Annotated in this window: 56 protein-coding genes (1 of these 56 running past the window's edge); 33 read left to right on the top strand and 23 right to left on the bottom strand. The window is 46.0% G+C overall.

What is annotated here, in order from left to right; all coding sequences use genetic code 11:
• The 7 genes from CWE13_RS11140 to CWE13_RS11110 all read left to right on the top strand — a co-directional run.
• On the top strand, positions 1-262 hold the 3' portion of the coding sequence (locus CWE13_RS11140) for a F0F1 ATP synthase subunit epsilon (protein WP_126808667.1). Its footprint begins 167 nt before the window's first position; the window shows 262 of its 429 coding nt (coding positions 168-429); its start codon lies beyond the left edge, outside the window; its stop codon occupies positions 260-262.
• 176 nt (positions 263-438) lie between these two features.
• Entirely contained in the window at positions 439-1,830 is a 1,392-nt protein-coding gene (gene glmU / locus CWE13_RS11135) for a bifunctional UDP-N-acetylglucosamine diphosphorylase/glucosamine-1-phosphate N-acetyltransferase GlmU (protein WP_126808665.1), read from the top strand.
• A 2-nt stretch (positions 1,831-1,832) separates the two neighbouring features.
• On the top strand, positions 1,833-3,662 hold the full coding sequence (glmS, locus tag CWE13_RS11130) for a glutamine--fructose-6-phosphate transaminase (isomerizing) (protein WP_126808663.1): 1,830 nt from the start codon (positions 1,833-1,835) through the stop codon (positions 3,660-3,662).
• A 358-nt stretch (positions 3,663-4,020) separates the two neighbouring features.
• The gene (locus CWE13_RS12665; protein WP_241973687.1) at positions 4,021-5,121 is read left to right on the top strand and encodes an RHS repeat-associated core domain-containing protein; all 1,101 of its coding nucleotides are present in this window, start codon (positions 4,021-4,023) and stop codon (positions 5,119-5,121) included.
• A gap of 17 nt (positions 5,122-5,138) precedes the next feature.
• A complete protein-coding gene (locus tag CWE13_RS11120) occupies positions 5,139-5,699 on the top strand; it encodes a hypothetical protein (RefSeq protein WP_126808662.1) in 561 nt (186 codons plus the stop codon).
• A 373-nt stretch (positions 5,700-6,072) separates the two neighbouring features.
• Positions 6,073-6,705: a hypothetical protein gene (locus CWE13_RS11115; RefSeq protein WP_126808660.1), complete on the top strand. Its 633-nt coding sequence runs from the start codon at positions 6,073-6,075 to the stop codon at positions 6,703-6,705.
• Positions 6,641-7,252: a DUF2778 domain-containing protein gene (locus CWE13_RS11110; RefSeq protein ID WP_126808658.1), complete on the top strand. Its 612-nt coding sequence runs from the start codon at positions 6,641-6,643 to the stop codon at positions 7,250-7,252. Before CWE13_RS11115 ends, CWE13_RS11110 begins: the two co-directional genes overlap by 65 nt.
• Before the next feature lie 725 nt (positions 7,253-7,977).
• Here CWE13_RS11110 and CWE13_RS11105 read toward each other — a convergent pair.
• Positions 7,978-8,283, bottom strand: a complete 306-nt coding sequence (locus CWE13_RS11105) for a HigA family addiction module antitoxin (protein WP_126808656.1) — start codon at positions 8,281-8,283, stop codon at positions 7,978-7,980.
• Positions 8,284-8,700: 417 nt separating this feature from the next.
• Complete coding sequence (locus CWE13_RS11100; protein ID WP_126808654.1) at positions 8,701-9,138, bottom strand: hypothetical protein; 438 nt, start codon at positions 9,136-9,138, stop codon at positions 8,701-8,703.
• Between the two features lie 903 nt (positions 9,139-10,041).
• Between CWE13_RS11100 and CWE13_RS11095 the strand changes: the two genes are divergently transcribed.
• The 4 genes from CWE13_RS11095 to CWE13_RS11080 all read left to right on the top strand — a co-directional run bounded on the left by CWE13_RS11095 (position 10,042) and on the right by CWE13_RS11080 (position 12,645).
• Positions 10,042-10,473, top strand: a complete 432-nt coding sequence (locus CWE13_RS11095) for a hypothetical protein (protein ID WP_126808652.1) — start codon at positions 10,042-10,044, stop codon at positions 10,471-10,473.
• A 128-nt stretch (positions 10,474-10,601) separates the two neighbouring features.
• Complete coding sequence (locus CWE13_RS11090; protein WP_126808651.1) at positions 10,602-11,192, top strand: hypothetical protein; 591 nt, start codon at positions 10,602-10,604, stop codon at positions 11,190-11,192.
• 87 nt (positions 11,193-11,279) lie between these two features.
• Entirely contained in the window at positions 11,280-12,341 is a 1,062-nt protein-coding gene (locus CWE13_RS11085; protein ID WP_126808649.1) for a hypothetical protein, read from the top strand.
• 31 nt (positions 12,342-12,372) lie between these two features.
• On the top strand, positions 12,373-12,645 hold the full coding sequence (locus tag CWE13_RS11080; protein ID WP_126808648.1) for a hypothetical protein: 273 nt from the start codon (positions 12,373-12,375) through the stop codon (positions 12,643-12,645).
• Positions 12,646-12,709: 64 nt separating this feature from the next.
• Here the strand turns inward: CWE13_RS11080 and CWE13_RS11075 are convergent, their stop codons facing one another.
• The 3 genes from CWE13_RS11075 to yghU all read right to left on the bottom strand — a co-directional run bounded on the left by CWE13_RS11075 (position 12,710) and on the right by yghU (position 14,872).
• On the bottom strand, positions 12,710-13,156 hold the full coding sequence (locus tag CWE13_RS11075) for a hypothetical protein (RefSeq protein WP_126808646.1): 447 nt from the start codon (positions 13,154-13,156) through the stop codon (positions 12,710-12,712).
• A gap of 39 nt (positions 13,157-13,195) precedes the next feature.
• The gene (locus tag CWE13_RS11070) at positions 13,196-13,852 is read right to left on the bottom strand and encodes a helix-turn-helix domain-containing protein (protein WP_126808644.1); all 657 of its coding nucleotides are present in this window, start codon (positions 13,850-13,852) and stop codon (positions 13,196-13,198) included.
• 150 nt (positions 13,853-14,002) lie between these two features.
• Positions 14,003-14,872, bottom strand: coding sequence for a glutathione-dependent disulfide-bond oxidoreductase (gene yghU / locus CWE13_RS11065; RefSeq protein WP_126808643.1), 870 nt, complete (start codon positions 14,870-14,872; stop codon positions 14,003-14,005).
• Positions 14,873-14,971: 99 nt separating this feature from the next.
• Between yghU and CWE13_RS11060 the strand changes: the two genes are divergently transcribed.
• Together CWE13_RS11060 and CWE13_RS11055 are read left to right on the top strand one after the other, a co-directional pair.
• Positions 14,972-15,223: a hypothetical protein gene (locus CWE13_RS11060; protein ID WP_126808641.1), complete on the top strand. Its 252-nt coding sequence runs from the start codon at positions 14,972-14,974 to the stop codon at positions 15,221-15,223.
• Between the two features lie 98 nt (positions 15,224-15,321).
• Entirely contained in the window at positions 15,322-15,738 is a 417-nt protein-coding gene (locus CWE13_RS11055) for a hypothetical protein (RefSeq protein WP_126808639.1), read from the top strand.
• A 14-nt stretch (positions 15,739-15,752) separates the two neighbouring features.
• Here the strand turns inward: CWE13_RS11055 and CWE13_RS11050 are convergent, their stop codons facing one another.
• Positions 15,753-17,168 (bottom strand): hypothetical protein, encoded by a 1,416-nt coding sequence (locus CWE13_RS11050; protein ID WP_126808637.1) that lies wholly within the window; start codon positions 17,166-17,168, stop codon positions 15,753-15,755.
• Positions 17,169-17,364: 196 nt separating this feature from the next.
• Here CWE13_RS11050 and CWE13_RS11045 point away from each other — a divergent pair, with 196 nt between their 5' ends.
• Positions 17,365-17,745, top strand: coding sequence for a rhodanese-like domain-containing protein (locus tag CWE13_RS11045; protein WP_126808635.1), 381 nt, complete (start codon positions 17,365-17,367; stop codon positions 17,743-17,745).
• 21 nt (positions 17,746-17,766) lie between these two features.
• Here the strand turns inward: CWE13_RS11045 and CWE13_RS11040 are convergent, their stop codons facing one another.
• The 3 genes from CWE13_RS11040 to CWE13_RS11030 form a co-directional block, all read right to left on the bottom strand.
• Complete coding sequence (locus tag CWE13_RS11040) at positions 17,767-18,348, bottom strand: NADPH-dependent FMN reductase (protein ID WP_126808634.1); 582 nt, start codon at positions 18,346-18,348, stop codon at positions 17,767-17,769.
• Positions 18,349-18,424: 76 nt separating this feature from the next.
• Entirely contained in the window at positions 18,425-19,357 is a 933-nt protein-coding gene (locus tag CWE13_RS11035) for a pirin family protein (RefSeq protein ID WP_126808632.1), read from the bottom strand.
• Positions 19,358-19,361: 4 nt separating this feature from the next.
• On the bottom strand, positions 19,362-20,489 hold the full coding sequence (locus tag CWE13_RS11030) for an AI-2E family transporter (RefSeq protein WP_126808631.1): 1,128 nt from the start codon (positions 20,487-20,489) through the stop codon (positions 19,362-19,364).
• A 402-nt stretch (positions 20,490-20,891) separates the two neighbouring features.
• Between CWE13_RS11030 and CWE13_RS11025 the strand changes: the two genes are divergently transcribed.
• Positions 20,892-21,377 (top strand): hypothetical protein, encoded by a 486-nt coding sequence (locus CWE13_RS11025; RefSeq protein WP_126808629.1) that lies wholly within the window; start codon positions 20,892-20,894, stop codon positions 21,375-21,377.
• A 9-nt stretch (positions 21,378-21,386) separates the two neighbouring features.
• Positions 21,387-21,695 (top strand): helix-turn-helix transcriptional regulator, encoded by a 309-nt coding sequence (locus CWE13_RS11020; RefSeq protein WP_126808628.1) that lies wholly within the window; start codon positions 21,387-21,389, stop codon positions 21,693-21,695.
• Positions 21,696-21,716: 21 nt separating this feature from the next.
• Here the strand turns inward: CWE13_RS11020 and CWE13_RS11015 are convergent, their stop codons facing one another.
• Together CWE13_RS11015 and CWE13_RS11010 are read right to left on the bottom strand one after the other, a co-directional pair.
• Positions 21,717-22,664, bottom strand: a complete 948-nt coding sequence (locus tag CWE13_RS11015) for a DMT family transporter (RefSeq protein ID WP_126808626.1) — start codon at positions 22,662-22,664, stop codon at positions 21,717-21,719.
• Between the two features lie 17 nt (positions 22,665-22,681).
• Positions 22,682-23,257 (bottom strand): glutathione S-transferase family protein, encoded by a 576-nt coding sequence (locus CWE13_RS11010; RefSeq protein ID WP_241973686.1) that lies wholly within the window; start codon positions 23,255-23,257, stop codon positions 22,682-22,684.
• Between the two features lie 288 nt (positions 23,258-23,545).
• Here CWE13_RS11010 and CWE13_RS11005 point away from each other — a divergent pair, with 288 nt between their 5' ends.
• Together CWE13_RS11005 and CWE13_RS11000 are read left to right on the top strand one after the other, a co-directional pair.
• Positions 23,546-24,094 carry a phosphatase PAP2 family protein gene (locus CWE13_RS11005; RefSeq protein WP_126808625.1) on the top strand — a complete coding sequence of 183 codons (549 nt, stop codon included), beginning with the start codon at positions 23,546-23,548 and terminating at the stop codon, positions 24,092-24,094.
• A gap of 78 nt (positions 24,095-24,172) precedes the next feature.
• Positions 24,173-25,216 carry a glycosyltransferase family protein gene (locus tag CWE13_RS11000; RefSeq protein ID WP_126808623.1) on the top strand — a complete coding sequence of 348 codons (1,044 nt, stop codon included), beginning with the start codon at positions 24,173-24,175 and terminating at the stop codon, positions 25,214-25,216.
• A 52-nt stretch (positions 25,217-25,268) separates the two neighbouring features.
• Here CWE13_RS11000 and CWE13_RS10995 read toward each other — a convergent pair whose 3' ends face one another.
• The 4 genes from CWE13_RS10995 to CWE13_RS10980 form a co-directional block, all read right to left on the bottom strand.
• A complete protein-coding gene (locus CWE13_RS10995; protein ID WP_126808622.1) occupies positions 25,269-25,769 on the bottom strand; it encodes an NUDIX hydrolase in 501 nt (166 codons plus the stop codon).
• Positions 25,769-26,740: a hypothetical protein gene (locus CWE13_RS10990; protein ID WP_126808620.1), complete on the bottom strand. Its 972-nt coding sequence runs from the start codon at positions 26,738-26,740 to the stop codon at positions 25,769-25,771. Before CWE13_RS10990 ends, CWE13_RS10995 begins: the two co-directional genes overlap by 1 nt.
• Before the next feature lie 199 nt (positions 26,741-26,939).
• On the bottom strand, positions 26,940-28,610 hold the full coding sequence (locus tag CWE13_RS10985; RefSeq protein WP_126808618.1) for a M28 family metallopeptidase: 1,671 nt from the start codon (positions 28,608-28,610) through the stop codon (positions 26,940-26,942).
• Between the two features lie 221 nt (positions 28,611-28,831).
• Positions 28,832-29,224 carry a DUF4168 domain-containing protein gene (locus CWE13_RS10980; RefSeq protein ID WP_126808617.1) on the bottom strand — a complete coding sequence of 131 codons (393 nt, stop codon included), beginning with the start codon at positions 29,222-29,224 and terminating at the stop codon, positions 28,832-28,834.
• A 302-nt stretch (positions 29,225-29,526) separates the two neighbouring features.
• On the opposite strand from CWE13_RS10980, the gene CWE13_RS10975 reads away from it, so the two are divergent.
• Both CWE13_RS10975 and CWE13_RS10970 read left to right on the top strand, forming a co-directional pair.
• A complete protein-coding gene (locus tag CWE13_RS10975; RefSeq protein ID WP_126808615.1) occupies positions 29,527-31,062 on the top strand; it encodes an ATP-binding protein in 1,536 nt (511 codons plus the stop codon).
• 2 nt (positions 31,063-31,064) lie between these two features.
• Positions 31,065-32,450: a sigma-54-dependent transcriptional regulator gene (locus CWE13_RS10970; RefSeq protein WP_126808614.1), complete on the top strand. Its 1,386-nt coding sequence runs from the start codon at positions 31,065-31,067 to the stop codon at positions 32,448-32,450.
• Between the two features lie 33 nt (positions 32,451-32,483).
• Here CWE13_RS10970 and CWE13_RS10965 read toward each other — a convergent pair whose 3' ends face one another.
• The 3 genes from CWE13_RS10965 to CWE13_RS10955 are packed head-to-tail and all read right to left on the bottom strand — an operon-like array spanning position 32,484 to position 36,663.
• Complete coding sequence (locus CWE13_RS10965; protein WP_126808612.1) at positions 32,484-34,571, bottom strand: TonB-dependent receptor family protein; 2,088 nt, start codon at positions 34,569-34,571, stop codon at positions 32,484-32,486.
• A gap of 8 nt (positions 34,572-34,579) precedes the next feature.
• Entirely contained in the window at positions 34,580-35,722 is a 1,143-nt protein-coding gene (locus CWE13_RS10960) for a PQQ-dependent sugar dehydrogenase (protein WP_126808610.1), read from the bottom strand.
• Between the two features lie 26 nt (positions 35,723-35,748).
• The gene (locus tag CWE13_RS10955; protein ID WP_126808608.1) at positions 35,749-36,663 is read right to left on the bottom strand and encodes a hydrogen peroxide-inducible genes activator; all 915 of its coding nucleotides are present in this window, start codon (positions 36,661-36,663) and stop codon (positions 35,749-35,751) included.
• A 235-nt stretch (positions 36,664-36,898) separates the two neighbouring features.
• Between CWE13_RS10955 and CWE13_RS10950 the strand changes: the two genes are divergently transcribed.
• Together CWE13_RS10950 and CWE13_RS10945 are read left to right on the top strand one after the other, a co-directional pair.
• The gene (locus CWE13_RS10950; protein ID WP_126808606.1) at positions 36,899-37,447 is read left to right on the top strand and encodes a peroxiredoxin; all 549 of its coding nucleotides are present in this window, start codon (positions 36,899-36,901) and stop codon (positions 37,445-37,447) included.
• A 99-nt stretch (positions 37,448-37,546) separates the two neighbouring features.
• Positions 37,547-38,074 carry a carboxymuconolactone decarboxylase family protein gene (locus CWE13_RS10945; protein WP_126808605.1) on the top strand — a complete coding sequence of 176 codons (528 nt, stop codon included), beginning with the start codon at positions 37,547-37,549 and terminating at the stop codon, positions 38,072-38,074.
• A gap of 147 nt (positions 38,075-38,221) precedes the next feature.
• On the opposite strand, the gene CWE13_RS10940 is transcribed toward CWE13_RS10945, so the two are convergent.
• Genes CWE13_RS10940 through CWE13_RS10930 form a run of 3 tightly spaced genes read right to left on the bottom strand, consistent with a single transcriptional unit; the run spans position 38,222 to position 40,581 of the window.
• A complete protein-coding gene (locus CWE13_RS10940; protein ID WP_126808603.1) occupies positions 38,222-38,905 on the bottom strand; it encodes a hypothetical protein in 684 nt (227 codons plus the stop codon).
• Positions 38,902-39,654, bottom strand: a complete 753-nt coding sequence (locus CWE13_RS10935; RefSeq protein ID WP_126808602.1) for a hypothetical protein — start codon at positions 39,652-39,654, stop codon at positions 38,902-38,904. Before CWE13_RS10935 ends, CWE13_RS10940 begins: the two co-directional genes overlap by 4 nt.
• Positions 39,655-39,690: 36 nt before the next feature.
• On the bottom strand, positions 39,691-40,581 hold the full coding sequence (locus CWE13_RS10930; RefSeq protein WP_126808600.1) for a DUF368 domain-containing protein: 891 nt from the start codon (positions 40,579-40,581) through the stop codon (positions 39,691-39,693).
• A 140-nt stretch (positions 40,582-40,721) separates the two neighbouring features.
• On the opposite strand from CWE13_RS10930, the gene CWE13_RS10925 reads away from it, so the two are divergent.
• The 8 genes from CWE13_RS10925 (at position 40,722) to CWE13_RS10890 (ending at position 49,918) form a co-directional block, all read left to right on the top strand.
• Complete coding sequence (locus CWE13_RS10925; RefSeq protein WP_126808598.1) at positions 40,722-41,519, top strand: undecaprenyl-diphosphate phosphatase; 798 nt, start codon at positions 40,722-40,724, stop codon at positions 41,517-41,519.
• Positions 41,520-41,539: 20 nt separating this feature from the next.
• The gene (locus CWE13_RS10920; protein ID WP_126808596.1) at positions 41,540-42,574 is read left to right on the top strand and encodes an FAD:protein FMN transferase; all 1,035 of its coding nucleotides are present in this window, start codon (positions 41,540-41,542) and stop codon (positions 42,572-42,574) included.
• Positions 42,575-42,987: 413 nt separating this feature from the next.
• Positions 42,988-44,343: a magnesium transporter gene (gene mgtE, locus CWE13_RS10915; RefSeq protein WP_126808594.1), complete on the top strand. Its 1,356-nt coding sequence runs from the start codon at positions 42,988-42,990 to the stop codon at positions 44,341-44,343.
• Between the two features lie 81 nt (positions 44,344-44,424).
• Entirely contained in the window at positions 44,425-45,915 is a 1,491-nt protein-coding gene (ccoG, locus tag CWE13_RS10910) for a cytochrome c oxidase accessory protein CcoG (protein WP_241973685.1), read from the top strand.
• 24 nt (positions 45,916-45,939) lie between these two features.
• The gene (locus tag CWE13_RS10905) at positions 45,940-46,923 is read left to right on the top strand and encodes a serine/threonine protein kinase (protein ID WP_126808592.1); all 984 of its coding nucleotides are present in this window, start codon (positions 45,940-45,942) and stop codon (positions 46,921-46,923) included.
• Between the two features lie 44 nt (positions 46,924-46,967).
• On the top strand, positions 46,968-47,588 hold the full coding sequence (locus CWE13_RS10900; RefSeq protein WP_126808582.1) for a DsbA family protein: 621 nt from the start codon (positions 46,968-46,970) through the stop codon (positions 47,586-47,588).
• A 47-nt stretch (positions 47,589-47,635) separates the two neighbouring features.
• Positions 47,636-49,012, top strand: coding sequence for a mechanosensitive ion channel family protein (locus tag CWE13_RS10895; protein ID WP_126808580.1), 1,377 nt, complete (start codon positions 47,636-47,638; stop codon positions 49,010-49,012).
• 78 nt (positions 49,013-49,090) lie between these two features.
• Complete coding sequence (locus tag CWE13_RS10890) at positions 49,091-49,918, top strand: hypothetical protein (protein ID WP_126808578.1); 828 nt, start codon at positions 49,091-49,093, stop codon at positions 49,916-49,918.
• Between the two features lie 37 nt (positions 49,919-49,955).
• Here CWE13_RS10890 and CWE13_RS10885 read toward each other — a convergent pair whose 3' ends face one another.
• Positions 49,956-50,858: an acyltransferase gene (locus tag CWE13_RS10885; protein ID WP_126808576.1), complete on the bottom strand. Its 903-nt coding sequence runs from the start codon at positions 50,856-50,858 to the stop codon at positions 49,956-49,958.
• Positions 50,859-50,993: 135 nt separating this feature from the next.
• Between CWE13_RS10885 and CWE13_RS10880 the strand changes: the two genes are divergently transcribed.
• The 3 genes from CWE13_RS10880 to CWE13_RS10870 are packed head-to-tail and all read left to right on the top strand — an operon-like array spanning position 50,994 to position 56,321.
• Positions 50,994-51,722, top strand: coding sequence for an ImuA family protein (locus tag CWE13_RS10880; RefSeq protein WP_126808574.1), 729 nt, complete (start codon positions 50,994-50,996; stop codon positions 51,720-51,722).
• A 13-nt stretch (positions 51,723-51,735) separates the two neighbouring features.
• Entirely contained in the window at positions 51,736-53,181 is a 1,446-nt protein-coding gene (locus CWE13_RS10875) for a Y-family DNA polymerase (protein ID WP_126808572.1), read from the top strand.
• Positions 53,181-56,321, top strand: a complete 3,141-nt coding sequence (locus CWE13_RS10870) for an error-prone DNA polymerase (RefSeq protein ID WP_126808571.1) — start codon at positions 53,181-53,183, stop codon at positions 56,319-56,321. Before CWE13_RS10875 ends, CWE13_RS10870 begins: the two co-directional genes overlap by 1 nt.
• A gap of 18 nt (positions 56,322-56,339) precedes the next feature.
• Here CWE13_RS10870 and CWE13_RS10865 read toward each other — a convergent pair whose 3' ends face one another.
• On the bottom strand, positions 56,340-56,891 hold the full coding sequence (locus CWE13_RS10865) for a gamma carbonic anhydrase family protein (RefSeq protein ID WP_126808569.1): 552 nt from the start codon (positions 56,889-56,891) through the stop codon (positions 56,340-56,342).
• Positions 56,892-57,437: the final 546 nt, after the last annotated feature.

Genomic DNA, 57,437 nt, shown 5'->3' with positions numbered 1-57,437 from the left:
TGAAGAAGGTGAGGAAGAGCTTTTTTACATCGCAGGCGGTGTAATGGAAGTTCAGCCAGAAACCATTACTGTGTTATCAGACACAGCAGTGCGTGGTGGCGATTTGGATGAAGCGGCAACAGAGAAAGCGATCAAAGAAGCACGCGAAGCTCTGGCGCATTCTTCTCCAGATTTATCTTACGCTGAAGCAGCTGCCGAACTATCTCGTGCAATTGCCCAGTTGCGAGTATTGCAACAATTGCGGAAACGCAAAGGCAAGTAAACAGGTTCGCAAAGGCGTTCAACCAAGTGAAAACCCGGCTAATTTGCCGGGTTTTTTTATATTTACTGAAAGCCTAACAATAAGCTTGCAAATTGCCCATTTCGAAGCTGTATAAACACTGATAAACTACACGTTACATTGATGTAAACCGATTCTATTATTGCAAGGAATGGCACATGCCCTCACCTGTTCTAAATGTTGTTGTTCTTGCTGCTGGCAAAGGCACAAGAATGCGCTCGAATTTACCGAAAGTTCTGCACCCCGTTGCGCAAAAGCCAATGGTGCAACATGTTCTTGATACCGCTCTGCTTGTTGGTGCGCAGCAGTTACAGCTTGTTTATGGCCACGGGGCCGAACAGTTGCAAACGCACTTGGCTGAATTTTCCGAACAACACGGTGTTACTTGGGTTGAGCAGGCTGAGCAACTAGGCACCGGCCATGCGGTGCAACAAACGATTCCAAATATTAGCGATAACGATACCGTACTTATTCTTTACGGCGATGTACCTCTTACTCGCCCCGAAACGTTACAGAACTTACTTGCAGCCAAAGCGGATAACGCCCTTGCGTTACTAACCGTTACGTTGCCAGATCCAACCGGTTATGGGCGTATAGTGCGTGATAGCTTTGGCCAAATCACCGGTATTGTAGAGCACAAAGATGCCAACGATATTGAGCGTGAAATCACCGAAGTAAATACGGGTATGATGGCTGCAGATGGTAAAGCCATTAAGCGCTGGTTAAGCCAACTTGATAACAACAATGTGCAAGGCGAATATTACCTCACCGATATCGTTGCAATGGCGGCTTCTGAAGGCGTGCATATTGCCAGCAGCCAGCCCGCCGAAATCGCAGAAGTTGAAGGCGCAAATAATCGAGTGCAACTAGCCGCCCTCGAACGCGCTTACCAGCAACGCAAAGCAGAAGAATTAATGATTGCCGGTGCAACCCTACTCGACCCGGCCCGCATTGATGTGCGTGGTAATGTGAGTGTAGGTGAAGATGTGGTTATCGATATAAACGTGGTGCTTGAAGGCAATGTGAGCATTGGCGATGGCGCGGTGATTGAACCTAATTGTGTGATTCGCGATAGCCAAATTGCTGCCGGTGCGCGCATAAAAGCCAATTCCGTATTAGAAGGCGCACGGGTAGGCGAAAATGCGCAAGTTGGCCCATTTGCGCGATTGCGCCCTGGTACCGAGCTTGCACAAGATGCTGCGGTTGGGAACTTTGTAGAAATCAAAAAATCCTATTTTGGTGTCGGCGCGAAAGCCGGTCACCTCAGCTATATCGGCGATACTCAAGTGGGCGCGGGCGCCAATATTGGCGCGGGCACAATTACCTGTAATTACGATGGTGTGAATAAGCACAAAACAGAAATTGGTGCGGGTGCATTTATCGGATCAAACAGTTCACTGGTAGCGCCAGTTAGCATTGGCGAGAATGCAACCACTGGCGCAGGCTCAGTGGTTACCGTAAACGTTGCTGATGGCGAACTCGCCGTTGGTAGAGCGAAACAGCGAAATATTTCCGGTTGGCAACGGCCAACTAAAAAGGGAGCAGAATAAGCATGTGTGGAATCGTTGGAGCAACAGCTGAGCGTCGTGTAGCCGGCATTTTATTAGAAGGGTTACGCCGCTTAGAATACCGTGGCTATGATTCTGCAGGTATGGCGTTGTTAAATGATAGTGGCCTGCATCAAGTGCGCCGCGTAGGTAAAGTGCAGGCACTTGCTGATGCGCTGGAAGAAACTGGCATTAACGGCTCTAGCGGCATTGCACACACGCGCTGGGCTACCCATGGTGGCGTTACCGAAGCTAATGCGCACCCACATTTTTCCAATGGTACCTTGGCGGTAGTGCACAACGGCATTATTGAAAACCATGAAGAACTGCGGAAAAAGCTGCAAGATTTAGGGTATGTATTTACCTCACAAACCGATACCGAAGTAATCTGCCACATGATGCATCATGAACTTGAGAAAGGCGCTACTTTATTGGCCGCTCTGCAAGCTACTGTGAAGCAACTCGATGGTGCTTATGGCACCGTAATCATGGATAAGCGTAAACCAGGCGAGTTAGTGGTGGCGCGTTCAGGCAGCCCATTGGTAATTGGCCTAGGTATTGGTGAAAACTTTATTGCCTCGGATCAACTTGCGCTACTTCCCGTAACGCGCAATTTTATCTACTTAGAAGAAGGCGATGTTGCCGCAGTGAACCGTGATTCGGTGCGTATTTTCGATACTACAGGCGAGCCTGTTGCACGTGAAAAAGTAACCTCTGATTTGCAATACGATGCGGGTGGTAAAGGTGAGTACCGCCATTACATGCTAAAAGAAATTCATGAGCAGCCGATTTCTGTGCGCAATACCTTGGAAGGCCGCGTTACCGCCGATCAGGTTATGGTTGAAGCCTTTGGCGAAAATGCAGCTGAGATATTCCAAGATGTTCGTCACGTACAAATTATTGCTTGTGGTACGAGTTACCATGCGGGCATGGTTGCGCGCTATTGGTTAGAAGAATACGCCGGTGTTTCTTGTAACGTAGAAATTGCTTCCGAGTTCCGTTACCGCAAATCGCACGTATTCCCGGGTAGTTTATTGCTTACTATTTCGCAATCGGGTGAAACCGCCGATACCTTGGCAGCATTGCGCCTAGCAAAAACACTCGGCTACCGCTCCAGCTTAACTATTTGTAATGTGGCCACATCATCGATGGTGCGCGAATCTGATTTAGCATTCCAAACGCGTGCGGGTGCAGAGATTGGCGTGGCGTCCACCAAGGCGTTCACCACACAGCTTGTGGGCCTCCTTATGCTAGTAGCTGCGTTAGGCCGCTACAATGGCATGGATAAAGCGGTAGAAGCGCGCATTGCCCATGCGTTGGCTACATTGCCAACCAAGCTTGAGCAAGCGTTGAAAATCACGGCAGAAATCGAAGAGTTGGCAGAAGAATTTGCGGACAAAGACCATAGCTTGTTCCTTGGCCGTGGCGATCAATATCCAATCGCAATGGAAGGCGCGTTAAAGCTAAAAGAAATCAGCTACATTCATGCCGAGGCTTACGCTGCAGGTGAATTGAAGCATGGACCATTAGCGTTGATTGATGCCGAAATGCCAGTAATTGTAGTTGCCCCGAATAACGAGCTACTCGAGAAACTGAAATCAAACGTAGAAGAAGTGCGGGCACGCGGCGGTATTATGTATGTATTCGCCGATAAAGATGCGCATTTTAAAAGCGATGAAACCATGCGCGTAATCAACCTCGATCACGTGGATGCTATCGTAGCGCCGATCGTTTATACCCTACCGCTCCAGCTATTGAGCTACTACGTTGCCATTATCAAAGGCACCGATGTGGATCAGCCGCGGAATTTGGCGAAGAGCGTTACAGTGGAATGATATAAAGGGCCGCAAGGCCCTTTTGTGGGCGAACATTAAAGATCTTAACAAACATTAAAGTCTTTAAAATTACATTAAACTTATAAAATTGTTGCTCACTGCTTCATATTCCGCAGAACGGGTTGGTTAACCGGCCAACCCGATTCTTAATCGCCCAATACTAATTTTCAATAACCTCGATACCTTTCCCTTCTACAGCACCTTTAAGGGATAGAGTTACTGAAAAGCGTTTGAAAAAGCCAAAAAACTCGAAACAGCTCCCTTTATCTTACTTTAATGTGTTTGTTCTATACGTGCGTAGCAAAAACGCCCGAAATTACAGCACAACCACCACGTTCCGTGCGCTGGGCTCGACCGCTTGGATACTGCCAGCGGGTTCTGGGGCAATGGTAGCTTTGATTACGATGTGCTTGGAAATATCACGCAAAAAACGCTGGGTAACGATACGCTAACCTACCACTACAGCAATAATCGTTTAACCAGCGTGACTGGCGCATTAAACCGCTCGTTTAGCTACGATACGCGTGGCAATGTTATCAATAACGGTGCACGCAGCTTCACGTTTAACCGCGCAGGCAGGCTTGCAAGCTCAGGTAGTATTAGTTACCTGTATGACGGCCACGGTCGTCGCGTCATGAAGAATCATAGTGGCAGCAAAACCTATAGTTTGTATAGCCAGCAAGGACGATTAATCAGCACGATTCACAATGGTGCGATAACCGATTATATTTACTTAGGTGGCCAGTTAGTGGCGCGGCATTCGAATAACCAAACGAACGATAACCAACCCGGCTACACCGGTCACTTGGAAGACGACGATTTGCAGCTAATGTATATGCAGGCACGATACTATGATCCGGTGATTGGACGGTTCTACTCGAATGATCCTGTTGGAACACTTGGTCATCTAAGTCAAGGTAACATTCAAGGATTTAATAGATATGCTTATGCTAATAACAACCCCTATAAATATGTAGATCCTGATGGCAAGTTGCCGATTGTGCCAGTCTTGGTAGCTGGCGGAAGAGCATGTGCTTCCAATGCAGTCTGTCGGGGGACAGTTGTTTCTGGGTCAAGAGCTACAGCAAGGGGTGCAAGAAGGGCATACAACGCGATTGTAGGCGTATTCAATGAATCTGCCCCCGCAACAGGACAAGATGCCATAGATGTTGTAACTGGTGGAAAAGAGGCCACTCATAGTGGGAAAAAGTCAGGGAAAATAACTGACTTTTTCCCAGATATCTCAAGCGGCGAAGCTGACGATATTATGGATGAAGTAAAAGATCTTGAGGGTGTTGATTTCGACGATACGGAAAATGAAAGAGGTCCCATGACTGTGGCTTCAACTAGGGATGGTACTATAATTGTTGACAGAGTGGGTGCCGGAGGAATTCGAAGTATTGAAACTCAATCTGGTAATCGTAAAACGAAAACCAGAGTCCGTGATGAACAACAGTAAGCAAGGATTTCAGATCGATGATTATAGTTGAAAATTTACCATCTTTTGTTAAATGCGTGGATTCTGAAACCTCAAAGACCATTTTTGAGAAATACGATCAAGCGTTCACTACAGCCTCACATGAAGGCGTTAAGTTTCCATTGCCAAAAAACATGAAAATCTTAGCGATTAACGACGGTTTCATACAATCGATTGAAAATTTTGAGTATTTAGGTGGTTTAATAAGAGAGTTTACTAGCGAGGGAGCATATTTTTTCTTTCCACTAGCTAGCTTCAACGATGTTTTTAAAGGCCATTTCAGTTTTGAAGTCATGAACTGGATAGATACACAGGTATTTGAAACCCCAGTAGTGTTCCTAATACCGGATTCCAAACTGTTTATTGTTGTTGACGAACTGCTCTCTATAACAGTAATAGCATATCAAATGGCTATTGAAGAAAATGTGTTAGTAAAATTAGGCGGGAAAGATATTTTGCGTGATAAATTTGAAAGCTCTTTGCGCGATAATTACGTAGGTTTTGGTTATTTGGAAAAAAAATGGCTGGAATCATTTTCAGAAAAATACTGCGATTGGTAGACGTCTAAAAAGGTATATGTGGCTACAGTAAAATCAATCGTATCCTTTTTGAATCCAAAGCCTCGCCCTCGCGGGGCTTTGTTTTCTGCTCACATCGAGACAAGTAGTAGCTTCTCAATATTCAGATGAAATGGTGCAAGGTTTTGTGTCAATTTCATGCTTGGTGGCAAAAGCCATCAGTTTCTTATCGTAAAAGTTCATATCCCGTTCATAGCGGCAGAGGAAATTTATGGCTGCATTCTCTTCATTATAGATAGCCCGAACATCGTTTTCGCCGGCATTAATTGAAAAAGTACCATCGTCTAGACGATAAGCAGCATGCCCGCAACAAAACATTCTTGTGTAAGAGTCGTAAGCACGGTTTCTACCTTTTATGAGCGAAGCGTTGAGTGTAGATGGCCAGCAATTTAATTTCGCCTCTCACTACAATACCTTGGGTCATTTAACAACGCATGTATACCCCTCACCCTCAGGTCGGGTGGTGAATTACGCCCCAAATGGGTATGGTGAAGCCACGCAAAGTGGCGGTTATGCGAATAACGTGAGCTACGCACCGAGTGGCCAGTTGGAGAGCTTTGATTACGCCAATGGCTTGAGCTTTAACCAAACCTTGGATAGCCAGCGCCGCCCTGAGCTTTGCACCATTAGCGATGTGCAAGCCTTGTTCTCGCATAGTTACCAGTATGATGATAACCACAACATCACGAGTATCATTGATGGGGTTATCAGCGAAAACTCGATGACGATGAGCTACGATGGACTCGACCGCTTGGATACTGCCAGCGGGTTCTGGGGCAGTGGTAGCTTTGATTACGATGTACTTGGAAATATCACGCAAAAAACGCTGGGTAACGAGACGTTGACCTATCACTACAGCAATAATCGTTTAACCAGCGTGAGTGGCATATTAAACCGCTCGTTTAACTACGATACGCGTGGCAATGTTATCAACAACCGCGCACGCAGCTTCACGTTTAACCGCGCAGGTAGGCTTCACCGCCAGTAATCCGATGATGTTCAATCGGTATGCGTATGGGAATAATAATCCGTATAAATATGTTGATCCGGATGGTATGGAAGTTCGAGCAATATTCGATCTATCGATACGTACGTTGAGCATGCGGGATTTAGATAGAGGAAATAGAGTCGTGGTTAATGCATTTTCAGGTGGAACGTTTTTTCATGGCTCATTTGAGCCTATACCAGGGGGCAGGTACGCTATTTTATCTCATCCTGACGAAGACCGTTACAGACTTGAAGCATTAGATTCAAATTTCGGAGATGATATTCAGGAGTCGTCAGGTCGAAGTTTGTTTCGGTTACATCATTACGGTAGTGGCGTTTCTGAAGGTTGTATTGCTGCTTCTGATGATGATGGTTGGGAACAAATTGATGGAATGCTTCAAAATACGAGTACACGTGAGACTATCATTGATTCCAAGTCACGAAACCGATTCGCGAGTCGGACTGAAAGCGCTACAGTGTTTGGTCGACTTATGGTAATAGACACCTCCGGACGGATAGAGTCACAAAAACTAAAGGAAAATGATTAATAAATGAATAGAATAATATTTTTCGTCGTATCGTTAGTTACGTTTATTTCTGTTGGATATCTTAGCTTGATATTTTTTGATATGTCCGGCGTGATATTTAAGAAATGGGGGCATTGGGATTTAGTATCTCTAAAAATATCAACTATTTGCATGGTGATCGCACTGATTGTAGGAAGTTTATTTGCATCCGCGTTCATTAAAATTAACCTGAGAAAATTAATTTTTAGGATTAATGTTGTTCTTCTATTGATATGGATAGCGTTTTTAAGCTTGGGTGGCGTAGGCATCATTTGGTAGTTGGTAAGGCCTGAGATTTATAGACACCTTTTTATGGTAAAAAGATCACTATGACCATAAGAGGAAAATCATGAGTAAAGGTACTTGTTATTCCACCGAGTTTAAATAAGAAGCTGTGAACCAAGTGAAGATTCACGGCTATTTAACCGTTGAAGTGGTTGATTGTTTAGGTGTGAGCATAAAAGCAATCTACCGTTGGATTAATGTGTGAGATACAGAACTAAATGATAATTCCTGAATTTACAGAATAAGATGATGCTAAACATCTCATGTTTTCAGTTTTAAACCAGTTTCGAACGGACGTTGGGGAGTTGAATGCCCGCATAGACTTGCAAGTAATGCTTATAAATTCCATGCGTCACTAAACTCTGTTAGGTGAACGCTCAGCACTGAGAAGGGGCTACGCTGTCACGGACGTTTTCATTACCTTACGCTATGTCTAAAAGCGGTTCGGCATCGATTCTCTCTTTTCGCAACATTTCTATCTGCTGCAAATCATAATCATTTTGCCAAGCTATCCAAAATTGTGCAGATACTCCCGTTGCAATTTCGAGCTTCAACGCTAATGAACATGATACCGCGATTTGGCCATTTAAAAACCGCGATAGAGTTGATGGATGCAAATACAGTTTTTGTGCCGCATTTTTCACCGTTATATCGTATCGAGATAGGAAGCGCTCACTAAATAATCTTCCCGAATGTTTGATGGGGAGTTTGCTTTTGTATGTATTCATCACATCTTCCTCATTTAAGCCCCGACAATATTTGACAACCCTAGCAAGTTTAAGAGTATAAACTATAAAAATTTCAACCGAGGTCTAGGGGATTGCTGTACTGGTTTCATCCTCGGCTTCAATCCGCAGATATATTTCTTTACGATGTACTGGAATGTAGTTGTTCGCAGTCAATAAAAGAGTAAGACAAGTCAGAAATTAACTCAACATACAGGTATGTAGGCAACCACTGATTTAAGAAGTGATAATATTAGGTTTTAGCCTCACAGGAGCAGTCATCCGATAAAAGAAATGCTGAGTTTAAAGATCTTCAATGTTTATTTAATCTAGCTCCCAATTTTTTGAATGGGTAAAAAAGCTAGTTTTTAAAGAACTTTAATGTCTGACTACATTTTTGTAATAAAGTGTATAGAAATCTCAGGACTTACCATTTTCTTGTTTAAGAAAGAAGTCATATAAGTTTTCAATTTTAATATTTTTTGGACACAAAGAGGTTGCACCTTCGGGATGGTAGTTAATCGTTACTTCTACTCGATATAAGGTATTTAAAGGTAAGCATCCACCGGACAAATGCTGTCCATCATCCATGTATACATTCAGCGATGTTGCAGAAAGCCATTTCTCGTTGTCCGAATTTGCGGTCAATACGAAGATATTTGCGGTCGTTTGAACGTTACTAAGAGCAACATCGTCTTCAGTGTAGATCGGCGACGCTATGTCAACTATCGAACAAATCGCATCATACTCCTCTGGAAGTTCAGTCTTAGTAACATGGATAATCGGATTGCTATCTTCATCGTATATCATTGGTGAGGCAGTAAGAGCTCCCACTATTATCATTTCAAATAATTTCATTTTAATTCCCTTCTACCCTAGGAAAATAAGTTACCCATTCACCACCTACGATTCCATGATATCCATTTTCATATATTTTGTAGGGTCCAGTAGGCGCCGTTACAGATTGCTTCAAAGCGTCAGCGAGCTGCTGCGCAGCCGAATTCTCGCCACCTTTTCTCTGCAAGTGCAAAATAAAAATAATCAATCTATAGTTATCCGCTAGCTATAATACTTTGAGACAACTTCTACGCAAGCAAAAAGGTAGTCAAGCAACACGATTTATTTACGGGCCTGATGGAGCTTTATTAGCGGAGGGAACGAAATCTGGTATCGTTGTCCCTCGGTCAGCTGCCGATAACTCATGTTGGAACTCACATTTTTTGGCCGAAAAGTAAGACTACCATATGTGGGTAGCCGGCCTCCTTTCGACCTATCCCATTACATGAGTGTTGCGGTTATTATCTGAATTCAGGATTTTTTTATACGCAAACGGATTGTTTACTAATTAGGTGAGTTATGCTGGAGTTCTTTACAAACTTTTCTATTCTATCTTTTTTTGTAACATTTCTTGGATTTTTTATATGGACTTTAGTTTTAATTATTAGGCGCCGGAAAATCATGAAGAGGTTGGCTTTTATTGACTATGAATACTATTCTGAGCATCTTCCCGATAGTTTTCTATTAATAAATTTGAAAGCAGGCCACAGGATGGCGAAGTTTTTTCGAAGGGATACGTGGCCAGGAAATATCCCTAAAGATATCCAAGAAGATTTGAAGAAAAATCGGAAATTCGAGTATGTGGGTTTAGTTATTAATTGGGCATGTCCCATTTTCTATGTCCTATCAATGATTTTTATGAGTATTCCCCGCGCTTAGAAAGCTCTAGTTTAGAACTGTGTTATTAATGGAGAAGTGGAGACTATGTTTGAACTCATAAAAATGATGTTATTCGCGAAAGTAATAATGTTGACACCGAACCCTATTGATATTGAGCCGGGTTGTTTGGAGCTTGAGTTGGCAGAGCCGTTGTCTGCTATTAACGAAGGCGCGGTGCTGTATATCGATGTTTCTTCTATGTTACCTGATGATGTAAATGGCATTTTTGAGGCACGAGCTTGGGTTAAGGAAACGTTCCCCAAAAGGAGTGTGCAGGCTCGTTTGCATGATTCTTATAGTGATACTGAGGTTGAGCTCTTTTTTGAAGGCGATTCTTCCTGGTCAGAGAACCAGATTCGATTAGTTCTTTCTGGAACCTCAGGCGTTCCAACAAGTATTGAGTATGACAAGCTCTTCGTAGAAACAAATATCGATCTTAAAGGTGTGTCTATTATCTGGAAAAACTATTCTAAATAATGGAACACTCAATTAATTGTGCTTTTAACATTATTAATTTTGGCGCGCGGTTTATTCGTTATTGCGAGATTTTTGTGGCGCAATATTGAATGGTACTCAGACAAAGAGACTTGCTATAAGATAAACAGATGAAAGATCGAATATTAATAATACCAATTGTGATTTTCGCCGCTTTATTGGTCTACCAATCCAATCATTGGCTGATAAAGTACTCAGATACGATGCGTACATGGGTGCAGCACCAGTTTATAAGCATCGGAGATGAACAAGATACTGTGATGCGGGCATTTCTTGGCGAGGATTACATTTTGATACCGGACGAAGGATCTATGTCCTATGGCTATGCGCCTTTTTATTACACTTTTGCTCAAGCTATCTATCATTGGCGCAATATTGCCAATAGTGACTCTAATAGATTGAGAGGCTGCCGTAACAACTCAGACTTCTGCCAGACGACTGTCAGTTACATGGGAGTGCGTGACAGCAAAGAATTATATGAGGCTTTTTTACAAGATTTTTTATCTGTTCAAAAGTACAGTGAATCGGTGCTCTGCACTGACTCCTTCACAGGTATAGTGATACAAGAAGAGCGTTTGTCAGATGAGCATTTAACCCTAGGGTTTGTAACAGCCGAGGGTATGTACTCAATTCTCGTGGAGGCGGATATCCAAATGAACGACTGGAGCGAGAGCTGTGAAACAGTGCCTTCTGAGGGTTAAATCTTTGTGGCGTAGGAATAACGGAAACCCCTTCTCGGTTTGGCTGGCGATTTATTGTGAGTTGTTTAATATTTGGGCAATATAAATATGAAGTTACCTCTTTATAGTACCTTCCTTGGAAAGAGTCCTAATGCCTCTTCCATTCCCTTTTTATTGAGGATTATTCTCCCGCTTGTGGTGTTGGTCTTCGTAACTTCTTGTGCGACCGTGCAGAACGATGCTAGCCAAAGCAAACCTTATGTAGAGCTGTCAGGGATCTTTTTTGCAGACGTTCCGAACAACAGCTTAATCAGTCGACATCAGGCTTCAAGTAGATCTTTTGTAAGATTCTGTGAAGGGTTCTCACTGGAAAACGAGATAAGTCGTGTAGTAGTAAATTACGATTGCCAATTAGATGAAGCTGTACGTGATATTATAAGCCACTCGATTCATAGCTATCACGATGTGATCATGTCTTCGTTAAATACCTCAGAACTATATAAGTTTGCTCTGAATCATCAGCCAAATTTATGTATTAACTTTATTCGTCCGCAAGTTGGTTTCAAATTTTCGAAACCAATAGATAACTGCTTTGAAATGTATTACTCAGTTAACGAACTCGATATTTCTGGAAGCGAAGATCAAGCTCAGAAGCTGAATTTAGTGAATGACTTTAATATAGTTAGCAAGATCTATACGAACTGGATTCATGAGATGTTTCACTTCAATTATGGAACTAACGATCTTGATGCTCAGAATAATGAGCACTTACCATTCGGTGATAGGCTGACTAATGAATACTTAGCGCAGCTAATGGAAGTGGATGTTCATAGAAGAGTTTCGGATTTAGTCCTTTTTGAAAATAAGCATATTCTTGGGAACATAGACATCAGCCACAGGTACTCGATAATAGATCCCGATACTTGTGATAATGAAGATATTTTAAGTCGGCAGAGAGAGCTCAAAGGAAAAGCTCTTTCCTTTCATTACAGCCTTTTAGGCTATGAGCTTGCACAGTATACATATGATCGGCTAGTGGACCAAAAAGACCTATTCCCGAGTTACATAAAAGATATTATGGAAACCCTCGGTGGTAAGGATAGCGAAGAATTTTTCATTTCTCTTCTAAGTCATTGCTCAAGTGCCGATGTTGAAAAGAGAGTTCAATAAATCAAAATAAATTACTCAGGACATTCTTAGTATGAAGCTTTATTCCTACGCCAAAGGGCTGTTGTTTTTAGTAGCCATTGGCGTTGCTGTTACTTTGTTTTTCGCGCTGTTCTTTTGGCTACCCTCATACCTGCTAATCCTCGGTATTCTGAAGCTAGTTAACTGGCTTATCATCGATGTTAACTTCGCCTCGCTTGGAATAAAAATATTCCTGCACGGCACTGCGTTTATCTTAATGCTGCTGTTTTTCGCACTCGCCGCTCTCGATTCGGTGCTGAGCGGCGATGTGAATATTAAGCGTTAATTTAGATAGTATCCCGATAGTTTAAGTTCGATATACCGGGCGCAGGTGATAGTAAGCCGTAGAGTTACCTTTGAATATATTGCCCTTGTTGAATAACAACCACTTCTTTTGCGGAATATCGTTGTCCTTCTCTCCAAGCGAGCGTGCTGAATTCTATTGTGTGAGTTTCGGCATCACTAGATATCCAAGCTGTTGGCTTTGTTTCTACTCGTTCGTAGTCCGAGTGTGCAGAGGTGCCTAATTTACTTAGATTCAACGCCTCAACAACCGATACATCGGTTAACTGATTTTTTGTAATGATGTAGCACGCGAATTCAGGTTGTTTCACGCACACTGCAACGGCGTTTCCGCTCTCATTCTGCACTGAAGAATTTTTAATCTCTTGGAGTTCAGCAGCAGAAAAACCCTGAAACTCATGAAACCTCGCTAAATCCTCATACACTGAAGCGTGCGCGCAGTTCGCGAACAAAGTCATACAAAGGGTAAGATTAATTATAAATAACTTTAACATCAGGCACCTCTCGACTGTCGATTCTTTAGGAGCTTAACCCTAACCCAAGCGCCGCTCAAGGGTGATTTTTATTGGGCGAATGATGATTTCTACTAAGAAAATAGCGCAAAGTACTGGGTAAACAATGTTGCGGGATATAGAGGCCCAAGTGTTCATAATATTTAAAAATTCAAACGAGCTCATTGATACTAGTAGTGCGGTAATGAGGGCGGCAACGTAAACGGCTTGCATGAGTTTTACCGAGGTTCTAAGTGCTCGATAAATATCATACTCTGCCACTTTGCTTTGCCGGGTAAACGTAGTTTTAAGTAACTCGAATGTTGATTTAAAGCCAGCGAACAAGCCTACAAATACAATCAGCAGCGGTATCATTACTTGGTAACGAGCGCTAACCACTTTTCCAAAAAAGCTCGCTTCGTAGAAGTAATAGCCAACAATTAACAATAGCACCAACCAAGAAAGCCAGCGGCCCCAGCCCATGTGATGCATTGTTTTTCCACGCTCTTCATCGTCTATTAGTTCAGAAACAGAAACGTTTAAAGCGCTTGCCAATGCCATTTTGGATTCGAGAGAGCACTCTCCTGATTTTTCGATTCGTTGAATGGTGCGAGCGCTTACACCTGAAACTAAGGCGAGTTGTTCTTGTGACCAACCAAGTTGTTGGCGCAGGTATTTTACTTTTTCAGCAGAAATCATGTGCGTGTGCCTGTTTTATGAATTGGAGCCAAAATCATAGGGCGAATAGTAATAGCTCGCCACGACATGCCAACGACATAGACCTGACAACCACACGACAACGTTACCCGACGGTTAATTTTATCGGGTAACGAATGTGTGAATTCGGGGCTATTTGCTTTCTAACTTATCTTCTGTGCGCAGTTCAAAATCACTGGCATCGTGACGTTCATGTAACTGTTCGTGTGCCTCACCCCAGGCGCGGTTCACCATACGGCCGCGTTTTACTGCTGGGCGTGCGGCAATTTCATCGGCCCAACGCAGCACATTTTTATAGGTGTGCGCCTCAATAAATTCAGCCGCTTCATACACTTCGTTTTTAACTAAGGCGCCGTACCAAGGCCAAATGGCCATATCGGCGATGGTGTATTCGTTACCCGCGATAAAGCGGTTATTGGCTAATTGTTTATCGAGCACATCTAACTGGCGCTTAATTTCCATGGTATAGCGATTGATGGCGTATTCGAATTTCTCTGGGGCGTAGGCGTAGAAATGGCCAAAGCCGCCACCCAATATAGGCGCGCTGCCCATTTGCCAGAATAACCAATTCATACACTCTGTGCGCTGAGCGGGTGCGGCCGGAATAAACTTACCGAATTTCTCGGCCAAATAAAGCAGTATTGAACCCGATTCAAATAAGCGCGTTGGAGGTGTGGTGGTGTTATCGAGTAGCGCTGGGATTTTTGAGTTTGGATTTACTTCAACAAAGCCCGAGCTAAATTGCTCGCCTTCCATAATGTTTACCAACCATGCATCGTATTCAGCTTCACTAAAACCAGCTTCGAGCAGCTCTTCAAGCAGAATCGTTACTTTCACGCCGTTCGGGGTAGCCAGCGAATAAAGCTGAAAAGGATGCTTACCTTGCTTTAACTCTTTTTCAAACGTAGCGCCGGCAATGGGGCGGTTAATATTGGCGAACTTACCGCCGCTTTCTTGGTTCCATTGCCATACTTTTGGGGGTGTGTAGGGCTTATTCGGCATAGTGAACCTCGCTTATGTTAGAGTAGTGATGATAATTACACAGATTTTTACTTCGCATAACTCTATTACGGATCTTTTGGGAAATTTAGTTGTATTTTTATGGCAAAACCACGGAAAAAATTACCCGCTCGCGCTGTCGATATTTTTTGCGCAAACTGCAAAACCAAACTATTTAAATACCGTAAGGGCGGTAAAGGTGCGTTGGTGAAATGTTTCATTGAACGCATTACCGAAAACTACACCAAAGTGCCCTGCCATTGCCCCCATTGCGAACAAGAATTTGCGCGCGAAACCATGATTCGGGGTACTCCGGCGTACAAAATCATCGGTGGTAAAGTTACCCACAAGTAAGCAACATTTCGTAACAAAAAATGCATGGAAATAGCACCGCTAGCAGGGTTTAATAGCGGCCGAATGCTTGATTGATGTTGCTGTAGAGGTAAAACAGTATGATTAGACGCATAAAAAGATTCCCGCGCCGTTACCGTGCTCTTGTATTATTACTCTTAGTTATCCTTACCTACCTTTTACTCGGTAGCGAGATGCTGCGTTATTTAGGTATGTGGACACTGATTATCTTCCTACTCTTTCCAGAAACACTGAGCAATAAAATACCGGCCGATAAAACCAAAGATATGCTAGGCTTGCTCGCCCGCGAAGACGATCGGCTGCGAGTAGGTATGGAGCAAGTAGCGATCAGTATGGTTAGGAAAGTAGCGATTGATGAATACGATAATCGCTACGGTATTATTTCTTTTCCGTATACCAATAAAATCAGCGCCAGTTATTACTTTCCTATTGAACAGCTTCCGGCAGTGCGTGCTTGGTTTAAAGAGCAGATGCCGGAGCTAGAGATAGTGCGCTAAGCACCACTCATCGGCTATTCAATTTCTATGGCGATGGTATGCTGATCTTCTGATGAAGCATGCCATGTTCTGCCTGAACGAATTGCACTATCACCGAATTCTAATACTAACGGCTCGCTTATAATCAATTCGGAAAGGCTGACGATTGGTGTTTCGCTCCACACTTGAATACGCAACTTACCGGTGCCAACGCTTTGAAGATCAGCTAGTGCGGGAAGCCCGCGAATGTCGATAGTGGTGTTTTTATAGTCGATTTGAAAAGTGCCAGGATCCGGAATAAATATCACGTTGTTGGAAAGGTTTTCAAAGCCGCCTTCACCAGCAGAGAAACGAAGGGGTAATTCGGCACGGCCTTCAACAACTTCAAGAGTAAGTGTAACGCTAAGGCTGTAGGGGTAAGTTTCCCGAACGTTAGCAAATTTAACTACATTGTTATGCGTTTCAGGTTCCGCTGCCGCCTGAATATAAGCCGATGCATCATGGCGTTCGAAAAGCGCATTCATTTCGTTCATCGCCGTTTCAGGATCAATCTCGAATAGCGCTATAGCAAGCGCAAGCGGTGTGTTGCCTGCTTCGAGCTGAGCGCGCCAATCATAATCATCAGGCGAATACTCGTTTAATATGTCTACAAGAAAAGCACCTGTCGCGTAGGCAGACGTGCGGACATGGTTGCTGTTGTCAAATCGAGCCTGAAAATGGCGAAGAAAATCACCTAGCTGGTTACGAGAATGTTCAGCGTAAGCGGCCTGAACACCAACCCAGTGCGCGGTACCCTCAAGGTGCTCGAAACTCGCCAATAACTCGCCTACTTCTTTTGCGATAGCATGCTCAAACCCGGCCCGAAATGTGAGCCAATCTCTTACCAGTGCTTCACTTTGCTCTTCACCCTGCTCGGCATGCGCTTTTTGTGCTAAAGAAAACTGAAAACGCAGCAAACCACGAACCGTTGGCTCGCTAAAGTAACTGGGATCTAAAAATGAAGAGGCATGTAATTTACTGAAATGTAAGCGCTGATAACCATGAAACGCTTCGTGCAACAGCGTATCTATTACCTCACCGCGTAAATCATGAATGCGTACAGCGGTAGCTAATTGGTTGTTAGGCAAAGGGTAGTTGATGAAGTATGCAAAATCTGTGGTATTCGGTAGGCGCTCGGAATAGAAGTAATAGTGGCCGTGCTTGGCCTCGTAGCCAGGAAGTGGTTCATCGGTGGTGAACAGCAGCGTTTCACCAACGCTATTGAATACGATAAACGGTTCGCTTTCTGGCCAAAAACCCGGCCATATTTGCGCAAACCACGGCGATTTACTCCGGATTTTTTCTGCTTCTTGGCGCAACTCTTGAGCTTGCTCGGGCAGTTCAATAGCGAATAAAGACGCGTGGAAGAAAAGCGCAGCGGCTGCTAAACAATAAGATATGAATGATTTCAAAGCGAGGCCCCAAAAGGTAATGGCAACGAATTATAAGGCTTAATGTAGCTTGGGCTCCCGAACACTTCATGCGGTAAATTGTAAGGAAATGTATGCGTGATGTTTACGCAAAAGAAATAATGCACCCTTCCATTAACAGTTGCTAATATAACTGAGTGCGTTATGCTTTCAGTAATGGAACAAGCGAGGTATTACCATGAAAAACGCATTAGATTTAGTGGCGGAAGCTAAAAGTAAAATCAATGAAGTATCGGTAACCGATGCGCCAAGCGAGATACAAAAAGCAGATGTGTTGATTGATGTGCGCGAGCCGGATGAATTTCGCGCTGGGCATATTGCTGGGGCAATAAATATTCCGCGCGGTATGCTTGAATTTAAACTGAGTGGAACGCCGGAACTGCAAGATCGCGATAAACATATTGTGCTGTATTGCAAAACGAGTGGCCGCGGTGCTTTATCTACAGTGGCGCTTCAGGATATGGGATACATAAAGGTAAGCTCAATCGCAGGTGGCTTAGATGCGTGGATAGAAGCTGGCAAGCCCACCGTGAAGCCGGACTTGCCAGAATTCGGTTAATTTGAGGCTTAGCTTTGAGGCTTAGAAATCGATAACTTGCTGCACTACGCCGCTGATTTGCTTAACGTGGCCTTCATCTTTCAACGCGCCATTCTCATCGAAGGCTTCGTGGGCTTTACCAAGTGCAAACTGCGCGGGTGCCACCCACATGCTTAGTTTTGCCAGCTGATCGCGAAGCAGCACCAATGAACGTAAGCCGCCTAATGCGCCCGGTGAAGCCGATACAATGCCCACCACTTTACCTTTAAATAGCTCAATGCCGGAATTGCCATTGGCTTGCTCACGGGTGAGCCAATCAAGCGTGTTTTTTACCAGCGCAGGAACGGCACCGTTGTATTCGGGTGTACTGATTAACAAGCCATCGTGGCGCGCTAGAATCCCTTGTAGCTCACGAACCTTCGCAGGCATTCCCTCTTCTTCGATATCGCCATTGTAGATGGGTAGTGGAAAATCATTTAAATCAAGTAAGGTAACTTCCGCGCCAGCCTTCTCGGCTTCTTTTACAACGCAGGCAATGAGCTGCTTGTTGAACGAGCCGGCTCTTAAGCTACCAGCAAAGGCCAGAAGCTTTTTGGGTTGTTTATGCGAATCCTGATCTGCCATGAATTACTCCTTCGGTTTCTTAAAACGAGTGCTGTTCTGATCTACGCAAAGCGTGAGGTTATTGTTCATTATTTGATTAGCGCCAAGGCACTTCTGGCCCGAGCATGCGCGGAGCATTCGGGTTTTTAATAACGCCAAAACGTTCTGCTTCAGCGTGCCAATCTTGTTGTGCCTTACTGATATATTCTTTGCTGTGGCCTACATAATTCCACCAAATAGTAACGTTTTCCGCAAAGGGCTCGCCACCTATGAGTAAAATTCGTGTGCCTTTTTTGGCATTCAGTTCAAGGCTGGTGTGGCCGCAACACAGCACACAAAGCTCATCTTGGTCATAGTGTTCATCACCAAGTTCAAAGCCACCTTCGAGCGCCAGCACGCCATATTCAAAACCACTCTCCAGCGTTAAAGTTAAGTTCGCATCTTCAATAAACTGAAAATCCACCCCCACAATGGGTGAAAAAGTAAGAGTTGGTGCCTCATGCCCTGCATAGGTGCCAATCAAAACGGTGCCAGACACCGATTTCTGAGTGAAGGTGGGGAGGTTGGGGTAGTGATCAAAGCGTGGGGCGATATCGGCTTTATCTTCTGGTAGGGCTATCCAAAGTTGCGCGGCGTGTAATTCACGCGCATCGCCTTCCGAAAATTGAGAGGATTCGGTGTGGCAAATTCCGTGGCCCGCGGTCATTAAATTTACTTGTCCTGGCTTTATGATTTGCTCCGAGCCTACACTGTCGCGGTGCAACATTGTTCCTGCCAACATCCAAGTAAAGGTTTGCAAACAGGTGTGGGGGTGTGGCCCCACTTGCATGCCAGTCGAATCTTCGCTGAACTGTACTGGCCCGGCATGATCGAGAAAACACCATGGGCCTATCATGCGTTGCGCTTTCGTGGGCAATGCTCGCGCCACCGGAATACCGCCTACATCCGATATACGCGATTGAATACGCTTACTTTTGCTTGCCGCGCCGGTGGCTGTGTAGCTTTGATTATCGTTTTCATGATTGCTCATAACGTTAACCTTCTTGTGCTTGTTTCTTTGCTTTCGGGCTATGTGGCGATAATTGCTCGGATTTCGAGAGCACTTTGTAAACGCCCTGCATACTTGGAATATGGCTCACGATTACCATGATCACAGTCATCAGTGGCACGGCGATAAATACTCCGATCGGGCCCCATAACCAACCCCAAAAGAATATTGCCACGAAAATAATCACGGGGTTGACGGCTAAACGCATACCATGAATGTAGGGCTCCAAGAAAAAACCTACCAAGGTGCTAATAACCATGAAGCTCGCGGGTACGATCGCAATCATCCAAATGGCATCGAAGCTCGCTGCGGAGACAATCGTCAGCATGGCGAAGGCAATCATGACACCGAGGTATGGAATAAAGCGCGTGAGCGCTACTACAACGCCCCAAACCACGGGTGTGGGTAAGCCAACTAACCAAGCAATTAACCCGATAGCGACACCAATTGCCGTATTGGTAAGCGTAATAACGCCCAGGTAGCGCGCTATTTGCTCTTGGCCACTGCGAACAATGCGCATCATTATTGCTTTTTTCCGGCGCGATAGCTGTGCCGCCAGGTTGAGTAGCATGCGATCGCCACTGACCAGAAGAAAATAGGTGAGTGCCAACGCTAAGGTTACACCGGCTATCGTTTGATAGGCCCCTTGCGCCAACTGACTGCGCCAAGATTCCGTTTGCAACACAACCGTTTGCGTGGTTTCGCCTTCCTCGTCGCCCATCTCTTTATTTAACTGTTCTTCCAACTGTTTGGCGGTGCTGGTGAGTTGCTCGATACGTTGTTGAACTTCGCTTTCGCCGACAAAGAGCTGCGATACCGTAGCCGGGGCACGCTCAGCCCACTGTAATATAGGTCCGCTCATTGCCGCTCCCACGCCAACAATGCCGCCGATCAGGCCAAGCAATAAAACTAATGCAGAAACGGCTTTAGGAATTCCGAAACGCTTAAGCATACCTTCAACTGCAGGTGAAAATAACAGCGTTACCAACAGCGCCAAAACGATCGGTAAAACCACTTCATGCGCTAGATAAAAGGTATACAAAATGGCAAGAATAAATAGGCCATATATAGGTGTTGAAAGGTCTGCGGTATTGCTTTTTTGTTCCTTACTCATGTACGGGCTCCATTCTTTATCCGTGCTTGCCACACATAAAGCAGTGTAGCCTATGGTTTAACTATAGAGGATTGGTAAGCGTGGTAAAGGCTTTTCTAGTTTGCCGGTGAGTGTGTTTAAATATGCGCAACTTAAAGCTAAAAATATGATGCTATCGTAACAGGAGCCTAACGGCGAGAACCAAATATATTTACACTTTTACTATAAATTTTAATGAGTTAAATGTTACTGGCGGGTTGTTGGCATATGCCATACAACCGCCTGGCAGGTGTTTGTCGGCGTATTTTGAACAATATGCAGTTTTAATGGGGGCACGGTGATTGGCGCAAGGTTATCGGCTACTAGCTATCGGGAATAAGCGCCAAGAGCAACATTAACATTGTTCAATTTACGAGGTGTATTATGGAAAACTATAATCAGCAACCAGAACAGCAGAATGAAAATACAAAGGAAACACGGATTATGCCAGAGAGCTCGCTAGGAGTGTTTAAGGGCGGTAATTTCTATTTTGATTTAAACGGCCAGCAGCTACGCGTGTGGTTTTCAAGCTTTTCGGGCAAAGAACAGATTTATCTGAACGAAGAACTGATTTCCACGAACCGCTCTTGGCGTAAAATGAGCACTCATGAATTTCATTTCGCGGGTGAGTTTTATCGTGTTCGTTTGGGCGTGCGCAGTTGGGGGGAGGCATTTAGAGGTGTTTATGTATCTGAACTCTACCGAGGTGAGCAACTTATTGATCAAGATGAGATTGTGCTTTTTCAAGATGAAGAAACTAAAGAACCCTTTAGCTGGACCAAGTTTACTATTGGGTTAGTGCCTTGGTTGATTGGCGGATTTATCGTTGGCTTCCTCACCAGCAAGCTCGTGTTCTCTCTGTTTTCCTAAGGAGGCTTTATGATTATTGATGCTTCCAAGATACGTGAGGCGAGGCATGCCAAGGGCTGGACACAGCAGCAGCTTGGTGATGTGAGCATGCTGAGTTTGCGAACGATTCAACGTATTGAAAGCCAAGGCCAAGGTTCATTAGAAACCTGCAATGCGTTGTGTGCGGTACTTGAATTGCAGCGGGCGGATATTTTGGTACAAACCTCGGCAAAGCAGGCAGGCCCCCGCGCCATATCGCTTAGGGTGTTATTTATAACGCTACTTGCTGGTTTTACAGGTGGCGTTGTTTTTACCCTACTACTTACCTACTTCGCCTAAATAGCAACTGGGCAGCACTCGCTATTTGCGCCTACGAAACACACCCGAACCAATGCGTGGCCGCGGCTCGCCGGCCACGGTAGTTCGGCGTTGCCATTGTTGCACTAGCAAGCCAAAGATGATCAGGAGTAAGCCGAAAATAGTGGCCGGGTAAATGGTTTCGCCAATAATAAAGGCCAGCAGCATTAACGAAATAAATGGCGAAATAAAGATGAGGTTGCTGATCTTCGCGGTGTTGGTGGCCAGCTTCATGGCATTAAGCCACAACACAAAGGTAAGACCCATTTCGAACAACCCCACGTATGTTACCGCGGCCCAGCCTTGCCAGGGAATGCCGCTCCAATCGGTAAAGATAAAGCTGGCGCCTAGCGAAAATGGCAGCGAAACCAAAAAGCAGATCAACAGCGTAAGCACCGCATCGGTTTGATGGCGGGTGTTTAGAATCCAGTAGCCAGCCCACAAGAATGTAGAGATCAGTGCGAGTGCTACCCCTAGGCCACTCGTGAACTCCAGCGCCAGCAAATTGCCTTGAGTTGCTATCACTAACACCCCTAAGTAACCAAATGCGCAGGCTATCCAATCGCGCTTGCGAATTTTCTGCCCAAGAAATATCGCCGCCATTAACGTGAGCGCAATGGCCCACGTGTAATTCAGCGGTTGTGCTTGCGAGGCGGGTAGTAAGGTATAGGCCTGAAAAAGCACTAGGTAATACACTAGCGGGTTGAGTAGGCCTAAGCAGAGGTAATAAAGGGTATGGCGTTTGAGTTCGGGGAGTATTTGCCCTAAACGCCCTTGGTAGAGCATAACCGCAAACAAAAATACAAAAGATACGCAGCTTGCCGCCGCCACCATTTGTAGCGGGGTGAGATATTGCAGAGTGATTTTGAATGCGCTGGCCACGGTAGACCAAAGCAACACCGCCGCAAGTGCATAACCTAATGCTTTTTTGTCGGCCTGAAAGTTTGTCACTACTACCCCCGTTTCGTTTAAGCTGCCGGAGGTGCGGTGGCCACAAACGAAGGTTGTTTCTGCGCGTGTGCTAAAAACGCCAAAAGATTCGGATACGCCGAAAAATCGAGGCGGTTCCGATAAATAGCCCAATCTAAAAAGCACGCTAAACGAATATGGCCATCATCCCACTGAATTTCAGAAGGCCACTGCCGCGTTTCTAACGTTTTTAATGTGCTTTGAATGCGCGCAGCTTGCCGCTGTAAATATGAATTTGAATCACTATTCAGCCCCTCGCGCTCAAGTAAGAACAAGTTAATGGCGGTATCTAAGCAAGTATTGGCTAAGCAGTAGAGCTCTAGGCTTGCGGTATCGACAAAGAAGGGTTGCCCGGCTTTGTCGCGCAAGTGCTTTAAAATCGAGGTGGAATCGGTAAGTTGCACATTGCCATCTTGTAAAAACGGTACGCGTTGTGCCGGCGATTTAGCCGCACTTTGCGCGTAATCGGTTTCTACAAACTCGAAATCAAGGCCGGTTTCTGCCAGCACCACGCGCAGGTGGCGCACGAAGGGAGACGTAAAGCTGCCGAATAATTGCATAGCGTTTGTATTCATGTGGGCTTCCTCAATTGCGGCATTCCGCTAAATCTGAAACTAGGCGAAGGCCTATTTATATAAGGCCTGCATCATGCCATTTTCGCCAGCTTTTCAGCAAGCACTTCTGTATGCACGACACGTAATCACTAAATGTTCACCGTTAATGGTTACCCTTCTATTTACATTTCAGAATCTATGTAAAATTTAATAGGTGTTGAATAATTAACCGAATCATCACCCCACTGTAACAAAAGTGTCATTGCAAGCGCCTACACTTCACTGCAAGTTCGCTAATGAGGAATGCTGATGAAATGGCTTATGCAACTACCCTTGCAACTACAGCGCGTTGATGAGATTTCGTTCTTCTGGCTCAGCCGGCAGTTGCGCCGCCCATCGGGAGGCTCTTTAGCGCGCTGGATTTCGAAAAGTGGCGATGGCTATGGCTACCTGATCTTCTGCCTTTTAGCGTTTGCCGTGGGTGATGCCGATGCCGGCACGCTATTAGCCCTACTTTTACTCGCCTTCTTAATTGAACTGCCGGTTTATTGGTTGTTAAAAAATACCTTGCGCAGAACGCGGCCTTACGAGCGTTCCGCGCAGTTTACTTCGCTCATTAAAGCCAGCGATAAATTCAGCTTCCCTTCTGGCCATACAACCGCGGCGTTCATGTTCGCAAGCCTTTGCGCCACGCTTATGCCAAGCCTTACGTTGATTGTATTTGCTTGGGCCAGCTTAATTGGTCTTTCACGCATAGCCCTTGGTGTGCATTACCCCACTGATATTCTTGCAGGCGCAGCCCTAGGCACAGGCCTTGCTTCGTTAACGTTGGTGATGGCAAGTGGCTGGCTAATGTGATGTTTAGCTGGCGTGCATGTAGCTGAACGAAGCGTTTGTAATCGCAGTTTAAAAACCCTATTCAATAGAGATAGTGATATGAAGATTTTAGTTGGTGTTCAAGGTACAGGAAATGGCCACATTAGCCGTTGCCATGCATTATCCGAAGCATTCTCTGCGCATCCTGAAGTTGACGTTGATTATCTAGTATCAGGCCGAGCACGGGAAAAGCTATTTGATATGGATGCTTTTGGTGATTTCCAATGGCGCCAAGGATTAAGTTTTCAGGTGCGCGAAGGTAGAATTTCGGTGCTGGATACCTTGAGCCAGAATCCGTGGGGCCAGTTCTGGCAAGATGTTCGGGATCTCGATTTAAGTAGCTACGATTTAGTGGTAACTGATTTTGAACCCGTTACCGCGTGGGCTGCGCGCCGCCAAGGTGTGCGTTGCATTGGCCTTGGCCGACAATATGCATTCTTCAAGCAAACTTCGGCGTTACCTACGAATATTTTGCAACGCGCAATGATGCGCCAGTTTGCGCCGTGCGATACAGTGGTTGGTATGCACTGGGAAGATATTGGCACGCACGTATTACCTCCGTTGATTCACCATGCACCAAATGCGGAGCCTACACTGGCACGAGAAATTTTGGTGTATTTACCATTTGAACCACTTGATCAAGTGCTGGCGTTATTACAAGATTTCCCAGAGTATCAATTTTCGGTTTATCACCCGGAAACAAGCCGCGCCGATCTCGGCCATATTCAGTGTTACCCGCCTTCTCGAAAAGGCTTCGCGGAATCCTTTGCCCGTGCCGAGGGCGTAATCGCCAATGCGGGCTTTGAAACCAGCAGTGAAGCGCTTGCCTACGGTAAAAAACTGTTAGTAAAACCGCTCTCCGGACAATTTGAACAGCTCGCCAATGCCTATTGTTTGGAGCATCGCCAACTCGCATCGGTAATGGAATCACTGAATGCGAACTACGTAGAAAGTTGGCTCGAAAACGCCTTAGCGGTGCGCATGGATTGGCCCGATGTTGGCCCAGAGCTTGCTACTTGGCTTGCTAGCGGTGCGAAAGAATCGGTAACCAGCCTACACGAAAGGCTCTGGCAAAACAGCCAACGAATTGCGCTCTCGGCCTGAAGTTAAAGCAGCTCGGCAATAGCATTCAGCGATCGGAGTACTTTCTTTGTATTCAACAGTGGCTCGCCAGCATCAGTGCGGCGAGTGTGATGCCGCAGCTTAAGCGGCCGCTGGCAATATAATGAGCGAGTTGTTTTGGGCTTGCCAGCTTAACGTTGGATACTTCGTTAAAATCGCTGGCTGCCGAGGTATGCTGAATGGGCTGGGTGTTCGCTGGTAAATGGCAGCGAAACACATTTACATTAGTGCTCAATATGGCGGTATTTGGCTTTACTACACCAAGAAAATCCATTTGCGCGGCCTGATATCCCGTTTCTTCAAAGAGTTCTCGGGCGGCGGCTTCTACCGCTTGTTCTCCGGGCTCGCCATAACCACGCGGTGCTTCTAATAGCTCTGCCCCGTGCGCTGCGCGTGGCACTTCAACGAGCACCAAATCTTCGCCCACATAACAAAGCACCATGGCCCCATTATCTGAATTTTTTTCCAGTACGTAGTGCCATTGCCCATCTTGCTCCACTTGGAACCAAGGGTTCTCATATACTGTTTTTTTCATTACTTTTTAATTTCCAAACCAATGTAGTTCCGCATTTTTGGATACAGCCCGAACCAATTTTTACGGGTAGCAAAATCGTAGCCACGATCGGTAGCTTGAGTTTCGGCATAATCGATTCCTGATTCCACCAAAAACTTTAGCACTTCACCCGCCCCTAATGCAGAAACAAACTGAAATAACTTATAGGGAATCGCTAATAGTGAAAGCTCGCGTTGTAGCCCTTTTATTGAAAGCCCAACATCTAACAGCCCGCGTGGAATTTGTGTCAGGTGTTTAATTTGATCTTGTAAAAAGCCTTCGCCAGAACTAATAAATAACGAGTGGTAAGCCGGATCTATCACCTCGAGGCGAAAACGTGCCGATGCATCAATAGAGTAGCGAGTTTGCTCGGCAAAATAAGATTGTGTGAAGTGATACCATTCGGAACGGCTCACTACATCGCGCGCTGCATGCAAAAATAACTGGCGTTCACCATCGCTCTTGAAAAAGTGATTAAACACATCAGCATCATCTAAGCGTAGCGTTATTTCTTGCTGCAAGCTGGTGGGCATAAGCTGCACGCTTTCGTAACTTGGGTTGAGCGCTGTAAGCACTTCCTGAGTTTGCTTTAAGCGAGCAATCAGCGCCCGCGCTTGTACTCCGGTAAGCTGCTCTTTGCTGGGTGAGCCATCAATGCTGGATACAATATAGCTGCCGGGTAAAGCCTCGAAATAATCGTTCAAGGTAATATCTTGCTCAAGATTAAAACCGCGCAATACCAGGCGACCTCGGCCTTCCTCATTGAGATACTTGAGCACATTGGCTTTAGCTAAGGTGTCGCTAATATCGCGGTTATCGAGCACGGTGTTCGGCGAAAGCACTACGCCATTTGCGAGTGTGAGGCCAAGTAAGAATCGTTTATGGAGCTCTTCAGAGGTGAGCGCACGTACCGAATCGCAATTCGATAAAAACATTTTTTCTTTTAGTAACATGAATGCCGCTCCAGAATAGATACTGCATCGTAACTAACCGCCCATATTCCGGCAAGCACCGAATGCGCTTTCTTAATTTCAGGCGCTCTTGATTTCAGGCACTTTGGGTTTCAGGTAATAAAAAGCCGGAGCAACATAAGCTGCCCCGGCTGATTCGCTATTTATTAGTTCTGGCGAATTAATTGAAATCGCGAACCTATTAGTTACGTTGCGCTTCGCTCTCTAAGCGCAAGGCTTCGAATTCGTTGCCTTCAGCCCATTGTGGCCATACGCGGCTGTTTGCCAGTTCGTTACCAACCCGGAAAAACACCCACATATCTTGGTGAATACCGCGTAAATCCCACTCTGGGTTAAACTTATCCGCTACTTTGTGGTAACGATTCGCTAAGAAATCGCTGGCTTCACGTTGGCCGTATTCAGGGCCTTCGAAGAAGTGATCAACACCACCTTTTGCATACATAACCGGTACGCCTTGCTTGGCTAAGCTAAAGTGATCTGAGCGATAGAAAATGCCCGCTTCAGGGTTCGCTTCTTGTGCTAAATAACGGTTTTGCGCAATTACATAAGGTTCAGCAAAGTTTTGCATATCGGAGTTATTCCAACCCACAACCACAAAATCCTTTACTGGGCCGTGTGCATAGAGCATATCGATATTAATACCGGCTACGGTTTTTTCTAGTGGTAGCAATGGGTTTTCGCCATACCAAGCTGAGCCCAATAGACCGCGTTCTTCTGCGCCTACAAAGGCAAATACAATTGAGCGCTCAGGTGTTTCACCGGCTGCGAACTTCTCGGCCATGGCGAGTAAACCTGCGGTACCGGTGGCGTTATCTTGCGCGCCGTTGAATATTTCACCGCTGATTGGGTCAACACCCATGTGATCCCAGTGCGCCATATAAATAATATGCTCTTCTGGGTATTTGCTACCTTCAATCATGCCCACGATGTTGTAGGTATCGAGATCGGAGAACTCATTTTCTACGGTCATGGAAACTTCGGTATTCAAGGATACAGGCGCAAAATCACTGCTTAATGCTAGCTCATGAGCTTCTTCTAGGCTCATGCCGGCATTGGCAAATAATTTTTCTGCAGCATCGGCATTCACCCAACCTTCAAGTTCTGCGCGGTGCATGTTGCGGTTTTCAGTTTTCATTGTGAAGCGAACGGGTGAACCGCCCGCGATCACGCCCCAGCCGTAACCTGCTGGACCATCTTCATGAATAACAATTGCGCCAGTAGCACCTTGGCGTGCAGCTTCTTCGAATTTGTATGTCCAACGGCCGTAGTATGTCATGGCGTTGCCATTAAACACCGCTGGATCTTGCGTGGCATAACCTGGATCGTTTACAAACATCACCACGGTTTTACCTTCAACATCGAGGCCTTCATAATCGTTCCAGCCGAACTCTGGCGCTACAATACCGTAACCTACGAATACCATTTCGCTGTTCTCAACGCTTACGGAATCAACCACGCGGTTGGTCCAGCCCATCATTTCAGTACGATATTCGAGGCTGCTTTCTTCGCCGTTGTGGCTTAACGCCATATCCGTTACTCGGCTCGGAGCAATGCGCACAAGTGGCACAGCTTGGGTGTAATCGCTGTTGGTTAGCGATTTAACACCTAAATCACGGAAGATATCGGTAATGTACTCGATAGTGAGCTCTTCACCGCGGGTGCCTGGCGCACGGCCTTCGAACTCATCCGATGAAATGGTTTCTAAATGAGTACGATAAGTATCGGTGAAATGGCTATCAACTAAGCCATCGGCATCGGTTTGCGGTGGGTAAGGTTGTGTATCGGTTTCCGGGGCTGGCGCGCAAGCGCTAACCAACAACAGAGCCGATGCACACAGCGTTAAATGGCGCATGAATAATTCCTCTTTTATTATGTAGCTGATATTTGTAGAACAATAATAGCGCAATTAGAGGAAAATTGAGAGCGACAATTCGCGGGGAGAAATGGACAAAAAAAGAGGCTGCCGAGGCAGCCCCTTCTACTTCAGATTGCGCTTTCGTGTGTTCAACACGATTCGTTAGTTCAGCGCTTACCGAGTAGCTGTAGCAAACGTTGCTATATAACGTTATTGCCTTATGCGTCTTCGTCGTCTTCCCGCATTTCTTCAACTTTCTGTTGAATCTCAGGGTCGTTCTGAAGGCGATATGCCATGGCGTTATATTCTTCAACGGTTAAACCTGATTCTTCCACTGATTCAACCATTTCACGTTGAGCATTCATTTGTAGCTCTTGTGCTTCTTCCTGTGTTTCCACTTCTTCAAGCGCTTCTACAAAATCGTTGTTAATGCGCTCAATGTGCTCAATGGCCTCAACGAACATTTCTAACTGTTCATCAGTGATAGGCTGGCTAGCCATCTCTTCCATTTGCTGCTGCGCGTACGCTTGTGCATCTTCATCTTGCGCTAGTGCTGGCATTGAAAACATGGCTGCGGCTACGGCTGAAAGTACAAAAGTGCGTTTTAACATAGTGTCCTCCTTCAAGAACTCTTTGATTTAAAATGTTGTCACTTAAATATAAAGCGAAAACCGTGCCAACTTTTACGATAAATGCATAAGATGCTGATTTTATTGTAATATCTGAATTTAATGTGAGGTTCGTTATTTTTTAAAGATGAAAGCTGGGGTATAAATGTGTATATTAATGACACATGTGACATCTTTGAGCGTGCCAAAAATGACACTTCTGGCTTTGGCGCATTGAAGCGAAATTAATTACATACCCGTTATCTGAACCTGCGATAACCGAAGATCTCAAGCAAGGTGAGCAAATGACAACCAGCAAATCACCAACAGTATGGCGATTATCGGGAATACAGCGGGCGCTGCTGATTTATGTTGTAGTGCCGATTTTGGTGATCGTGGGCGTTGGCATCGGCGTTGGCCTCGATCGTATTAACGTGCAGGAACAAGAGCGTTTAAAGGAAGATTTGGAGCTTTTAGGCCGTGCTATTCGTGTTCCGGTAGGTGAGGCTCTGGCTTCAAACGATGATGCTGCGGTGCAGCGCGCGCTCGATTCGGTATTTGAAATTGGCCGTATTTACGGCGCATCAGTTTTCGATGTAAACGGCAATCGAATCGCGGTAGCCGGCATTGCGGAACGAGATTTATCGCGTAGCCGAGTAGCGCAGCAGCTCGTTATGACGGGTGAGCAACAAGAGCGGGTGCGGCAGATATCGGGGGTGCGGATGTTTTCGCATTTTATTCCCGTGTTTGATGATTTGCGCCAAGCAAACGGTTTTATTCAAATTAATCGCCAAGCGAGTGACTTCGATTCAACCTTTGCGCGCCTAAGCGCGTGGGCTTGGGGAATATGGGTTGCTATGGCTGTGCTTACGCTCACCATCGTTATTTTCGGCCATTATCGGGGCGTTGGCCGGTATGTAAATGTGCTTACCCAAAGTATGCATAGAGTAGAAGCGGGAGAACGTGATTATCGGGCTCCGGAAGATGGGCCAGGTGAGCTAGCGGATATTGCGCACGGTTTGAATAGCATGCTTGATAGTATGCAACGCAGTGAAATGGAATTGGAGGCGCATCGCCGGCATGAGCAAGCCATGCAACGTAAGCTGCAATATCAGGAAAAAATGGCGGCGATTGGTGGGGTTGCCTCTGGGGTAGCGCATGAACTTGGTGCACCACTTACGATTATTGATGGCCGGGCGCGGCGGCTATTAAAAAATAGTAATGACGCGGAATCGGAGCGCCAGCTTAACGCGATTCGTGGGCAAGTTGGCAGGCTAACTCGGATCGTGCAGCAACTTCTGAACTATTGTCGGCCCGCTGCAGAGCAAGAAACAATTATTACCCCTGTGGCTATCACGAAATTGATGCCTGAAGTTATTGAGAATGTACGTCACGAACAGCCTGAAAACAGCCCGGAATTAACGGTTTCGCTCGCTCCTGTGCCGGAAGACGTTGAGCTTATCGCAGATGAAGCACGGCTGGAGCTGGCGTTGGTTAATTTGGTACGAAATGCCGCGCAAGTAGCGAAAACTCACGTTGAGCTTCGTACTGAGGTGATTGAAAAGCAAGTGCAAGAAGGCGCTGATGAATGCAGCCACTGGCTACAAATAGACGTACTTGATGATGGCCCTGGGTTAGCGCAAGGCATTACTACCGCAGAATTAGTAACCCCGTTCTTTACTACCAAAGGACAAGGCGAAGGCACCGGTTTAGGCCTTGCCATTGTCGATAACGTGGTGCGGGAACATCGCGGTTCGTTGGTCATTGAAAATCGAACCGATATTGCCGGCGGTTGCCGAGTACGCATTCAGTTACCATTACAATTAGTAAATAAGGAATAACCATGGGGCGCGAAAGAATTTACGTTGTAGAAGACGACCCAGGGCTCGCCGAGTTATTGGTGGAAGAGCTTGATAGTGAGGGCTATAGCGTGCGTCACGCGGAATCGGTGGAAGCAGGATGGCCAGAAATTGAGCGCTGGCAGCCGGCGTTGGTGATTAGTGATTTGCGTTTGCCGGGTGCCGATGGCATGTCGTTGATTCCAAAAATTAAGGCCATGCCCGAGGCGCCAGCGATGTTATTGATCACCGCATTTGGCACCGTAAACCAAGCCGTTGCGGCTCTGAAGCAAGGCGCGGACGATTTCCTTACCAAGCCTTTGGATATGGAGCATTTACTGCATACGGTAACTAAGCTTTTAAAACATCGCCGATTAACCTCGGTAGTGGCGTCGATTCGCACTAATAAAACCGTAGAAAGTTATCATGGCATGTTGGGTAAAAGCCGCGTAATGCGCGTGCTATATCAGCAAATTGAGCAGGTGGCGAACGCCGATACGCCCGTGCTTATTTTAGGTGAAAGCGGTACTGGTAAAGAGCTTGTGGCGCGTGCAATTCATGCTGAAAGTGCGCGCCGAGAAGCGCCTTTTATCGCGGTGAATTGCGCTGGTATTCCCTCGGAGCTCATGGAATCGGAGTTCTTCGGCCATGCTGCCGGAGCCTTTACGGGTGCGCAAAAAGCACGTTCTGGTTTGCTCAAAGAAGCAGAAGGCGGCACGCTGCTGCTTGATGAAATTGGTGAAATGCCCCTAGAGTTACAGGCGAAATTGCTTCGCGTATTGCAAGAAGGCACGATGCGGCCTGTGGGCACCGATCGAGAAGTTACGGTGGATGTGCGAATTATTGCGGCAACCCATCGAGATTTAGAGGCGCGGGTGCAAGCGGGTTCGTTCCGAGAGGATTTATTTTATCGTTTAGAAACGCTGGCGCTTTCGGTACCGGCTTTACGCGAGCGTGGCGATGATCGCGAGTTGTTAGCCCAAAACTTTCTTGCAGAACTCACGGCAGATAGTGATCAACAACCGGTGTTTAGTCCTCAAGCGATGGATTGTTTGTACCAATATCCGTTCCCGGGCAATGTACGCGAGCTGCATAATGCGGTTGAGCGAGCGGTAACCTTTTGTAATGGTGAAGTGATTGAACGCAGCCATTTACCTGAACGGGTGCAAAATAATTTAACGGCTTCGGTGGCCGCGGCGGAGTTAGGAAGTGATGTTTCATTATCCACTGATTCGGACGATGCAACGCCGGACTTGAAACCTCTGAGTGAGGTGCAACAAGAATATGTGCAATACGTGTTACGTGAAACCGGCGGCAACAAACGCAAAGCAGCGGAAATCTTGGGTGTTACCCGCCGCACGCTATATCGTTGGTTAGCTGAGGAAGCATAAGCGTAGGCTTCCTCAGCTGTTCCAAAGCAAGTGCTAGTAACGTAGGGTGATGCCGGCCATCCAAATGCGACCAGGAGCCGGCTCAAATGAACGGCCATTGCCTTGATTCACAACGACTGAGCCTACGTGCGCCTTATCCGTGATGTTTTCAATACGGAACCAAGGCTGGAGTAACCATGAACCGTAATTGATATTCCCTCTTATCGCAAAATCCCAAAGGGTATAACTCGGAGCGAAGCTATCGTTGGCATCGCTGGTAGCTACACGTGAACGGAACCGCTGCGTGAGCATTATCTGTAATCGTTGATCACCATGAGGACGCCATTCCAGTTGTTGAAACACATTACTGCGTGCTAGGCCGGGTAAGCGCATGCCGCTGGCGGTATCATTGGATATTTCACCATACCGGGCATTTAACCAGGTGTAGCTTGTTTGCCAAGATGCATTCGGGTGGAAATCCCAGCGGCCACTGAATTCAAAACCTTCCCGCTCGGTTTCGGCAGCATTGCGATAGGTAGTGCGGCCATCATTATTTTGATCTACCACCAGGTCGTTTCTGCTATCAATTACAAATACGCTACTCTGCAAGCGCAGGTTTTGCCGTTGTAATTTAATGCCTACTTCATGTTGGCGAATGCGAGCCGGGCGTAGGTTTGTATTTAACCCTGAACCTTCGTTTCGATACGCCATTTCGGTTAGCGTAGGGGTTTCAAATCCTTCACCGGTAGCAATAAAAATACTTAGCTCAGCACTGAGTTGGTAATTCAGGCCACTGCTCCAGGCGTTTTCCCGATAATCGACAGCACCACTATCATCTGGGTTGCCCGGAACAATAAAGCGATCATCAACCGTGAAATCGATTTGGCTAGTGCGCGCGCCGACAACCCACACCCAACGCTCGGCAAACTGCCAATCGCTAATCACCGAGAGATCTGTACTTTCAACCCGGCCCGTTTCATTGCGGCGTAAATCTCCTCGGGTACCAAAATCATTCACAAAACCAAGGCGTTCGTCTTTTTGGTATTCGTGATCAAGTGCTACGGTGAGCTGCCATGGGATTTCTGCAAGCGGAGAGATACTTGCACTCGCGTTCGCCCCAGTGAAACTGCGCTGCAAATCAATTACCGCACCAGAAGCCGTTATTGCCGATCCTGGAAATCCTAAATATTGCTCAATCTCGCGTTGACCATTCCAAAGCGATGCCTGCCAATTTAACCGCTGGTTGTTGGCTAACTGCCGTAAGGTAATCGATTGTTGCTGATGGCGAATAGTTTTACGGGTATTAAAGGTTATTGCCTGGCTTGCGGTTTGCGTTGGATCTTCGCGCCATTGCTCAGGGCTTAGCGCAGAAGGATCTTGTAACAACGGCGCATCGTTATCATCAATGCGAACAATCATTTCAATATTTTGGGTAATATCGCGATACCAGCGCAATGCCCACTGATCACGTTCAACATTGCCCTGCGCTCTATCGCCATCGGTGCGAAAACGAGCGTAATCAGCACTGATGCTTTGCTGCTCATCTACGTAAACACCGCGTAAGTGCTGGCGTTCACGGCTGGCACTGCCGGCGCTCAGGTTTGCGGAAACATAACTTTGCCACGGGCGCTCGCTTTGTAAATCAATAACGCCACCGGCGGAATTACCATGAATGGCCGCAAGCGGCCCTCGAAGTACTTCTACCGAGCGCGGTTCATCGAGCAAAATACTGGATGTTTGTGCTTGGCCATCGGGCATTGAAAGCGGAATACCATCGAGGCGCAACCGCACACCGCGCACACCAAAAGCGGCACGAGCGCCAAAGCCACGTAAGGTAATGCGCGTATCTTGGGCAAAGTTAAAACGTGTATCTACCTGTAAACCGGCGATACCTTCGAGCAATTCGGCTGCGTCGGTACGCATACCGGGTGCCTGCTGGCTGATGTCCACGCGCTCAACCGATGCTGGCGTGGAAAGCCACGGCCGCGCGGAACGCGTGGCGGTAACCACAATGCGCTCTTTTACTTCAATATCCGCTTCTTCATCTGCTTCTTGTGCTAATACTGCAGGCACAATCGACGCATTGAAAAAAAAGCCCGCAACGAGTGCGAGCTTTGTGTTTTTACTACAAGTTAAAAGCATGAAAAACCTTATTCTGCTGGGCGTAAACGTAAGATTTTAGCGTTATCACGCTCATCGGTAAGCAAGTATATGTAGCCATCAGGCCCTACCCGCACTTCGCGAATGCGGTAATCCATGTCCATTACTTCTTGGTGAATCACGTGATCACCATTCACTTCTAATCGCGCTACTTGCTGGCCACGTAAACCACCTGCCAAAATATTGCCTTGCCATTCTGGGAATTTATCACCGTCATAGAAGTTCATACCTGATACGGCAATAGAAGGTGTCCAATGCCAAATGGGTTGTTCCATACCTTCGTTTTTAAAGCCCACGGCTTCGGCTAACTCGCCGCCACCATATTGTTCGCCGTAGGTAATTACGGGCCAACCATAGTTTTTTCCGGGTTCTGGCGAATTCACTTCATCACCACCTTGTGGCCCGTGTTCTACCGACCATACCTTATTCGTACCAGGCTGCAGATCGATACCTTGGATGTTGCGATGGCCATAGGAATAGATTTCTGGCAACGCACCTTCTTGATTTACATACGGGTTATCACTTGGCACCGAGCCATCAGGGTGAATACGAATTAACGTACCCGTATGGCTATCGAGTTCCTGCGCTTGTTGCATTTGATGGCCGCGGTCGCCTAAACCAACAAATAAGTGCTCGCCATCAGCGCTGAATACCATACGGCCACCATAATGCCGGCCGCCATCTACTTTGGGATAACCGCTAAACACTCGGGTGAAATCATGCAATGCGCCATCTTCTAAACGCGCATGCGCTACGGCTGTACTGGTAACATTGCTGCCAGCGCTTTCTGGTTCCGACCAGCTAATATAAATACGTTTTGATTCAGCATAATCAGGCGCTAATGTAACATCGAGCAAACCACCTTGGTTGCGTACGCGCACTTCGGGCAGCCCGGTAATCGGCTCACCTAATGTGCCATCGGCTTCAACGATACGCAGGCGGCCTGGTAACTCACTTACGAGCATGCGGCCATCACCTAAAAAAGCGATACCCCAAGGGCGCTCAAGGCCATCGGCTACGGTTTCAACTTCAACATCTACCCAACGGGTTTTTATCGGTTCGGCCTGCGCCGTTGTAATGCCTGCACTGCCAAGTGCGATAATTGCGGCGATACTTACACTAGATAATTTCATCTGCGGTAATCTCCTGCATTTAAATACTATTTTAAAGTGGACTCGGGTAATAACTCGGCCAGTATTTCGGCAAGCTTGCGAAACGTTTGCCGACGGCTTGTAGTAGGCCGGAACACTAAACCTATTTCTCGGTACGCTTCGCCATCACTCGGGTCCATAATGATTAAATCGGTGCCATCTAAAATGCCTGCGTTAATAGCCAACTGCGGCACAAACGTAGCGCCATTTAAAGCTTCGGCCATTTGAATCAAACTATGCAGGCTGGAAGCGGTAAATGGGTTAATTTTTTCTTTATTGCCAAGCCGGCATGCAGTAACTGCGTGGCCGCTCATGCAATGTTCTTTTTCTAATAAGAAAATGCTCTTGTTTGGTAATTTATCATAGGCCACTGGGCTATCGGTTGCCATCGAGAGATTTGGTGAAAGTGCCATCTTGAACGGATCTTTACCAACAACCCATTGCTGATTACCTTGTAAATCAATTGGCAGCGCAAGAATAAGTACATCAAGCTCGCCGTCACGCAGAAAATTCATCAGTTGCTGCGTAGTATCTTCGCGAATGAATAACTCTAACTTTGGATACTGTTGTTGTAACGCTTTACTCAAAATCCCCAACAAAAATGGGCCAATGGTTGGAATACACCCAATCCGTAGCGGGCCTTCCATTACATTGCCTTGGCTTTGCGCGTAATTCGTTAATTCTTCCGTATACGTAAGAATTAGCCTTGAGCGATCAACTATTTCCTCGCCCATCGCGGTGAACAAAAATGATTTGTGATCACGCTCAATAAGTTGGCAACCGAGTTGATCTTCAAGATTCTGAATGCCACTACTAAGCGTAGATTGGCTAACAAAACAGGCCTGCGCAGCACGGTTAAAGTTCTGGTGCTGATGGAGCGCTAACAAATAGCTTAAGTTTTTCAGGCTGGGAAGTTTGCTCATTCAATCCTCGTTACTTGTGCTCTAGCGTTTGCCTAAGTACGGACAATGCACGCATCTAATCATCTTATTCGATTATAGTAATAGCTTTTATTCGCTTTAATCAATAGTAGCACGCCACTACCATACAACTCGAATTTAACGGCGCTGGCGTTAGCAAATGTCTTTTGAATACCTCTTATTTTGTATTCAGCACATTTGTAAGCGCGAGCAAAAAACTTAGTGTTTAGGAGAAGTAATGTTAACAATCGGCGATAAATTACCAGAATTTTCAGTAGTTGCAGCGAAGCCTGGCTTCAACATGCCAGAAGAAAACGGCGAAAGCGCATTTGAAACAATTACTCAAGATAGCTTCGAAGGAAAATGGAAAGTAATTTTCTTTTATCCAAAAGATTTCACCTTTGTTTGCCCAACTGAAATCGTTGAATTTGCGAAATTGAACGATGAATTTGCTGACCGCGATGCAGTTGTACTTGGTGGCAGCACCGACAATGAATTCGTGAAACTTGCATGGCGTCGTGAGCACCCAGATCTAAATGGTTTGAACCAGTATTCATTTGCGGATACTTCAGGCCAGTTAGTAGATGGTTTGGGTGTACGTGATAAAGAAGAAAGCGTAGCGCTACGTGCCACATTCATCGTAGATCCGCACAACGTAATTCAACACGTTTCTGTAAACGCATTGAACGTTGGCCGTAACCCAAATGAAATCGTTCGAATTTTAGATGGTTTGCAAACTGATGAATTGTGCCCATGTAACCGTCCGTTAGGTGGCGACACTTTATAAGCCGAAAGCTTACAAAGCGATTCATGGTAAATAAAGTATTAGAAGGGGCAGCAATGGCGCTGCCCTTTTCTTAACAAGATGATGGATGCGGGAGGCATTATGAGTATTGCAGATTACAAACAGTTGCTTGGCGATCACGGTAAAGACACCAAATTAAACTTATCGAACTTATTTAGTAACGTTGATTCTTCAGGCTTAACGGCCGATCAATTTTACGGAACTGCATTATCGCTCGTGTACAGCATGGAAGAGAAAGAGCTTATTGCGGCGGTAGAAGCAGAAGCTGAAGGTAAGGTAGAAGCCAACGTATTTAGTGCTGCAAAATTAGCAGCAACGTTGATGTCGATGAACAACATCTACTATCGCTTTTTGCACCTTTGTTCAGACAAACAATTTTCAAAACTTCCGGCGGGCCTGCGCATGAATGGCATGGCAAATCCGGGTGTTGATAAAGCTGATTTTGAACTCTATTCACTTGCTGTTTCAGCATTGAATGGTTGTGGTATGTGTATCGATTCACACGTGGGTGTGTTGTTGAAACACGATATCTCAGCACAAGCGATTCAAACATCGATTAAGTTAGCGGCTGTATTGAACGCAGCAAAAACTGCACGAGCACTTGCTTAAAATCTGAGTATTTTTTGCAGTGTCATAAATCTGACACGTCAGGGGGCTAATATCTCTCCTAGTTTCCCTGGGGTGTAAGTGAACTACGGTTGTTCCCCCTATAAAAACCGTACCTTTGACCCGCCATTCCCCATGGCGGGTCTTTTTTTATTCGTGCCACACCAATATAACCCGCTGCTCTTGCCCTGAGCCCACTAAATGCAAGCTACTCGCACCGAATCGGTTTTTGCCCTGCTCCATCATGACTCGGTTCAATCGCATGAGCTCAGCGATGGGTTGGGTTTCTTTGTCGATACTGAGTTGGCAACCAAAGCGGGTACATGCTTCAACCTGAATGCCCAAGCCTCGCGCATGTTCGCTTTCAACGATGAAATCACTGAGCGCTTGCACCATCTCTGGACGATCGTCACTCGTTTCGAACTCGGTGATATCGGTGTGATTGATAATGCGTATGCTCTCTGCAAACGCCTGTATAGCCTCGTTTCTGCGCATTTCTTCGTGTGAGAGGTTATTTTCGTTGTTTTCATTTAATTCGTTTATTTCAGATTTAACACGAGCAATGTTGGCGTTGAGTTCGGCAATTTGCTGTTGATTATCATCATGCGCATACGCGGCTTCTGCTCCGTTAAACGTTGCAGTATTAATGTTATCTACCGATGCGTTATTTTGCTGAGTACTATTCCTCTGTGCAGATTCAGCCGCCAGAGCACTTGATTCAAACGTATTGCTCAAAGCTCCGGATGATTCGCTCACTTTACTGAAATAGCTCCAAGCAAAAAGTAAGCTCGCAATGATTGGAATAAAGATAATATGGATGAGTGTTTTATTCATTTTTTACGCCCTACCGATAATTTAATTAATCGCGTGGAGGGCGAAAAATGGATGCTGATACTCAATGTAGGGTGATTACGTAATCGTTCGTTCGATTCTAGGAAAAAATCGGATTGCATCTTTGCATATACGTCCTCTGGTAGATCCGTAAAACTTGCATCACAACTACTACTCGTGCAGGTGAAATTATCAAAATATTCTTGAAATTCTGGATCGTCGTAACCGAGCCGCTCATAAAACGCATCGAAAAATTCCTGTTCCTCGATAAATTGCCAATCATCAGGGCGAATCGCAAAAGATTCCTGCAATGGGATTACGCCCATAGCAAATTTGATTAATGCCGAGTCAAGCTCAGGCGTTTTGTCTTCTTTCGGTATAGCATTCAGCCAATCAATCTGGCGTTGCACATTTTCCATCGGTTCAAGATCATCTGGCGCGGTAATGCGCGCTAAGCGATCGCGCTCATCCAGTAAGGCTTCATACTCTTCTTCAAGTGCTCGTAGTTGTGCCGCGGTTTCTTCATCGGTGAGCTGCGAGCTTGTTTGTGCGGTTTCGCTAACGGAGCGCGTGGGTGAAGGCGTAATGGCGTTTGTTATCGCGGGTGCCAATTGCTGCGCTTGGGATGCACTAACTTGCCACCGGTTATACACGCCGATCAGTAGTATCGTGCTCACCGATAGATATATGAGCACGATTTGAATCTTGCTCAGGCCCTTATCATGGGGTTTATTTTCCGTTTGTGGCTGCATACAAATCCTTTTGTGCTCGTATTTAACCTGAGCGATTTATTGAGTAGGTTCTGCTCCATTTTTAAACAATTTTTCCAATTGAAGCAAGCCACGAATTACTAAGGCGCCGATAATGAACGCTAGAATCGCATAACCGAGTTGGCTGGAGCCAAAATATTCACCGTAAGCCGTTGGGCTTACTAGTTGGTTTTCAATTTGCCACGGCCAAATTCGAAATAGAGCGCCGAGTACTATGCCTGATAGCAGCGCCAGCATGGCATCATGAGCACGTTTTAGAGCAAAGGTAAGCACGCGCGAGAAGATCATTAGGCCAGTAACGCAACCGAGTGCAAAAAGAATTAACACGCCAAATTGTAATTCGCTTACTGCCGCGGTCATGGGGGCGTACATACCCATAATGAGCAATAAGAAGCTACCGGATATACCGGGCAAGATCATGGCACAAATCGCGATAAAGCCGGCGATAAAGAATAGCCATGCCGAGGGATTTGTTTGCATCGGCGTGAGCGTAGTGATGAGCATTGCGAAAATCGCACCGAGAACGAAAAGTATGCCACGCAGCAGATTCAATTGAATATTGCGAACGAGCAACGGCAGCGATGCGATGATTAAACCGTTGAAGAATGCCCAGAGCGGCACCGGATGAAACTCGAGTAGATATACAATAAGGTTAGCAAGGCTGAAAATAGCGAACAGAATGCCGCCGAATAAACAGAGTAAAAACGGACCATCAATATGCTGCCAAAGAGCCTTCATTTTCCCCCGAAATAACAAACGTATTGCGGTAACGTTAAATGAGGTAAGGGCTTTTAGTAGCCGTTCGTAAATACCTAGAATGAAGGCTAGGGTTCCACCAGAAACACCAGGAACGATATCAGCTGTGCCCATAGCTAAGCCTTTAATCAGCCATTGTAAGTAGTTTTTCATCAATATTTTTTTCCACTTAAATTTTATTTAAGAAGTGTACCTGATTGGTGATTGTGTGTCTTTCTCTGCTACAATCGCGGCTATATTTTAATGGGTTTATGGCCTCGCACAAAACGGCCCTTATTGAAACGGAAGTAAGCATGGACTACATCACCGCTTTTTGGCTTGCCCTAGTGCAGGGAATTACTGAGTTTTTACCGGTTTCAAGCCAAGCGCATTTAGTGTTGGCGGGGCAATGGCTAGGTGATATTTATCAAGGTTTGGAGTTTGATGTCATTCTTCATGCCGGGTCGTTAGTAGCGGTAGTTGCTTACTTTCGAAAAGAAGTATTTTCGATGAGCCGAGATTGGTGTGGCTCCTTGCTTGGTGGCGAGAAAACAAAAGATTCAAAGCTGGCGTGGTGGGTGATCATCGGCACAATTCCCGCCGGGATATTGGGTATTTTGCTTAAAGATGCCGCCGAGGTGATATTACGCAGCGAAGTGGTCATGGGGTTCGCACTCATTGTATTCGGCTTACTGTTAGGTTTGGCTGATTGGAAAGGCCGTGGTAGCCGCGATGAATATTCGTTGGGTTTAAAAGACGTATTAATTATTGGTTTTGCCCAAGCATTGGCGCTCATTCCCGGCACATCACGCTCCGGTATCACCATGACAGCGGCCCTGTTCTTGGGATTGAATCGCGAATCAGCGGCGCGCTTCTCTTTCTTATTATCTATTCCGATTATCGCGGCCGCCGGTTTGTTGCTGACGCTCGATCTTGTGCGCAACGGCACAACAATGGGCTGGGATGTTTTATTGGTAGGCTTTGTGGTTGCCGTAATTAGCACCTATGCCTGTATTCATTATTTCTTAGCCTTTATTAAACGCATCGGTATGCAGCCGTTCGTGATTTATCGAATTGTGCTCGGTGGTTTGCTTCTTTGGTATTTCCTGTAATAAAACGCGGAGCGCTTACTATGCTAAAAACGTTATCGTTACTGTTTGCTGTAATTTTGCTGGCCAGTTGTGCTCCTAATTCAGAGCCGCAACCGCAAGTGTTAGAAGGCCGTATTTTTGGAACGTTTTTTGAAGTGAGCGTGGGTGTTCAGCACGAGTTTAACCCCGAAGAAATTGAAGCCGGCGTTATGGATGTGCTGAATGAGATTGATCGGCAGATGTCTACGTACCGCCAAGATTCAGTATTGGTTGCTGTGAATAAAACACCAGTAGGTGAACCGGTGGCCGTTCCCGATGAATTATTTTACGTGCTAGCGCTCGGGTACGATATTGCTGAAGTATCTTCGGGTGCCTACGATTATACCGTGGGTGGCTTGGTTAATTTATGGGGATTTGGCCCAGAAGCAAGTATTACTAAGACTCCTTCAGAAACCGAGCTGCAGCAGCGCTTGCATGAAGTGGGTTACCAAAATGTGGTTTTGGATGCAGAGAATAAAACCGTAACCCGCTTAACCGATGTGTTTATCGATCTCTCAGGTATTGCCAAAGGTTATGCAGTTGATGAAGTAAGTGATTACTTACATAGCATGGGCCTTAGTAACCATCTTGTGAATATTGGTGGCGATTTAATGGCACAAGGTAAGCGCAGCGAAAACCGAGCATGGCGTATTGGTATTGAGGCGCCGAACGATACGCGACAAGTAGTACGGCATATTTTGCCGTTGCGTGATGTGGCAATGTTGGGTTCTGGCGATTATCGAAACTATTTTGAGCACGAAGGTGTGCGCTACTCGCATACCATTAGCCCGATTACGGGCCGCCCGATTGCACATAAGTTAGCTGCGGTAAATGTACTGGGTGATAACGCCGCGGAAGCCGATGCCTTTGCCACGGTGCTTCTAGTTCTTGGTGAAGAACTTGGGTTAGCGTTTGCGAATCAATATGATATCGGCGCGCTGTTTATTTATCGGGACGGCGAAGACTTTAATAGCGTGATGTCGGAACGTTTCGAGCGTGAGCATGCTGAGAGCATGGAAGTGCCTACGCTAAACTAACAGCTAATGCGGATATCGATGTTCAAGGTGCTATAAGTTCTTGGATTTCGTTTATTTTTTCGCCGCGGGGTTGACCAATGCTCAGCCCTTTTCTAAAATTACAGCGTTATTTGTAACGCGGAGAGAGTAAATCTTGGATAGTTCACGACGAATATGCCGTTCAGGTACGTTGAAGTCCCAGTCGCTCTGATCCAGTGTTACTGCGACTTTGCCGAGCTTGAGCGCTTAAGGTAGAGTTGCAGCCCATCCCCTGCTGAACTAGCAGATTCTGCACAACCACCCCAATCCGTGTGTTCTTTTGAGGATACTCTCAACGGCGATGTACGCTGGAAGAGGAGTTTGCCCATGAATCAAATTTTACTGTTACTGCATGTTTGCGGATTACGTGGGCTCATGACCAAGGAGACATTGGCATGACATACGAAGGCTATGAACATTTAATTGATTTGGTTGCGCAAGGTGATGAGCAAGCGTTGACGGCTGCGTTGGCAGAAATTCCTGCCGCAGACGTTGCCGAGTATATTGATCAGAACTTTGAAGTTTATAGTGCGTTGGCATTGCTTGATAAAATGCCAAGCGAGCAACAAGCGGAAGTTTTCGGGTATTTACGCCCGAATAATCAAGAAGATTTAGCAAGCCACATGGAAGTGGGTGTGTTGGCGCAGCTATTCCGCGATATGTCGTCGGATGAACGGGCCGATGTGTATGCGTTACTCGATGTAAAACTGCAAGATGCAGTGATGCGCCGGCTAGCGAAGAAAGAGCGGGAAGATTTGCTACGCCTTGCGAGCTATGAAGAAGGCACGGTTGGCTCGGTAATGACTTCGGATTACGCGGTAATTCCGGTTTCCGGCACGGTAGATGATGCGCTAAAACGCCTACGCCAAAGTGCTCCAGAAAAAGAAACCATTTACCAAACGTATGTGGTTGATCGTGAACACAAATTGCTTGGGGTGGTATCGCTGCGGCAGCTGATTACCATGGCTCCGAGCGAAAAAATTGAAGATATCATGACCCGTGATGTGGTTGTGTTGCGCCCAGAAATGCCGCAATCAGAGGCGGCGCGGATTATCAGCCGTTACGATTTAATCGCTATTCCTGTGGTTTCCGACGACGATGTGTTGATTGGTATGGTTACCTTCGATGACGCGATGGACGTTGTGGAAGAGGAAGATACCGATACCATGCATAAATCGGCAACGGTTGGTAAATTAGAAGGCGGTATTAAAGATGCCAGCCCGTTCTTAATCTATCGTAGTCGCATTAACTGGTTGGTTTTGTTGGTATTCGCTAACATTTTCTCCGGTATGGGTATGATTTATTTTGAAGATCTTATTGCAACCAATATTGCGTTGCTCTTCTTCTTGCCATTGCTTATTGCTTCCGGCGGTAATACTGGTGCTCAGGCGGCAACCCTTATCGTGCGGGGTATGGCAACCAACGATGTTGAAAAGAAAGATTGGCTTTATATGTTGGGTAAAGAATTGATGGTATCTGTGGGGCTTGGCGTAACGATGGCCATTGCGATTTCTACGGTAGCATTTTTTCGAGTAGATCCAGTGATTATTCCTATTGTGGCGCTCAGTATGGTTAGTATTGTGTTGGTGGGTAGCATTGTAGGCATTTTATTACCGTTCTTACTCAAGCGTTTAGGCTGGGATCCTGCGGTTGCAAGTGCACCACTTGTAACCACGATTGCGGATGCTGGCGGTGTACTTATTTACTTCGGTATCGCAGCAACCTTTTTAACCATGAGTGCACCCGTGTAAACCTTGATCCAGATCAGCGAAATCCCCTGATATTTGTGGGGAATGGGCGTATAATTTGCCCACTCCCCTTGGTTTCATGAAATGGCAGGATATATCGTGGTTGATCATCTCTCTGAAAACACAAACCGATCAGATAACAGCCAGGCGCAGGCAAAGCCTATAACGGTGCAACCGGCGCCGCCGAGAAAGAACGTTTCCATTCAAAAACCAGATCCTAGCTCGGGTGGTAAGAAACCGGGTAAAAACCATATCTATGTGCGTGAAACCGAGGGTAAAGTAGAAACGACTCGGCGGGTTCTTGGTTTTGTTTTAATGGCGCTTTTTGCTGTTTTGCCTTGGCTTACCTGGAATGGCGAGCAAGCCATTTTATTTAATATTATTGACCAGCGCTTCCGTATTTTCGGCATGACCCTGTGGCCGCAGGATCTCACTATTTTGGCATGGATCTTTATGATTTCTGCCTTTGCTCTCTTCCTCGTTACCACCCTATTTGGCCGCGTTTGGTGCGGTTTTACCTGTCCACAAACTACGTGGACCTTCATTTTCATGTGGTTTGAACGAAAAATTGAGGGTAGCCGACACCAACGGATGAAGCTTGATGAGCGCAAAATGGATGCCGATAAATTTTGGCGTAAATTTGCAAAGCATACCGCATGGATTGTTGTAGCACTGCTTACATCTATGACGTTTGTTGGCTATTTCACCGATATTCGCACCTTATTCACCGATTTTTGGATTCTACAATCGAGCGCTTGGGCAACAGGTAGCGTGTTATTTTTTACCTTCGCCACTTATGGCAATGCGGGTTGGATGCGGGAAATTATGTGTACCCACATGTGTCCATATGCGCGCTTCCAAGCCGCGATGTTTGATAAAGATACGTACATTGTGGCTTATGATGTGGAGCGCGGAGAGCCTCGTGGCCCGCGGAAGCGGAAAGTAGATCCGGCAACTATTGGTAAAGGTGATTGTATCGATTGTAACCTTTGCGTACAGGTATGCCCTACCGGCATCGATATTCGAAATGGCTTGCAATATGAGTGCATCAACTGCGGTGCTTGTATTGACGCCTGCGACGACGTTATGGAAAAAATGGGGTATCCGAAGAAGCTTATTAGTTTCACTACCCAAAGCCGGTTAGAAGGTGGGCAAACCAAAGTGTTCCGCTTTAAAAGTGTAGGTTATGGTTTAGCCTTACTTGCACTTACCGCCTTATTGGTGGTGGATATCTTATTGCGCGTGCCACTTGAGTTTGATGTCATTCGCGATCGCAATACTTTATACCGAGAAAACCAGGAAGGTTGGGTAGAAAACGTGTATACCTTGCGGGTGATAAATAAAACTCAAGAAACCCAAACATATCGGGTGAATGTTGAAGGTGTTGAAGATATGCAGTTGCTGGGCGTTGATGAAATTCAGCTAGCACCAGAAATGACAGAGACAATACCTGTTACTATAGCGGTAGACCCATATTTCTTAGAGCAACCGATGGTTGAAATTAACTTCACTATTGAAGCGGTTGATGATGGGCGGATTCGCAAAACAGTAAGATCGAACTTTATATATCAATAACATTCATCCACTGCTGGAGTGCCTTTGGCTGCTTTTAGTTTTCAAGATTTAACGCCTGATTTTATTCTCGATGCGATAGAGGCCACTGGCCTCTATCCTACTTCTGGCCTACTGGCATTAAATAGCTATGAGAATCGGGTTTACCAATTTATTGCCGAAGATGGTAAGCGCTATGTGGTGAAGTTTTATCGGCCGAATCGCTGGAGCGATGAACAAATACAAGAAGAGCATGATTTTACCTTTGCTTTGTTTGAGGCTGAAATCCCGGTGGTGTGCCCGTTAAAAATGCCTACTAGCCTGTTGTACTATAAAGGCTATCGCTTTGCCTTATTTCCTAGTATTGGCGGCCGAGCGCTAGAACCCGAGCAGCTGGACCAATTAGAAAATCTGGGGCGTCATTTGGGCCGCTTACACATGGTTGGGCGAGCCAAGCCTTTTGCGCATCGGCCAGTGCTCATTGATTTAGATATGCTGCATAAGCATCAAGAACGCCTACTTACCTGTTCCTTATTGCCCGATTCGCTGCGAGAATCGTTCGCTGCTATTCTAAAACCGGTGGTGCAACGTTTGCAGCGTGTTCCTTGGCACGAACACGAGCAGATTAGGCTGCACGGTGATTGCCATATTGGTAATCTACTTTGGCGCCCGGATGGCCTCACGTTGGTAGATTTTGACGATTGCCGACAAGGCCCTGCTATTCAAGATTTATGGATGATGCTTTCGGGTGAACGTATGGAGCAGCAAATTCAGCTCGAAACACTTATCGAAGGTTATGAAGAGTTTGCAGAGTTCAACCCTGCGCAACTGCGTTTAATTGAACCTTTGCGTGCATTTCGAATCATTCAATACATGGCGTGGCTAGCCGAACGTTGGAGCGATCCAGCTTTTGAGCGCAGTTTTAGCTGGTTTGCGGAGCCACGTTACTGGGAACAGCAAATATTAGCGTTGAAAGAGCAACTGGCCGCGTTCGATGATGAGCCACTGCGCTTGCAGCCAGGTTTTAACTAACGGCATAATGGCCTTAATATTTCGATATTTGATAGGAAAATATAATGAAAAAGTTAGTAGTAGCGTTATTTGTTTTCGTTTTTGTAGCTTTAGCACCTGCTCAGGCGCAAGAATTTGAAGAAGGCGTGCATTATCGAGTAGTGAGCGATACGGTGAGCCGTAATCCAGAAATCATTGATTTCTTTTCTTTTTATTGTAACGGCTGTTATCAGTACGCACCGTTTAGCGATATGTTAAAAGCTGAATTTGGTGATGCATTCCAAAAATACCATGTGAATTTGGTGGTTCCGAATGCTGCGATACGCGATAACATCCAAGCAATTTGGGCGACTGCCATCATGTTAGGTGTTGATGAGCAATTTAAAGAGCGCATGTTTCAGAAACACTTTGTACGCAATGATTTCACCAATAGTGTGGCAGAAGCTAAGCAAGTAATGCTTGATTTAGGTGTTGAAGAAGAAACCTATAATCGCGCATTCGGTAGTATGCAAGTGCGTGGTTTAAGTAACCGTATGAATTCGTTACAGCGCGAGTTTGCGATTAGCCGTACACCAACTTACATTGTGAATCGCAAATATGAAATGTTGCCGGGTGGCTTTAATGATTCAGCAAACTTTTTTGACGATTACTTGAAACTTGCGGCTTACCTTCTGGAAAAAAGGTAGCCAACACGTTACGTATTTAAGCGAAGTTTAATGCTGGAGTTATTTCCATGGAAGAAATGATCGCTTTTTATAACCAGGGCCTTGCTTGGCTAGAACAACATCCGCAGCTCAATTTGGCTGCGGGTTTGTTTGTGCTTTTTATTGTTGCTTGGCTAAGCAATGCGGTAGTAAAGCGGCTTTTGGTTCGTGGCCTGATGAGTGCTTTGCGGGCTACCCCATTAGGGCAAGATGGCCTCCTTTCAAAATCCACGGTTATAGCTCGGCTTGCGAATGTAATTCCGGCATTAGTTCTTTGGATGGGTATTGTTTTAGTACCGGGTATTCCAGATATAGTGGTTGCCATCGTACGTAACGTTACGAATGCCTTTGTAATACTTACCGTAGCCTTGGCGATAAATGCCACGTTAACGCTGATCAACACGATTTACGAGCGGCGCCCCGATTCCCACATGAAGCCTATTAAAGGCTACATTCAAGTAATTAAAATCATTATTTATGCGATTTCGGCAATTCTCATTATTGCCTCGTTAATCGATCGTTCGCCGGTAATCTTGCTTTCGGGGTTAGGTGCAATGGCGGCGGTGGTGATTTTAGTATTCCAAGATACCTTGCTTTCGCTTGTAGCGAGCATGCAAATCTCATCGAACGATATTGTTCGTGTGGGTGATTGGGTAGAAATGCCTACCTTGAACGCCGACGGGGATGTGATCGATATCGCTCTGCATACGGTGAAGGTGCAGAACTGGGATAAAACCATTACCACCATTCCAACTCGCCGTTTTATCACGGATTCGTTTAAGAATTGGCGGGGCATGCAAGAATCAGGTGGCCGACGCATAATGCGGAACATCTTGCTCGATCAGCAAAGCGTGGGCTTTTTAAGCTCTGAAGAGAAAGAGCGTCTGAGCCGTTTCCGTTTGCTGCGCGATTACTTGCCGGAGAAACAAAAAGAAATTGATGAATGGAATCAATCGCTAAAAGATGAAGGTAAAGAGCCGGCGAATACTCGGCGGATTACCAACATCGGAACCTTCCGCGCCTATGTACTGAACTACTTGAAAAGCCATCAAGGCATTCATCAAAAGATGACGTTAATGGTTCGGCAGCTTTCGCCTGGGCCTGACGGCTTACCTTTGCAGGTTTATGCATTCACTAACACTACTGCGTGGGTAGAGTATGAAGGTATTCAATCGGATTTATTTGACCACTTACTCTCTATTTTGCCGGAGTTCGGCTTGCGGGTTTATCAGCACCCAAGCGGCGTTGATTTGCGCTCTTTGCGGGATGAGGGATTGGTAGGTGCTGGCAAAGAAGCCGATGAAAAGCCTAAAGAAACATCGTTAGGCGAGGAAGCTAAAGAAAACCAAATCGCAGATCATGAAAAAGAAAGAATCAAAAAAGAACAACAAACAGATAAAGATTAATAAGCGAACCAGCCACCGCCTAGCGATGGCTGGTTTTTTTATAAGTGGTGAGTGTCGCTACCGTTAGGGATAAACATTATGCTTAAAACCCACTATCAGATTTCGTTAGGTAGGTTGCTCGCCGTTACTGTAATGGTGCTTATTTACGTTCATTTGCTTATTAATTGGCAAATTTTGTATTGGGTTAATGAGAGCTTCTTTTTAAACTATTTGGCCTTAGCTGTGGCAGCTGAGGAAGTAAGCACAAAAGCTACGTGGCCATCGCTTTCTTTGGGTGTTTGGTTTGAGGCGATAGCGTATGTTTCGCCGTTGTTACTTTTATCTAGGGGGTTAGGTGCCCGCTTAATTTTCTACATAGTATTCTTTGTTTGCTATTTTCTTCCGGTGGAGCCTTACCAATCTGTGGTTGTTATTGGTGCGTTGGATTCCAGCATATATACCATAGTAGTTGGCGCAGTAGGGGTACTACTGGGGTCGGATATATATAGAATCAATCGAAATCCGAATCGCGTTAGTCGCAAGATAAACTCTAAAACGTTTCAGCTTATTACTTTTGCTTTCGCGGTTATGGTGGTTTTCGTTAGTAGCTTGGTTAATAACAGTGAAGCGGCATCGGTGCTTGATACTGCCAAAATGCTTGATAATTACGGTCTTGATTCCGTTCAGCTTCATATGCCATTCCTACAAGCGGCAGTATTTATCTTATTAGCCACAGGTGTATTTATAAATTCGAGAGCGCAAGCCGCATTTATTGTGCTTTCATGGGTAGTACTTATTTTACCTTGGGGATTTCGCCTTGAGTGGTTTGGGTATTACTTCGTTGCGGATACCTACGCATTTCTATCGGGAATACTGCTATGGAGTAGCGTTGCGCCTGAGCAGAGGCCTGAGAAGCATTGCCAATGAAAAAATCATTTTGTTAAAAGGCTACAGGGGTAGTGTTTTATTTACGGTTTAAAACTTCCTCAATACGTTTATCTTTTAGTTCCCAGCGGCTATTCAGCCAGCCTTGGAAATGGTCACGAAACTCTGGGTCGTTAAAGTAATCACCGCGTAAATCATCGGTTACGGGAATACGATCAATATACACATATACACTCTGCAAACGGCCTGCGAGCAAATCGAGTACGATAGGTTTATCGGTTTGCCGATCGGGATACACCAAGGTGATATCCAGAACTTCTTGGAATTGGTTGCCCATGGCTTGCAATGTAAACGACGTGCCGCCCGCTTTAGGGGTAAGCAGGTGCTTATATGGGCTGCCTTTTTGCTTATGTTTTATCGGCGTGAAGCGAGTGCCTTCACAGAAATTAATAACGGTAGTGGGTATATGACGAAATTTCTCACACTTCTCCCGCGTGGTTTCAATATCCTTACCTTTTAACTCAGGGTTCTTCGCGATTTGTTCTTTGCTATAACGTTTCATGAAAGGCATATCGAGAACCCAACACCCCACACCAATAATCGGCACCCAGAAAAGCTGCTGTTTTAAAAAGAAACGCGGCATGGGTAGGTTTTTTCGTGAAAGGTGCATGAGCGCTACAATATCTACCCAGCTTTGGTGGTTACATAAAATCATGAACCAGCCATCACGATCATCGGGAATATCTCCTTCAATGTACCATTTCACCGGGTAACTGATGCGGAACATGGCCGAAACCGAATATGCCCAACCTCGGAATGCGGTATTGGCTAATCGAGAAATAAAGCGTTGCGCTACAGGGATAGGCACAATGAATTTAACAATGCCAAGTAAAATAACAGTGATGCCTATCACTGTGGTAGCTAAAGCTCCCCAAAGAAAGTTCACTAAAATTCGGAATGGAGCTGGTAAAAAGCGCAGCATAATCAAGCGGTCCCTGTTTATTCTTATTTTTATAATGATACCTGAAGTTTTACAGAACAGTAGAACCCCTTGCAAACAAAATAGATTCACCTAATATATACTGTATATATGTACAGTATTTTGTGGGGTGTTTTTATGCAGGCAAATCTTCAACAGTTGATGGATAAAGGCGCAGTTTGGCGCGGTGGTGAATGGAAAAATGGTGGCCAGAATAGTGGCCAGCATGGCGCGAGCCAATTTTCAGCAGCCGAGTACGCTTCTACGGGGCAGCCTTTGCTTGATCAAGCGCTTGGTGGTGGGTGGCGGTGCCAGCGCGTACACGAATTACAGTGTGAGTATGCTTTTAGCGGTGAACTAAGCCTGTTGGCACCGGCGATTATGGCCGCCGCCTCAGCAGCGCGGCCAGTGTTTTGGTTAGCGCCACCGGCCCTACCTTATGCGCCTGCAATATCGGGAATGCTACAGCAAGCGGATGTAACAAACGCAGAGAACGCTCAACATATAGTGCTTACACCGGCTAGTGAAGCGGATACTTTGTGGGCCGCCGAAACCATTTTACACAGCGGCCAGGTGGGCGTGTTGTTGCTGTGGGCCGATAGTTTAAGTACCACAGCTGTGCGCCGCTTGCATTTGGCGGCAGCAGAAACCGATGCTTGGGTGTTTGTACTTACCGGTATACAAAACGAAGAGGCGCGTAGTTATGCCACGCGTTTACGGATTCTGCTTACGCCTGATAAAACCCATGCTATGGCAGCAAGTGTGCCGCGTGGTCAGGTGCAATGGCAGATACTGAAGCGCCATGGTGGCTGGCCGATTCGTTTGCCTCGGCAGCCCCTTCCGCGTTGGCCATCGCTAATTATTTAAAGGTAAGTTAAGTATGTGGGTATATGTGCAGTTACCCTCGCTGCAACTTGATCGCATGTTGGCATTGCAACCTGAGCTCGCTAAACGTGCGTTGGTGCTGTATTGCGAGCAACAACAACAGGTAATTCAATGTAATGGCATTGCGGCTAACATGGGGATCCACCCGAATAGCTCGCTTTCGGATGCTTGGTTATTGGCCGAAGATCTTGCTCCGTACCGTTATCGTGAAGCTCAACAACGCCATTTGCTGCAGCATTTAGCCGCCGATTTATACCAAGTTTTTGCCGTTATTAGTTTAGATCCGCCGAATGGACTGTGGCTCGATTTAAAACCCATGCAAAAGCTTTATCCCGATATTCGGCAAAGCCAGGAGCAGCTTCAGTTGCAACTCGCTCCTTGGCAAGTGCGTTATCACTATGGTTTAGGAAATACACCGTTAGTTGCCAAAATGCTGGCGCAATCGGGTGTAGCTGCGGTGGGCGATATACCAATTCAGTACTTACCCTGTGATGCTAAATTGCAGGGGCAGTTAGTGCGCATGGGTTTGAACACGCTAGGTGCGCTGCAAGCTATTCCACGCGCGCTTGCAGGGCAACGGTTAGGTAAAGAATTAGTGAATTTACTAGCGCGCATTCAGGGCGAGCAGCATGAATCGTTGCATTATTTTCAGCCACCGCTTTGGTTCTATCAACGTTTAACCTTACTGGCCGAAACTTCGGGGTGGCAGGCATTACGCTTCCCGTTAAAACGATTACTGCAAGAACTAGAACATTACTTGGAGGGGCGGCAGCAAGAAACTCGGTATTTGCTACTCACCTTTTATCACCGTGATATTGAACCCACCAAGTTAGAAATTGGCTTAGCTCATGGTGGTTATTTGGCTTCTGAACTAGCGGCGTTTTGCCAGTTAAAAATGGAATCTCTGAAGCTGCCAGCGGCCGTTTTAGAAATGAGCATTCAGGCAAAGCGTTTGCAGCCGCGCAGTAAAGAACATGGTGATTTGCTGCATGGCGGGCAGAAACAACGAAAATCATTGCCACGTTTACTAAATGAATTGCAGTTGCGGTTGGGTTATTCGCGGGTATTTGGCGTACAGAATCGGCATGATTGGTTACCGGAAAGAGCTTGGCAACGTTCAGCCGCGGGCTCAGCAATACAAGCCACGCATATTCCGGGGCGGCCATTATGGTTATTACCAGCACCGAAGCCTGTGCAAATACAACAATGGTGCTTATTGCGAGGGCCTGAGCGTTATCAGCCACCTTGGTGGCAGCTTACTGCAGGTGAGGCGCCCTACTTTGCCGTGCCAAACGCCATGGAAGGTTCTGTGGCCAGCCAAAATTTACAATGTGTTGGGCACCGCGATTATTGGGTGGCTCGAAACCAACGGGGCCAACCCGGTTGGCTGTTTTATGATTACCAGCAGGAATGTTGGTGGCTACAGGGTTGGTTTAGCTAATGGCTTACGCTGAATTACATTGCTTGAGCCATTATAGCTTTCTCCGTGCGGCCTCCGCGCCTGGTGAATTAGTAGCGCGCGCTGCTGAACTTGGCTACCACAGTATCGCTATTACTGATGAATGTTCATTCGCGGGTTTAGTGAAAGCATGGCAAGCCGCAAAAGCGTTACCTGCAAATGGTTCTGGCACAGAACATTTTCACTTGATTTGCGGCAGTGAGTTTCGCTGTGAAAAGTTCGGTACCTTTGTGTTGCTTGTGGAAAACCGGCAAGGCTATGCAGAGTTAGGTAAGTTTATTAGCCAGTGCCGAAGAGCTGCGGAAAAAGGCAGTTATGCATTTCATGCCAATGATTTATTGAAAAATAAATTGGCTAATTGCGCGTTACTTTGGAAACCGCCCGAGACAGCGCTTAATGCGGAAGTTGATTCTTTAGGTGTTGAGGAAAATAATCTATTCGCTTTAGCGAACGACCTGAAGAAGCACTTTATCGACCGCAGCTGGTTAATGTATCAACGTTATCTACAAGCAAATGATCGTTTGCATATGCGTTCTTTTCGGCAGCTCAGTGAGAAGATAGCGTGGCCGGTAGTTGCTACGGGGGGCGTGCTAATGCATCACAGCCAACGGTTGCCATTGCTACACGTGTTACAAAGTATTCATAGCCATGAGCCGGTTGCTGATCTTGGCGATAAGCTGGCGCCTAACGCCGAAGCTAGCCTGCGAGATCTCGATTCGTTACAGCAAATATTCCCAGCTACTTGGTTAGCGGAAACGGTGCGGGTTAGTGCGCGATGTGGTTTCAATTTATCGGAATTACGTTATGAATATCCAGCGGAGGTGGTGCCAGAAGGCTTTACAGCCAATGGTTATTTGCAGAAATTAGGACAACAAGGATTACGCTGGCGCTATCCAAACAGTATTCCTGAGAAAATCCGCACGCAACTGGATAGAGAGCTGGAGCTGGTAGCTGAACTGGGCTATGCCCATTTCTTCCTTACTATTCACGATGTAGTAGTGTTTGCCCGCCAACAAGGCATTTTGCACCAAGGCCGGGGTTCCGCTGCTAATTCAGTACTTTGTTATTGCTTAGGTATTACGGCGGTAAACCCAGCGCAATCTGATTTGTTGTTCGAACGCTTTATTTCCCGTGAGCGTAACGAACCACCTGATATTGATGTTGATTTCGAGCATGAGCGCCGCGAAGAAGTTATTCAATATATTTATAAGAAGTACGGCCGGCATCGGGCGGCATTAGCAGCAACGGTGATTACTTATCGGCTGCGTAGCGCCTTACGTGATGTTGGTAAAGCACTTGGTTTTCCGGAAGCGCAATTACAACAACTACTGCATCGTTTAGATAGGCGCGATAGCGAAGAAGATTGGCGGCAGCAATTACAGAGCATGGGGGTTATGAATCACCCTCAAGGGGCGCACCTGCTGGCGTTAACTACTGAGTTACTTGGTTTTCCCCGGCATCTTTCCCAGCATGTTGGGGGCTTTGTTATTGCCGCTGGTGAGCTTTCAGATTTAGTGCCGGTAGAGAATGCGGCAATGCCTGAACGCACGGTTATTCAGTGGGATAAAGATGATATTGAAGCGCTGTGTTTATTAAAAGTAGATGTACTGGCCTTAGGAATGCTTACGGCAATTAGGAAAAGCTTTGCCCTGCTTCCTGAGTTTTATCAACAGCAATATACTCTTGCGAGCATTCCGCTGGATGACCCTGAAGTTTATCGGATGCTACAAAAAGCAGATTCAGTGGGGGTATTTCAAATTGAATCGCGGGCGCAAATGAATATGTTGCCGCGCTTAAAGCCGAAGTGCTTTTACGATTTAGTCATTCAAATAGCGATTGTGCGGCCAGGCCCTATTCAAGGCGATATGGTGCATCCCTATTTACGCCGCCGTGCAGGTTTAGAGCCGGTAAGTTACCCCAGCCCTGATGTAGAAAGCGTTCTGCAACGCACGCTGGGCGTACCCATATTTCAAGAACAGGTAATTAAGCTCGCTATGGTAGCCGCTGGGTTTACCGGTGGTGAAGCCGATGCATTGCGCCGAGCTATGGCTAGCTGGCGCAGCAAAGGTAAGCTTATGGGCTTTGAAGAAAAACTTATTCAAGGCATGTTGGCGCGTGGTTATAGCCAAGAATTTGCAGAACGTTTGTTTGCGCAAATTTGTGGCTTTGGTGAATACGGCTTCCCCGAATCACATTCCGCGAGCTTTGCTAATTTAGCTTATGTTTCAGCATGGTTAAAACGCCACTGCCCGGCCGCTTTTTATGTTGGCTTACTTAATAGCCAACCGATGGGCTTCTACACTGTTTCACAATTAGTGCAGGATGCGCGTAGGCATCAGGTTGAGATACTTCCTATATCTATTAACACGAGTAACTGGGATCACCAGTTACAGAAGAGCGATGGTGAACCTGCCATTCGTTTGGGTTTTCGTTTGATTAAAGGGTTAGCTAAAAAAGATATAGAAGCGTTACTCGCTCGCCGCCCTACTTCGGGTTTTGCAGATATGGTTGAGTTTGAACATTATGCGTTAGCAAGTTCACTCAGTGGCAGTGCGCAAGAACAACTCGCTAGTGCTAATGCATTTGCCGAGCTTTCCGGTAACCGTTATCAAACCCGTTGGGATACCACCAAACTAGGAGAGCAATTACCACTATTAGCTGGGGCTGAAACACAAGTTGGTGATTATGCGCTTGCGGCACCTAGTGAATTAGCGGATATGCAAGAAGATTACAGCACTACAGGGTTAACTTTGGGCCGGCACCCATTGGCCATCTTAAATGATCATGATGTGTTGCCGAAGCATCGGAAGGCATCTGAGTTGGCAAGTTTGCGTGCAGGGCAACTCGTTACCGTAATAGGCTTAGTCACCAACCGGCAGCGCCCAGGCACCGCAAGCGGTGTTACTTTCATGACACTAGAAGATGAGAGCGGCACAATAAACGTAGTGCTTTGGCAAGATCTAGCAAGGCGGCAGCGGCGGCAATGGATGAAAGCTCGGCTGCTACAAGTGAAAGGTATTTTAGAAATGGAAGGCGATGTAATTCACATCGTGGCCGGTGATATGCAAGATCTCAGCGGGCAGCTACCTATTGCCCAACTGAAATCTCGTGATTTTCACTAGTGAACGTATGGGGCTACGCTATTGCTCTTCAGCTAAGTACTCATTCTTGAGCCAAACGTAGTTTTCAGCTGATTTTGTTAGAAAAGCTTGCTCATCAGCGTTAAGGGGCCGTGCCTTTTTCACTGGGCTACCCACGTAAAGGAAGCCGCTCTCTAAGCGCTTGCCCGGAGGCACCAAAGAACCCGCACCAATAATAACATCATCTTCTACTACTACGCCGTCCATTACGATAGCCGACATACCCACTAAAATACGATTGCCAAGTTGGCAGCCGTGCAGCATTACTTGATGCCCTACGGTGACATCATCACCAATTAACAAAGGGTAGCCATCGGGATCGTTCGGGCTTGTGCGTGTCACGTGCAAAATAGCACCATCTTGTATATTAGTGCGCGCACCTATTCGAATATGATTCACATCACCACGCCCAGCAACTAAAGGCCAAATACTGCTATCCGCGCCAATTTCGATATCACCTACCAAAACAGCTGACGAATCAACATAGCAGCCTTCGCCTATTTGTGGGTATTTACCTTTATAAGGGCGGCCAATTTCCGTGCGTATAGACATAGTTACCTCTGATAATGAATGCGCTAGCTATTGTGTTTGGAATGCTTTGCTTAGAAAACATTCACGATATGTGTGATCTTACGCCAACCTGAGTGATTTTTCTGCGGTTAACACAAAAAAGTAAGAAAACTTGTAAAAAGTACTTGCTGGATTCATTCAGGTCTATATAATTCGCCCCACTTCGACGGCATACACGACAAGCACTTAGCGAATCGCGCCAACGAAAACGGGAATTACGTAAAAGCATAAAGTTGTGAAAACAACCGCTTCTTACAAAAATGAAAGTTAAACACCTATAACAAGATGTTAACTTTCCAATAACAACCCCGAAAGCTCGATATTAGCAACAGAAAATGAAAAACTTTTCGAAAGCGGTTGACAGCAAAAATGAGGCGTGTAGAATGCGCACCTCGCTACGAGCTCCACTGAGCCGAGCAAACGTTCTTTAACAATATATCAAGCCAAGTAATCTGTGTGGGCACTTGCGCAAGAAAAGCATCAACCAAACGCCATTTCGGTGGCAGGTATGAAAGTTTACTTTTATAC

The sequence above is a fragment of the Aliidiomarina shirensis genome, assembly GCF_003987345.1.
GTDB classification, from domain to species: Bacteria; Pseudomonadota; Gammaproteobacteria; order Enterobacterales; family Alteromonadaceae; genus Aliidiomarina; species Aliidiomarina shirensis.
Note: the sequence above shows the minus strand (reverse complement) of the source record. Positions and strands in the feature narration are given on the sequence as shown.

Bases quoted from the DNA above. Each gene is read 5' to 3' on its own strand.
- glmU (WP_126808665.1), top strand. From the start codon at position 439: ATGCCCTCACCTGTTCTAAATGTTGTTGTTCTTGCTGCTGGCAAAGGC.
- glmS (WP_126808663.1), top strand. From the start codon at position 1,833: ATGTGTGGAATCGTTGGAGCAACAGCTGAGCGTCGTGTAGCCGGCATT.
- CWE13_RS11120 (WP_126808662.1), top strand. From the start codon at position 5,139: ATGATTATAGTTGAAAATTTACCATCTTTTGTTAAATGCGTGGATTCT.
- CWE13_RS11115 (WP_126808660.1), top strand. From the start codon at position 6,073: ATGAGCGAAGCGTTGAGTGTAGATGGCCAGCAATTTAATTTCGCCTCT.
- CWE13_RS11110 (WP_126808658.1), top strand. From the start codon at position 6,641: ATGTTATCAACAACCGCGCACGCAGCTTCACGTTTAACCGCGCAGGTA.
- CWE13_RS11105 (WP_126808656.1), bottom strand. From the start codon at position 8,283: ATGAATACATACAAAAGCAAACTCCCCATCAAACATTCGGGAAGATTA.
- CWE13_RS11100 (WP_126808654.1), bottom strand. From the start codon at position 9,138: ATGAAATTATTTGAAATGATAATAGTGGGAGCTCTTACTGCCTCACCA.
- CWE13_RS11095 (WP_126808652.1), top strand. From the start codon at position 10,042: ATGTTTGAACTCATAAAAATGATGTTATTCGCGAAAGTAATAATGTTG.
- CWE13_RS11090 (WP_126808651.1), top strand. From the start codon at position 10,602: ATGAAAGATCGAATATTAATAATACCAATTGTGATTTTCGCCGCTTTA.
- CWE13_RS11085 (WP_126808649.1), top strand. From the start codon at position 11,280: ATGAAGTTACCTCTTTATAGTACCTTCCTTGGAAAGAGTCCTAATGCC.
- CWE13_RS11080 (WP_126808648.1), top strand. From the start codon at position 12,373: ATGAAGCTTTATTCCTACGCCAAAGGGCTGTTGTTTTTAGTAGCCATT.
- CWE13_RS11075 (WP_126808646.1), bottom strand. From the start codon at position 13,156: ATGTTAAAGTTATTTATAATTAATCTTACCCTTTGTATGACTTTGTTC.
- CWE13_RS11070 (WP_126808644.1), bottom strand. From the start codon at position 13,852: ATGATTTCTGCTGAAAAAGTAAAATACCTGCGCCAACAACTTGGTTGG.
- yghU (WP_126808643.1), bottom strand. From the start codon at position 14,872: ATGCCGAATAAGCCCTACACACCCCCAAAAGTATGGCAATGGAACCAA.
- CWE13_RS11060 (WP_126808641.1), top strand. From the start codon at position 14,972: ATGGCAAAACCACGGAAAAAATTACCCGCTCGCGCTGTCGATATTTTT.
- CWE13_RS11055 (WP_126808639.1), top strand. From the start codon at position 15,322: ATGATTAGACGCATAAAAAGATTCCCGCGCCGTTACCGTGCTCTTGTA.
- CWE13_RS11045 (WP_126808635.1), top strand. From the start codon at position 17,365: ATGAAAAACGCATTAGATTTAGTGGCGGAAGCTAAAAGTAAAATCAAT.
- CWE13_RS11040 (WP_126808634.1), bottom strand. From the start codon at position 18,348: ATGGCAGATCAGGATTCGCATAAACAACCCAAAAAGCTTCTGGCCTTT.
- CWE13_RS11035 (WP_126808632.1), bottom strand. From the start codon at position 19,357: ATGAGCAATCATGAAAACGATAATCAAAGCTACACAGCCACCGGCGCG.
- CWE13_RS11030 (WP_126808631.1), bottom strand. From the start codon at position 20,489: ATGAGTAAGGAACAAAAAAGCAATACCGCAGACCTTTCAACACCTATA.
- CWE13_RS11025 (WP_126808629.1), top strand. From the start codon at position 20,892: ATGGAAAACTATAATCAGCAACCAGAACAGCAGAATGAAAATACAAAG.
- CWE13_RS11020 (WP_126808628.1), top strand. From the start codon at position 21,387: ATGATTATTGATGCTTCCAAGATACGTGAGGCGAGGCATGCCAAGGGC.
- CWE13_RS11010 (WP_241973686.1), bottom strand. From the start codon at position 23,257: ATGAATACAAACGCTATGCAATTATTCGGCAGCTTTACGTCTCCCTTC.
- CWE13_RS11005 (WP_126808625.1), top strand. From the start codon at position 23,546: ATGAAATGGCTTATGCAACTACCCTTGCAACTACAGCGCGTTGATGAG.
- CWE13_RS11000 (WP_126808623.1), top strand. From the start codon at position 24,173: ATGAAGATTTTAGTTGGTGTTCAAGGTACAGGAAATGGCCACATTAGC.
- CWE13_RS10995 (WP_126808622.1), bottom strand. From the start codon at position 25,769: ATGAAAAAAACAGTATATGAGAACCCTTGGTTCCAAGTGGAGCAAGAT.
- CWE13_RS10990 (WP_126808620.1), bottom strand. From the start codon at position 26,740: ATGTTACTAAAAGAAAAAATGTTTTTATCGAATTGCGATTCGGTACGT.
- CWE13_RS10985 (WP_126808618.1), bottom strand. From the start codon at position 28,610: ATGCGCCATTTAACGCTGTGTGCATCGGCTCTGTTGTTGGTTAGCGCT.
- CWE13_RS10980 (WP_126808617.1), bottom strand. From the start codon at position 29,224: ATGTTAAAACGCACTTTTGTACTTTCAGCCGTAGCCGCAGCCATGTTT.
- CWE13_RS10975 (WP_126808615.1), top strand. From the start codon at position 29,527: ATGACAACCAGCAAATCACCAACAGTATGGCGATTATCGGGAATACAG.
- CWE13_RS10970 (WP_126808614.1), top strand. From the start codon at position 31,065: ATGGGGCGCGAAAGAATTTACGTTGTAGAAGACGACCCAGGGCTCGCC.
- CWE13_RS10965 (WP_126808612.1), bottom strand. From the start codon at position 34,571: ATGCTTTTAACTTGTAGTAAAAACACAAAGCTCGCACTCGTTGCGGGC.
- CWE13_RS10960 (WP_126808610.1), bottom strand. From the start codon at position 35,722: ATGAAATTATCTAGTGTAAGTATCGCCGCAATTATCGCACTTGGCAGT.
- CWE13_RS10955 (WP_126808608.1), bottom strand. From the start codon at position 36,663: ATGAGCAAACTTCCCAGCCTGAAAAACTTAAGCTATTTGTTAGCGCTC.
- CWE13_RS10950 (WP_126808606.1), top strand. From the start codon at position 36,899: ATGTTAACAATCGGCGATAAATTACCAGAATTTTCAGTAGTTGCAGCG.
- CWE13_RS10945 (WP_126808605.1), top strand. From the start codon at position 37,547: ATGAGTATTGCAGATTACAAACAGTTGCTTGGCGATCACGGTAAAGAC.
- CWE13_RS10940 (WP_126808603.1), bottom strand. From the start codon at position 38,905: ATGAATAAAACACTCATCCATATTATCTTTATTCCAATCATTGCGAGC.
- CWE13_RS10935 (WP_126808602.1), bottom strand. From the start codon at position 39,654: ATGCAGCCACAAACGGAAAATAAACCCCATGATAAGGGCCTGAGCAAG.
- CWE13_RS10930 (WP_126808600.1), bottom strand. From the start codon at position 40,581: ATGAAAAACTACTTACAATGGCTGATTAAAGGCTTAGCTATGGGCACA.
- CWE13_RS10925 (WP_126808598.1), top strand. From the start codon at position 40,722: ATGGACTACATCACCGCTTTTTGGCTTGCCCTAGTGCAGGGAATTACT.
- CWE13_RS10920 (WP_126808596.1), top strand. From the start codon at position 41,540: ATGCTAAAAACGTTATCGTTACTGTTTGCTGTAATTTTGCTGGCCAGT.
- mgtE (WP_126808594.1), top strand. From the start codon at position 42,988: ATGACATACGAAGGCTATGAACATTTAATTGATTTGGTTGCGCAAGGT.
- ccoG (WP_241973685.1), top strand. From the start codon at position 44,425: ATGGCAGGATATATCGTGGTTGATCATCTCTCTGAAAACACAAACCGA.
- CWE13_RS10900 (WP_126808582.1), top strand. From the start codon at position 46,968: ATGAAAAAGTTAGTAGTAGCGTTATTTGTTTTCGTTTTTGTAGCTTTA.
- CWE13_RS10895 (WP_126808580.1), top strand. From the start codon at position 47,636: ATGGAAGAAATGATCGCTTTTTATAACCAGGGCCTTGCTTGGCTAGAA.
- CWE13_RS10890 (WP_126808578.1), top strand. From the start codon at position 49,091: ATGCTTAAAACCCACTATCAGATTTCGTTAGGTAGGTTGCTCGCCGTT.
- CWE13_RS10885 (WP_126808576.1), bottom strand. From the start codon at position 50,858: ATGCTGCGCTTTTTACCAGCTCCATTCCGAATTTTAGTGAACTTTCTT.
- CWE13_RS10880 (WP_126808574.1), top strand. From the start codon at position 50,994: ATGCAGGCAAATCTTCAACAGTTGATGGATAAAGGCGCAGTTTGGCGC.
- CWE13_RS10875 (WP_126808572.1), top strand. From the start codon at position 51,736: ATGTGGGTATATGTGCAGTTACCCTCGCTGCAACTTGATCGCATGTTG.
- CWE13_RS10870 (WP_126808571.1), top strand. From the start codon at position 53,181: ATGGCTTACGCTGAATTACATTGCTTGAGCCATTATAGCTTTCTCCGT.
- CWE13_RS10865 (WP_126808569.1), bottom strand. From the start codon at position 56,891: ATGTCTATACGCACGGAAATTGGCCGCCCTTATAAAGGTAAATACCCA.